The organism is Pseudomonas segetis, assembly GCF_900188155.1.
GTDB lineage: Bacteria > Pseudomonadota > Gammaproteobacteria > Pseudomonadales > Pseudomonadaceae > Aquipseudomonas > Aquipseudomonas segetis.
Genome location: NZ_FZOG01000003.1, coordinates 403,520 through 459,501, shown reverse-complemented (window position 1 = coordinate 459,501; position 55,982 = coordinate 403,520). Strand labels below are relative to the sequence as shown.

Sequence of the window (55,982 nt, the reverse complement as noted above, 5' to 3'; positions counted from 1 at the left end):
ACCCGGCATTGCAGGCATCGCTCGCATCAACCGCGAGGCTTACCCCGACCCAACCGCACTTGATGATAAAAGCCATTACTTTGATGCAAAAGCCACTGCCGAGAAGAATCCATGGAGCGCCGTCGACATCGAATTCGTAGAAGCCTTCAAGCAGGTTATCAGCCTCGCCGACCTCAAGGCACAGCACGGCCTACTGGAGTTGCCGCTTGTGCAAAAAGGTAGCCGCCTTTCCGTCATGCCGGTGTCGGATGCTCACTGGCAAACAATCATGCAAATGCGCCCAGCCACCAAAAACTAGGGACGCGCCCGACTTGTAGACTGTGGTGCGACTCGCTGCTCAAGCCCAATAACAAGACGACCCACTATCAATACAACGGACTCAGCCATATGGCGCAACGCCTGCCACAGACATGGATTGCTCGATTTGCACTGGCAGTGCTCTTAAGTGGCCTTTATTTTGCCAGCCTGACCGTTTGGCAGCAGATGGTTAAGGATCAGCAAAAATCCATCGCCGAGCGCGTCGACTTTCAGGCCAGGGATCTCGCAAGACGGTTGCAAAGCAGCCTGCATGACCAGGTTGATGACCTGCATCGCATCGCACAACTCTGGAACCACCGTGGGCGTATCCCGCAAGATGAATGGCTGCTTGAAAGCCAGTTTTGCCTGGACCACTTCAAGGCCTACCAATCGATTCAGTGGCTCGGCCCGGACCTGCACATGCGCTGGCTGGTGCCCACTACCGGCAACGAAGCGGCGCTCGACTTCGTCCTCAAGCCCGATCACCCCAATTACCCGCTTGCATTACGCGCCCGGGATACCGGCACAGCCCAGTTCTCAAACAGCTTCGCCCTGGTTCAGGGTGGGCGCGGCTTTGTCTTGTACACCCCGCTTTATATAAAAAACGGGCAAGGCCAGCGAGTGTTCGATGGCTTTATCCAGGGCGTATTCAAGGTCGAACAGCTCATGGACCAGTTGCTATCAGAAGTGGATCGCGATTATTTCAGCGCCTACCTGATGGAAAACGGCAAGCCCATCTACAGCCGCGAACAACCCAGCACAGAGGCTGGCTTTGAACAGGTCATTGCCCTGCACCTGCTCAATAACCGAAATTTCTCTATCATCCTGAAACCCAGCCAGAAACTGCTGGATGAACTGCGCTCGCCATTGCCGACCTTTGTCCTCAGCGCCAGCCTGATCATCAGCACCTTGCTGGTTGCCGCCTTGGCACTGGTACTGCAAAGCCATCAGCGCGCTACCGACTTGCAACGCATCAACCGCCGTCTCAACCGGGAAATATCGCAGCGCGAACACATCGAGAACGTGCTTATCGAGAGTCGCGAACGCTTGCAGCTGGTCATCGACCTGACCGACTCCAGCACCGACGGCTTGTTTATTGTTAATCCGCATAGCCGCGAAATCCTTTACATGAACCATGCGACCTATCGCTCGCTTGGCTATGACGCGCAGCTGTTCAGCCAGTTATTCAAAGATAACCCCGACAGCCTGCTGCCCGGCTATGAGAACTGGCTCGGAGAGGTGCGTAAATCCCTGGGCGGGAATGTGTCACAGCACCAATTGCTCAGGCGCGATGGCAGCACTCAACCGGCTGAAATCAGCGCACAACTGGTGGTGATCAATGACCACGAATACCTGATCTGCGTGTCGCGCGACAACAGTGAGCGCCTGAAATTTGAAGCACAGCTGCAAACCCTGTCGCAGCAGGATGGCTTAACCGGCCTGTTCAACCGGCGCTACTTTGACAGCCAACTGGCGAGTGAGTGGCGACGCCTGCAACGCACGGGCGCGCCGCTGACCTTGATGATGCTCGATATCGACTACTTCAAGGCCTATAACGATCAGCGCGGCCACCTGGCAGGAGATGACGCCTTGCGCAAGGTTGCCGAGATCATGCAAGACTGCCTGCAACGTGAAGGGGATTCAGCCTGTCGCTATGGCGGCGAAGAGTTCGCGATTATCCTGGCCAACACCAATGCCGAAGGCGCCAGCCACATTGCCGCCCAACTTCACCAGAAACTGGATGAGGCCCGCATCAAGCACTTGCGCAGCCCCTTCGGCCGGCTGACCCTGAGCATTGGCATTGCCAGTATCAGCGCTGATGACGAAGACCTGCCGGACAGTCTTATCGAGCGCAGTGACAAGGCGCTGTACCAGGCCAAGCGAGATGGACGCAACCGCACCTGTATCGCCAGCACAGCTGACTGAACAGGCACGGGCATTGGCGCGGCTACTGCTGCAAGATCAGGTTATTGAACAGCAAATCCTCAACCAAGGGCTCGCCTTCCTCCTGAGTCAGCACTTGCTGGACCTGCTTGAGCGCCTCTTCGCGCAATTTCTCTTTTGCATCTGGCGCACTCAAGTCCTGCTCGGTTTGCTGGGAAAACAGCATCACCAGTTGATTGCGAATCAAGGGTTCATGATGTGCCACCTTGGCTTCGGCCTCGGGCCCGGCCACCCGCAGCGACACATCCGCCTTGTAGAACTTCAGCTTGGGCCCGGAACCGAAGTTGCCCACCAACGCCGGCGTAAGGCTGATGTAGGCAACGGCAGGCGCCACGGCCTCGCCTTCGGCTTCAGCTTCTTCGGCCACGGCATGCAACGGCAGGATCAGGGCAATCAGTAATGCGAGTATGACTTTCACAGGACTCAGTCTCCGTAAGGGTTGTGCCAAGCATAGCGACTACGACGCCAGCCCCCAAGCACAATGCTTATGCTGCACCATTACAAGCAACCATGCTTGTTGACCAGCCTTATCGGCGCTCTACACTGCGGCTCATAACTTGAATAAGGATGCGCCCGATGAAAGCAGTGCTATGCAAAGCCTTTGGCCCGGCCGAGACGCTGGTTGTGGAAGAAACCACCAACCCCGAAGCGAAAAAGAACGAGGTGATCATTGACGTTCACTGCGCGGGCGTCAACTTCCCGGATACGCTCATCATCGAAGGCAAGTATCAGTTCAAGCCGCCCTTCCCGTTTTCTCCGGGCGGCGAAGCAGCCGGCGTGGTCAGTTCTGTTGGCGAAAAGGTCAGCCACCTGAAAGTCGGAGACCGGGTCATGGCGCTTACCGGCTGGGGCAGCTTTGCCGAACAAGTGGCAGTGCCCAGCTACAATGTGATGCCCGTCCCCAAGTCCATGGACTTTCCAAGTGCAGCCGCCTTCGGCATGACCTACGGAACCTCGATGCACGCCCTCAAGCAGCGCGCCAACCTGCAACCAGGGGAAACCCTGCTGGTTCTCGGTGCATCGGGCGGTGTGGGCCTGGCGGCCGTTGAAATCGGCAAGGCCATGGGCGCCAAGGTGATTGCGGCAGCCAGCAGCGCGGAAAAACTCGAAGTGGCTAAAGCCGCGGGCGCCGATGAACTGATCAATTACAGCGAAAGTAATCTCAAGGAAGAAGTCAAACGCCTGACCGGCGGCCAGGGAGCCGACGTCATCTACGATCCAGTCGGCGGTGACCTGTTTGACTTGGCGGTGCGCAGCATTGCCTGGAATGGTCGCTTGCTGGTGGTTGGCTTTGCCAGCGGACGCATTCCTGAAGTAGCGGTAAACCTGATGCTGCTCAAAGGCGCGGCGGTAGTCGGCGTGTTCTGGGGTTCATTCGCCCAGCGCCAGCCACAAGACAACCTGGCCAACTTCCAGCAACTCTTCGCCTGGCACACCGAAGGCAAACTCAAGCCGCTGGTTTCTGAAACCTTCCCCCTGGAAAAAGCCGCCGATGCGATCAACCTGCTCGGTCAGCGCAAGGCTGTTGGGAAGGTCGTGGTTCAGGTTCGCTAGGCAACGCTGCAGCCTTCATCCTCGGGTGAAGGCTGCACGGCTTATCGGGCCAAGAATGCGGCTCAGCTAATCACGCGGCGCATAGGCGAAGACGTCGGCACGCATCTGGTGTGCATCCATGCCTGCATCAACCAAGGCATCGAGCGTGCCATAGACCATTGGCGGCGAGCCGCTGGCATAGACGTGCAGCGGTTTAAGATCACTGAAATCCTCACTGACCGCCTCATGCAGCAAACCACAGCGGCCCTGCCAACCACACTGATCACTGACAACCTTATGCAGGGTCAGGTTTTCCAGCTTTTGCCAGTCGGCCCAGTGCGGTAAATCATAGAAATCATCCGGGTTGCGTGCGCCCCAGTACAAATGCACGGGGTATTTAAAGCCCGCCTGGCGACAATGCTCGATCAAACTGTGCATCTGCGCCATGCCTGTGCCTGCGGCGATCAATACCAAGGGCCCATCAGGCAACTCGGCCAGGTGGGTGTCGCCAAACGGCAATTGCACGCGGACGAATCCCTGCTGTTGCAAGCGCTTGATCAGCGCCTGGGTGTCATCGTCACGGGCCAGGATGTGCAGTTCAAGGCCGCGCCCGGCATGTGGCGCGGAAGCCAGGGAGAATGCCGTGTAGTCGTCCTCTGCGCGCTGCAACAGCAAGTACTGGCCGGCGTGATAACGGGGCAACTTGCCCGCCGGCGCACGCAGGCACAAGCGATAAACATCGCCACCCACCGCTGTACAGCTCACAATCTGGCAAGAAAACTCGCGCACCGGCAGCTCGCCTGGCGCCAGCACCCCATCCCAATGCAGGACGCAGTCCTCCAAGGGTTCGGCAAGGCAGGTGAATAATTCACCGTGATCGATCTCGCTGCCATTCTGGCTAACCCTGCCCTCAACCAGCAACGCCGCACAAATGTGGCAGTTGCCGTTGCGACAGCTCTGCGGACAGTCAAAGCCCTGGCGACGCGCCGCATCGAGAATAGGCTCGCCAGGCTGCACTTCGACCTCGGCGCCCGAGGGCTGCAAGATGACTTTCATAACCTGGCCCACATCAATCAATCCCTAACTCGGCCCACATGTCATCAACCTTACGCTTGACGGCATCATCCTGGACGATCGCCCTGCCCCACTCGCGCGTGGTCTCGCCCGGCCATTTGTTGGTTGCATCCAGGCCCATCTTCGACCCCAAGCCCGAAACGGGCGAGGCGAAGTCCAGGTAATCGATCGGTGTGTTCTCGATCATTACGGTATCCCGTGCCGGATCCATACGCGTGGTTATTGCCCAGATTACATCGTTCCAGTCACGGGCATTGACGTCATCATCGGTGACGATAACGAACTTGGTGTACATGAACTGGCGCAAAAACGACCAGACACCCAGCATTACGCGCTTGGCATGGCCCGGATACTGCTTTTTCATGGTCACCACCGCCATGCGGTAGGAACAGCCTTCGGGCGGCAGGTAGAAATCGGTGATTTCCGGAAACTGCTTTTGCAGGATAGGCACAAATACTTCATTGAGCGCCACGCCCAGGATCGCCGGCTCATCAGGTGGTCGACCGGTATAGGTGCTGTGATAGATCGGCTTTTGCCGCCGGGTGATGCGCTCCACCGTAAACACCGGGAAACGATCGACCTCGTTGTAATAACCGGTGTGATCGCCATAGGGGCCTTCATCGGCCATCTCGCCGGGATGGATCACCCCTTCAAGCACGATTTCAGCACTGGCCGGCACCTGCAGATCGCTGCCACGGGCCTTGACCAGCTCGGTCTTGTTACCGCGCAACAAGCCGGCAAAGGCGTATTCGGACAAACTGTCCGGAACCGGTGTCACGGCGCCAAGAATGGTCGCGGGGTCAGCCCCCAAGGCAACTGCTACCGGATAGGGACGATCCGGGTATTTCTGGCACCACTCGCGAAAATCCAGGGCACCACCGCGATGGCTGAGCCAACGCATAATGACCTTGTTGCGGCCAATGACTTGCTGGCGGTAGATGCCCAGGTTCTGGCGCTCTTTATTCGGCCCCTTGGTAATGGTCAGGCCCCAGGTGATCAGCGGGCCAACATCGCCTGGCCAGCAGGTCTGCACCGGCAGCTTGCTCAAGTCGACGTCATCGCCTTCCTCGATCACTTCCTGGCACGGCGCATCCTTGAGCACCTTGGGCGCCATCGACAGTACCTTGCGGTAGATCGGCAGCTTGTCCCAGGCATCTTTCAGGCCCTTGGGTGGCTCCGGCTCCTTGAGGAACGCGAGCAGCTTGCCAATTTCACGCAGCTCGCTGACGGCCTCGGCCCCCATGCCCAGGGCGACGCGCTGTGGCGTACCAAACAGGTTGCCGAGCACCGGCATATCGAACCCGGTCGGGTTCTCGAACAACAACGCAGGCCCGGCCTTGCGCAGGGTACGGTCACAAATTTCAGTCATTTCCAGCACCGGGGAAACCGGAGCCTGGATACGCTTGAGTTCGCCGCGCTTTTCCAAGCCGCTGATAAAGTCGCGCAAGTCGCGATACTGCATGCAGGAGCCTCGTGTCAGGCAGAGCCGTCGAAGCGCAAAGTTTAACGCCCCGCTGGGTTATTCAGAAGGCCAAAAGCCAATTCACACAAACACAAAAGCCGGGATCAGTACTGATTACCCGGCTTTTGTGAAATCTTGGAACGCAATAAGTCACTTGATCTAAGTACGACTCACCGCAAACCGCGACTGCGTACGCAAAGGTCAGGCAAGGCAGAAATTACCGAGGCCGCGCAGTGTACGAGCGGCCGAGGTAATTGCTAACGCAGCATCACCGCAGCACACACGGCCGCAAACCAATCACTTACGCTTCATGGACATGAAGAACTCGTCATTGGTCTTGGTCGCTTTAAGCTTGTCGATCAAGAATTCAATGGCGGCAATCTCATCCATCGGGTGCAGCAACTTACGCAGAATCCAGATGCGCTGCAGCTCGTCTTCGGCGGTCAGCAACTCTTCACGGCGGGTGCCGGAGCGGTTGATATTGATCGCAGGGAAAACGCGCTTTTCAGCGATACGGCGATCCAAAGGCAGCTCCATGTTGCCGGTACCTTTGAATTCTTCGTAAATCACTTCATCCATCTTCGAACCGGTTTCAACCAGCGCGGTGGCGAGGATGGTCAGCGAGCCGCCTTCTTCGATGTTACGCGCAGCGCCGAAGAAGCGCTTGGGCTTCTCCAGGGCATGGGCATCGACACCACCGGTCAATACCTTGCCAGAGCTTGGAATTACGGTGTTGTAGGCACGCGCCAGGCGAGTGATGGAGTCGAGCAGGATGACCACGTCTTTCTTGTGCTCAACCAGACGCTTGGCCTTCTCGATCACCATTTCAGCAACCTGCACGTGGCGGGTTGGCGGCTCATCGAAGGTCGAAGCAACCACTTCGCCGCGCACCGTGCGCTGCATTTCAGTCACTTCTTCCGGGCGCTCGTCGATCAGCAGGACGATCAGGTGGCACTCGGGGTTGTTACGCGTGATGTTGCTGGCAATGTTCTGCAGCATGATGGTCTTGCCCGCTTTTGGCGGTGCGACGATCAGGCCACGCTGGCCCTTGCCAATAGGGGCGCACAAGTCGATAACGCGACCGGTGATGTCCTCGGTGGAACCGTTACCGGCTTCCATGACCAGGCGCTTGTTGGGAAACAGCGGCGTCAGGTTTTCGAACAGAATTTTGTTCTTCGCGTTCTCTGGGCGATCGTAGTTGATCGTATCGACCTTGAGCAGTGCGAAGTAGCGCTCGCCTTCTTTGGGCGGGCGGATTTTACCGACGATGGTATCGCCAGTGCGCAAGTTGAAGCGGCGAATCTGGCTTGGCGAGACATAGATATCGTCTGGGCCAGCGAGATACGAGGCATCAGCAGAGCGGAGAAAGCCGAAACCGTCCTGGAGAATCTCCAGCACGCCATCACCGGAAATTTCTTCGCCGCCTTTGGAATGTCGTTTCAGTAGCGAGAAAATCACGTCCTGCTTGCGCGAGCGGGCCATGTTGTCTATGCCCATCTGTTCGGCCATTTCGAGCAGTTCAGTGATCGGCTTTTGCTTGAGTTCGGTCAGATTCATAGGAATGACGTAATCATTGTGAGGAGGGAAAATAAGCTATTAGCTTGGGAGGCCGCGCCGCACTGAAGGCGACTGGATCGCGAAGTGATTCAAAAAGGAATGCGTCGGCGACGGCTATGCAGGGGGCTGTATAGGAAATACAGCGAGGCCGAATGTAACATCGTGCAAACGCGCACGTCTAGCCTTAAAACACAAAAAAGCCCCGATATTTCGGGGCTTGCTCGCAAAACAGCTTAGATATTGCTGTCTAGGAATGCGGTCAGTTGCGACTTCGACAGTGCGCCGACCTTGGTCGCCTCAACATTGCCGTTCTTGAACAGCATCAGCGTTGGGATACCACGAACACCATACTTTGGCGGGGTTTCCTGGTTTTCGTCGATGTTCAGTTTGCAGACTTTCAGCTTGCCCTGGTAAGTCTGGGCAATCTCGTCAAGAACCGGCGCAATCATTTTGCACGGGCCACACCATTCAGCCCAGTAATCGACCAGAATAGCGCCTTCGGCCTGGATAACTTCCTGGTCAAAGCTTGCGTCGCTGACGTTGGTGATGAATTCGCTCATGGAAATCTCCGTGTTCGGAAGCAACAAAATTGGCAGACATCATAGCGCGGCTTTGCGGTCACAGCCAGAAAAGCACAATTGCGTTTTTCAATAACTCAATACAATTTCCGTATCGTACCGGCTGCAAAGCCTGGCTGCGGCACTGCCAGCGTAAAAAAACACTGCCTGGTGCCAAGGCGCTTGCGCGACTTGTAAAGATTTATTCAGATGCAACCGAAGGCCTTCGGCCGGCCTCTGCCTGCTTGGGCTCAAGCCCCTTATTGAACTGCAAAAATACTTGTTGCTGGCTGCTAGTCGTTGGCGTGACCGATTGATCGTGGCACGATGACCAAGTTAAGCATCGAGACCTCACATGCCATGCCAGAAAACGCTAACGAGTCATTCCCATTGATTGCCGCTATCGACCTTGGCTCAAACAGCTTCCATATGGTGTTAGCCAAAGCCGATCATGGCGAGATTCGTATCCTTGAGCGCCTTGGCGACAAGGTGCAACTTGCCGCGGGAATCAACGAAGAACGCATCCTCAATGACGAGGCCATGCAGCGTGGTATCGATTGCCTGCGACGCTTTGCCCAACTCACCGCAAGCCTGCCCCAGGGAGCGGTGCGCATCGTTGGCACCAATGCCCTGCGCGAAGCACGCAATAGCGCAGAATTTATCCAACGCGCCGAAGAGGTACTGGGCCATCCGGTTGAGGTTATTTCCGGGCGCGAAGAAGCCCGGTTGATCTACCTTGGCGTGTCGCACAGCATCGCCGACACACCTGGCAAGCGCCTGGTTGCCGACATTGGTGGCGGCAGCACTGAATTCATCATCGGCAAACGCTTTGAACCGCTGCTGCGAGAAAGCCTGCAGATGGGCTGCGTGAGTTATACCCAGCGCTTCTTCAAGGACGGCAAGATTAGCCAGGCGCGTTATGCCCAGGCTTATACAGCTGCTCGCCTTGAGTTGATGGGGATCGAGCACTCCCTGCGCCGCATCGGCTGGGAGGAGGCCGTAGGCGCCTCTGGCACTATCAAGGCAATTGGCTTGACTATCCAGGCAGCGGGCCTGGGCAAGGGCGAAGTCAACAGCGAAGGGCTGGCCTGGCTCAAGCGCAAGGTGCTCAAGCTTGGCGACGTTGACAAGCTTGATCTCGATGGGATCAAGGTGGATCGTCGCGGCATCTTCCCGGCTGGCCTGGCAATAATGGAAGCCATCTTCGATGCTTGCGAATTGAGCCGCATGACGCATTCAGAGGGTGCATTGCGTGAAGGCGTGCTCTATGACCTGCTCGGCCGCCATCAGCATGAAGATGTCCGCGAGCGCACCCTGAGCGCACTGATGGAACGCTATCACGTCGACCTTGAGCAAGCCGCCCGTGTCGAGTCCAAGGCCCTTGAGGCGTTGAGCCAGGTTGAAAAGGCCTGGTCGCTAAAAGAGGATTGGCACAAGGAGTTACTCTGCTGGGCCGCACGCGTCCACGAGCTGGGCCTGGACATTGCCCACTATCAGTACCACAAGCATGGCGCCTACCTGGTCGAGCATTCGGACCTGGCCGGTTTCTCCCGCATCGACCAGCAAATGCTGGCTTTGCTGGTACGCGGCCACAGACGCAACATTCCCAAGGACAAACTCGCTGAGTTCGGCAAAGAAGGCGTCAAGCTGATTCGCCTGTGCATACTGCTGCGCTTCGCGATCTTGTTCCACCACATCCGCAGCACCCAGGAAATGCCCAAGGTGGAGCTAAACGCCTCCGGGCAGAGCCTTGAATACCGCTTCCCCGATGGCTGGCTTGAAGCCAACCCCTTGACTCAGGCTGACTTCACCCAGGAAGCCGAATGGCTCAAGCGCGTCGGCATTGAGCTCAGCGTGCGCTAACCAGCGGTACTGTCAGCTTCTCAAGCAACCCGGCCTGCGCACTGCGTGGGTTCTGGTTGCCAGTGGGGCTGCTTTGCAGGTAGCGGCCGTCAGGCTGCAGTACCCAGCTGTGGGTATTGTCGCTGAGGTACATCTCCAGCTCTTTCTTGACCCGCATGATCAGCTTCTTGCCCTCGACCGGGAACGCTGTTTCCACGCGCTTATCGAGGTTGCGCTCCATCCAGTCGGCACTCGACAGGTAGATTTTCTCTTCGCCCTCATTGAGGAAGTAGAACACCCGCGTGTGCTCAAGGAAGCGCCCGATAATCGAGCGTACCTGGATGTTGTGCGACACACCCGGAATACCCGGACGCAGGCAGCACATGCCGCGCACCACCAGATCAATCTTGACCCCGCTCTGACTGGCTTTGTACAGGGCACGAATAATCTTCGGATCAGTCAGTGAGTTGAACTTGGCCATGATGTGCGCAGGCTTGCCTTCAGTGGCCAGCAAGGTCTCTTTGGCGATCATGTCGAGCAAGGTTTTTTTCAGGGTAAAGGGCGCATGCAGCAACTTCTTCATGCGCAGGGTTTTACCCATGCCGATCAACTGGCTGAACATTTTCGAGACGTCTTCACACAGGGCTACGTCGGCCGTCAGCAGGCTGTAATCGGTATAGAGACGGGCATTGCCGGCGTGGTAGTTACCTGTCCCCATATGCGCATAGCGCACGATATCGCCACTTTCACGGCGCAGGATCAGCATCATCTTGGCGTGCGTCTTGAATCCGACAACGCCGTAGATAACCACAGCGCCCGCAGCCTGCAAGCGACTCGCCAGTTGCAGGTTGGACTCCTCATCAAAGCGTGCGCGCAGCTCGATGACCGCAGTCACCTCCTTACCGTTACGCGCCGCTTCAACCAGGGCATCGACGATTTCCGAGTTGGCCCCCGAGCGATACAGGGTTTGCTTGATCGCCAGAACGTGCGGGTCCTTGGCGGCCTGGCGCAGCAGATCGACCACAGGTGTAAACGACTCGAACGGATGCAAGAGCAAAATATCTTGCTTGCTGATAACGCTGAAGATGTTGTCGCTGTTTTGCAGCAACTTGGGAATAACCGGGGTAAAGGGCGTGTATTGCAGCTCCGGATGGCTTTCCAGGCCAGTGACGCTGAACAGTCGCGTCAGGTTTACCGGGCCGCCGACACGGTACAACTCGCTCTCGGCCAGGCCGAACTGCTTGAGCAAATAGTCGCTGAGGTTTTTCGGGCAGGTATCGACCACCTCAAGGCGCACCGCATCACCATAACGACGCGAGAACAACTCGCCGCGCAAGGCGCGCGCCAGGTCTTCGACATCCTCGGTATCCACCGACAGGTCAGCGTTACGGGTGAGACGGAACTGATAGCAACCCTTGACCTTCATGCCCACGAACAAGTCATCGGCATGGGCGTGGATCATCGAGGACAGAAACACGTAGTTATCGCCCGCGCCGCCCACTTCTTCCGGCACGCGGATAATGCGTGGCAGCAAGCGTGGGGCAGGAATAATCGCCAGACCCGAGTCGCGACCGAAGGCATCAACGCCTTCAAGCTCGACGATAAAGTTCAGGCTCTTGTTGACCAACAACGGAAAGGGGTGCGTGGGATCGAGCCCGATCGGGGTAATAATCGGCGCAATTTCATCGCGGAAATAGCGCCGTACCCAGGCCTTGATCTTGGTGTTCCAGTGCCGACGACGGATAAAGCGTACATTGTGCTTTTCCAGTGCCGGCAACAGCGTTTCATTCAAAATGCTGTACTGGCGCGTGACTTGCTCATGCACCAGCTCAGAAATACGTGCCAAGGCTTGATGCGGCTGCAAGCCATCGGCAGCCGCCTGCTCACGGGCAAAAGTGATCTGTTTTTTCAGGCCCGCAACACGAATCTCGAAGAATTCATCCAGATTGCTGGAGAAAATCAGCAGGAACTTCAGGCGCTCCAGCAATGGGTATGACTCATCCAGCGCCTGCTCAAGCACACGGATATTGAATTGCAGCTGCGACAGCTCGCGATGGATGTACAGGCTGCTGTCATCCAGGCTCGGCACCACCATTGGCGGAGCTGGATGGGCCTCTGCAACAACAGCCGCAGGTGGCGTCTCAACAACTTCTACCGGCGTTTGAGCCGCTGGCGCTTCGGTTTGCAATTCAGTCAATCCTTCGGTGTTCATTACGGGGTTCCTGGGGACTATTGCCCTTGTTTTAGCAGTTCGGCCGCACGCACGGCAAAGTAAGTCAGGATACCGTCGGCACCTGCACGTTTGAAGCCGGTCAGCGACTCCAGGATGACCGCTTCGCTGAGCCAGCCATTCTGGATGGCTGCCATGTGCATGGCGTACTCGCCACTGACCTGGTAGGCGAAGGTCGGCACTTTGAACTCCTGTTTGACGCGCCAGACGATGTCGAGGTATGGCATGCCGGGCTTGACCATGACCATGTCCGCGCCTTCAGCCAGGTCAGCCGCCACTTCGTGCAGGGCTTCATCGCCGTTGGCGGGGTCCATCTGGTAGGTGTTCTTGCTGCCTTTGCCCAAGTTTGCCGCTGAGCCGACGGCATCGCGGAACGGGCCGTAATAAGCGCTGGCGTACTTGGCCGAGTAAGCCATGATCCGCACATTGGTGTGATCGGCCAGCTCCAGCGCTTCACGGATCGCCTGGATACGACCGTCCATCATGTCCGAAGGCGCCACAACCTGGGCGCCGGCCTCAGCGTGCGACAACGCCTGCTTGACCAGGGCATCGACGGTAATGTCGTTTTGCACATAGCCGTCTGCATCGAGGATACCGTCCTGGCCATGGGTGGTGAACGGGTCCAGGGCCACATCGCTGATCACCCCCAGCTCCGGGAAGCGCTCACGCAATGCGCGAATGGCGCGCTGGGCAATACCATCCGGATTCCAGGCCTCGCAGCCATCGAGGGTTTTCTTCTCAACCGCAGTGACCGGAAACAAGGCCAGCGCCGGGATGCCCAGTTCAACCCACTTCTGCGCCTCTTGCAGCAGCAGATCGATACTCAGGCGCTCGACACCCGGCATGGATGGAATGGCTTCGCGGCGATTGTCACCATCGAGCACAAATACCGGCAGAATCAGGTCATCAACACTCAGGCGATTCTCGCGAACCAGACGTCTGGAAAATTCATCACGACGGTTACGGCGCAGGCGTGTGGCGGGAAACAGACGATTGGCAGGGGTAAAGCTCACGACAGACTCCATAGCCCGTAGCAACGGGCGAGTGTGACAGTTATAAACGAACATTATGACCAATTAATGACAGTCTTCAGCGAGCTGCGACTGCGCGTCGCACTTGGCGACACGGCAGCGGTATCGAGCCTGTCAAACCGGGCTTGGCAGGTCCCGGCCATCAATCAAGCGGATTATTGTGACCCTCCAGCAACGCGCCGTCGAGCACAGGGTCAATGGAAGGAGTAATCTATACGGCTTCATGCCTGAGGCACCTGGATGTTTGAAAACCTGCTCCATCAATTCGGTTATCTCGCGCTGGTTCTGGGCACCTTTGTCGAAGGCGAGGCCACGGTACTGCTCGGCGCGTATTTTGCCCTGCAAGGCTACCTGAAGATTGAGTGGGTGGCGTTTTTTGCGTTCTGCGGCACCTTGGCGACTGACCAATGGTGGTACTTCCTCGGCCGTCGGCACGGTCGCCGGATTCTGGCAAAGAAACCCAGCTGGCAGGCAGCGGGCGACAAAGCCCTGCATCATTTACGACGCAACACAGATCTGTGGGTTTTGTGTTTTCGCTTCATCTATGGCATGCGCATGGTCATGCCGATCGCCATTGGCATGACCGGTTACTCATGGCGACGCTATCTATTGCTGGACAGCATTGCCGTCGCGGTCTGGTCCATAGGCATCAGCTACGCGGCATATCACCTGGGCAGTGCGTTGCAGTCGGTGCTCGGCGATCTGCGCCGCTATGAGTTCTATGTGTTGGGAACTCTCGCCGTGCTCGGCTTGGGCCTGTGGTTGTACCGACTGCGCAAGGCACGCAATAAGCCAGCACAGGCCCAAGTCACTGGCGAAGATCATTCAAACAACTGATCCACAGCACTCAATTCAAGCCGCGACCGGTTGATTGCCCCGCCGCTCAGCCACCAGTGCCACACAACTCATGGCGCTGTAGACCGCCAGGAGCAGCCAGGCCAGGCCATTCATATGGACCATACCTTGCAAGTCCGCCAACCATAGCAGTGGCAGATTGAGCACCAGCCTCAGCAGTTCAATGCGCGTCGCCCAGTCACGGTTCTCCAGCCACATGCCAATGCAATAAAGGCCAAAGCCAACCCAGAGGCACCCAGCCAGTAGCGCCGCCACACTCAGTTGCCCGGCATTGGCCATGAGGTAACTACCACCGAGCACGTAAAGGCTAAATTGCAGTACGGCATAGACCTTGCGATAAAGGCTCAGCGGCACATCGAACTTCACAAACTGGCTCAGGTCAGGCTTGGCTTGCGGGTATGCGGCGGCCACATCGGCCGGGCGCCAGCCAGTGCGCATAAACCATATGCGTAGCTTGTCCCAAGGGGATGAAGTGCGCTTGGCGTCTTGCCACAGCGCCGCATACACCTGCAAATTGGCCCACAATGGATTCCAACTGGCCAGCGGCGTGGTCACCCCAAATATCACTGGATGCTCGTCGAGCTCCTCCTGGAATGAACCAAACAAACGGTCCCAGAGGATAAATACCCCGCCGTAGTTACGGTCCATGTAGATCTGGTTTTGCGCGTGGTGGACCCGGTGGTTGGATGGCGTGATAAAAACCCACTCGAACCAGCCCAGCTTGGGGATGTGCCGCGTGTGCACCCAGAACTGATAAAGCAGATTCAGCGAAGCCACCGCCAGGAACACCATTGGCGGCACCCCGACCAGCGCCATTGGCAGGTAGAAGATCCAGCCGAAGATAAATCCCGTGCTGGTCTGGCGCAAAGCGGTGGTGAGGTTGTACTCCTCGCTCTGGTGATGCACCGAATGTGCAGCCCAGAGCACGCTGCGCTCATGACCCAGGCGATGGTTCCAGTAGTAGCAAAAGTCATACATCACAAAGGCAAACAGCCACACCCAAAGGCTGTCCGCCGCCAGTTCAAGCTGGCCAAAATGCTCCCAGGCAAGGGTGTAGGTGAGCAGCCCAACCACCTTGGTCACCAAGCCAACCGTGGTCGACAGCACTCCAGCGCTCATGCTGTTGATCGAATCAGACAGGTTATAGGTCCTGACGCCTCGCCATTTATCCGCCAATAGCTCAAGGGCGATCAGCACAAAGAAGAATGGCACTGCATAGAGGATGTAATTCATATCTCAGCCGTATCGTTATGGTTATTCTGGCGCTACGCTCAAAGCAAGTTAAAGCATAGTCCAGGCACGTCCCTGGTTCGCGGCCGAACAAGCCAAATTCAGTGGCGGATGACGCCAGGCAAACCGCGCCAGGACACTTGCAGATAGGCAATTGAGCTGATTGAGACGGGCATGGCCAAATGCAACAATTGGGCTGAACCAGAGTCAAAGCTAGCAAGTGCGCTTGCCTGGCACCGCAACACCCGCCATACAATCAATATCAATCCTTGGGGCGCCGGCCCACATTGAGACACAACGTCCATGGTGCCTGCCGGCATAGCGCAATTAGGAGTACTCAATGAATAAAAAAGTAGCAGTGATTCTTTCCGGGTGCGGCGTGTATGACGGCGCGGAAATCCATGAAAGCGTAATCACCTTGTTGCGGCTCGACCAACGCGGCGCGCAGGTTCAGTGCTTCGCCCCGGACATCCCGCAACTGCATGTGGTTGATCACCTGACGGGGGACGAAACCAGTGAAACCCGTAACGTGCTGGTTGAGTCGGCGCGCATTGCCCGTGGCGAAGTCAAGAATGTCCATGAACTCAGCGCTGACAACTTCGACGCCCTGATCATTCCTGGTGGTTTTGGCGCGGCGAAAAACCTGTCTGACTTTGCCATTGCCGGTGCCAACTGCAAGGTACAACCCGATGTATTGAAGGCCGTGCAAAGCTTTGTCGCGGCGAAAAAACCCATCGGCCTGATGTGTATTGCCCCGGCCATGGCTGCGCGTTTTTTCGGCGAAGGTGTCAACTGCACCATAGGCAACGACCCGGACACCGCCAGCGCGCTGACAGCCATGGGCGCCATACATCACGAATGCGAGGTCAGTGAGGTGTTTGAGGACTCCACGCGCAAGCTGGTGACAACGCCAGCCTACATGCTTGCCCAATCGATCAGCGAAGCCGCCTCCGGCATCTACAAGCTGGTAGATCGGGTGTTGGAGATGGCCCAGGCCTGAAGCTCCAAACAGCGCAGGCCTTTTGTGCCAATAGTCACCGCACACCCGCCGAGCCTCTAGCCAGCGCATCGATAGTGCGGCAGCGTAAGCGATATATTCGCCTACGTGAGCCGCCAATGCCCGAACCCACCTTTGAAATGACCGATGAACTGCAGCAAGCGGTCAGAAGCTTTTTCCAGCGCATTCCCTTCAACAATGTAATTGGCATTGAGGTTGATCAACTTGCGCCAGAGCAGGTGCTCATGAGTTTTGCCATGAAGGATGAACTGATAGGCAATTTCATCCACGGCATCCTGCATGGCGGCGTTATTTCTTCAGTCCTGGATGTCGCTGGTGGCGCAATGGCCCTGATTGGCGCCTTTGAACGGCATCAGCACCTTTCAAGCAGCGAGCGAATGAATCGCCTTTCCAAACTGGGAACCATCGACTTGCGGGTTGACTATCTTCGCCCGGGACGTGGCCAGCGCTTTGTCGCCAGCGCGGTGCTACTGCGCTCCGGTAACAAGGTCGCCGTAGTGCGCAGTGAACTGCACAGCGATGACGGCACCTTGATTGCGGTCGGCACCGGCACCTATCTCTGTGGATGAACCTGATTCGACCACGGCAGCCCAGATTATTCAGGTACGAGCTAAACGCGTCAGGATACGATCGAGGCTATTGGCGAACTGCTGGCGGTCCTTATCCGAATAAGCCCCCTGCCCGCCGCCCACCTGGCCTTGCTCACGCAGGTCGGTGAACAGATTACGCACCGCCAGGCGCTCGCCCATGTTGCGCTCGTCAAACTCCTTGCCGCGCGGGTCGAGTGCAGCGACGCCTTTCTTGACCAGTCGATCGGCCAGGGGCACATCGCTGCAGATCACCAGCTCGCCGGGCACGGCATGCTCCACCAGGTAATCATCCGCCGCATCCGGACCACTTGGCACCACGATCAGGCGCACACAGGCAAAGTTCGGTCGCGGCTGCGCTTGCCCGGCAACCAACACCAGCTCGAAACCGCGCTTCAAGGCAAACTTGACGACTTGGTCGCGCGCGGCGCGCGGGCAGGCATCTGCATCTATCCATACACGGGTCATGCCGGGCGTCCTGTTGGGTTAGCGGCGAGCACAATCGCAAGCCAGGTTTCGCTACTTAGTACCAAGCGCTGCACGCTGACGCTCAGCCAACCAGCTGCGACCGTAGAGCACAACGATCGCAATCAGCGCAAATGCTTGCGCACCGAGGCTATAGGCGTCTGGATGGATACCCAGCCAATCAAACTCGAAGAAACTGACTGGACGCGTACCCAACACACCGGCTTCCTGCAAGGCGGCAACACCATGACCAGCAAATACCACAGAAAGCACGCACAGCAGTATCGCATTGAGGGTGAAGAAGGTCGCCAACGGCAGTTTGCGTGAGCCGCGCAGGATGATCCAGGCCACTCCCAACAGCAGCACCAGGGCAACACCGGCCCCGGCAAAGACCATGTTGTGGCCTTCCGGGCCGGCCTGCAGCCACAGGGTTTCGTAGAACAGAATCACTTCAAACAACTCGCGGTAAACCGAGAAAAACGCCAGCAAGGCAAAACCGAAACGGCCACCGCCGCTAACCAGGCTACTGCTGATGTAGTTCTGCCACGCAGCGGCATGCCGACGATCATGCATCCACACTCCCAACCACAGCACCATGACACTGGCGAACAGCGCCGTCGCACCTTCGAGCAACTCACGCTGCGCGCCACTGACATCAATCAAGTAGGCCGCCAAGGCCCAGGTACCGATACCCGCCAGGATCGCCAACCCCCAGCCGAGGTGAACGCTACGCACGGTTTTTTCCTGGCCGGTATTGCGCAAGAATGCCAGGATCGCGGCCAGCACCAAGATGGCCTCGAGGCCTTCACGCAGCAAGATGAGCAAGCTGGAGATAAAGGTCAGCGAGGCCGACATGCCATGGTCGCTATCGAGCAATGCCGCGGACTTGTCCAGCTCAACCTTGGCTTGTTCGAGACGCTGCGCCGCCTGACCTACGGACAGGTTGTCCTGCAGCGCCTGACGATAGGCCATCAGCGAACGCTCGGTCGTCTTGCGCTGCCCAGAATCAATATTGTCCAGGGCACTCTCGACCAGCTCGAAGCCTTCGAGGTAGGCGCCTACGGAAAGGTCATAGGCCTGTTCCTGATCACCATCGCGATAGGCTTTGAGGCTTTTTTCCAGGGTTTGCGCGGTATGGGCGATCAACTGCGCCGCCCCGCGCTGCTCAATCGCAGGCGCAGCACGCTGTGCACGGAACAAGGCAGCAGCGTCCTTGCCCTTGGCTGATTCGATTTCAGCAGGGGTTTGCGCAGCCAGGCTGGCGATCCCAAACGAATCCCCCTTGAGCGATGTGTCTGCGGTAAAGCTGGCGATATAGCTGGCCAGGTCCCAGCGCTGGCGATCATCGAGCTGATCTGCAAATCCCACCATGTCGGTACCCTCTACCCCCAAGCCAATGGTGTTGTAGATGTCATACAGACTCAGGTGATCAAGACGTGCCGCGTTACGCAGGTTTGCCGGTGGCGGCTCAAGACCAACCCCGGCCGGGCCATCGCCAGCACCTGTAGCACCGTGACACACTGAACAGTTCTGTGCGTACAGAGGCTCGCCGCGTGCCGGATCGGGCGTAATCGATGGCGCCTGGCTCACCTCATAGGCGCTTGCCAACAAGGCTGCCAGTTGCCGCGCTTGCAGCGACACAACAGCGCCTTCGTCACGCTGTTCAACCTTTTTGCGCAAGCTGGCGACACCCGCCTCAAGTTGCTCGCGGCTGTCATTGGCGGGCAACGCCTGGATCAAGCCCTGAAGCACGCCAAGAAATTCCAGTTGCTCACGGTATTCCCCCGCGTCAACAACTTCGCCATTGGCAACTGTGGCTGGGTAGTCCGCCCCTAGATACCCCAGCATGTGCAGGGCTTGGGCAGCCCCGTCGACAGGCTCGGCCACGACCGACAGGCTGCAAAGCGCCATCAATGGCAACAATAGCCAACTCAAAATACGACGTTGAACGTGCATATGGGACTCAATATCGAATACGAATGTATGTCGTTATATTGTCGACCTAGCCAGCACCTTCCTCAACCGGTGAATGCCTGTTGGTGGGTGACTATTTGTCGCAAACCATCGGCTGTGCTGCGTGCTGCGCGACCAGGACAACGGCTGCAGCGCGCCTGAGCTAGGCGCGGCAAGCCTACATGGGCGTTATCGAGGGCAGGCCGAGACGTGCAACGCCACGTCTTGGACGAGTGCTGAGTCAGCGGCTATAGAATGGGGTGCAGGATTTTCGCAAGGTCTCGGAAAACTCATCGTCCGCCAGTTCAATCAGATCCAGCTCGACATCATCCGGCAACATCTCGGCCACTGCTGCGGCCAAGCGCCGCTGCCTGGCAACTTCTGCACCGCTGATGGCCAACAACAAGCGTGGCGCCTGGGCATCGCCCGGCTGGCGCAATGCAGCGAAATAAGCCTCGGTGATCGCCAGTTCTGCACAGACCGGAACCAATGCTTTTTCCAACGGGGGCAAGCTTAATGCAACAACAATTGGACGCGGTTTTTCTGCAGAGCAATCGGGCTGAACCAATGTCGACGACATGCTGTTACTCAGTAAAAGAAGTAAAGACCAAAGCCTTCAGGAGCGATTAGGCCCCATCATTTACGCACGATCGTACCATATCAAACTGCTGCGCGACGAACCGTTGCCAACAAGCCAGCGGCCCCCACGAAAAGCACCGCGAAACTACGATTCATAAGCCGTTGTTGGCGAGGCGAACGCAGCATGCGCAGGACCCTGGAGGCCAACCCGGTGTAGCCCGCCATGACGATCAGGTCGACACAGATCATGGTCACGCCCATCACCAGGTATTGACCAAGTAGAGGCTGGTGCGGGTTCAGGAACTGTGGCAACACGGCAAGCATGAAGACTATGGCCTTGGGGTTGCTGAAATTAACCAGGAAACCACGCAAGACCAAGCTCAGTGGACGGCCAATCGGACGCTCGGAAGACTCGGCACTCAGATCGCTCGGCAATGCTCGCCACTGCCGATATGCAAGGTATACCAGGTACAGCACGCCAAACCACTTGATCAGGCTGAACGCCAGGGCGGAAGTCGCAAGAATGGCTCCAACCCCAGCTGCAACTATAGCGATCTGCAGGGCCAAGCCGATCTGCAAGCCCAGTGCATTCCAGTAACCACGCCAAAAACCGTATTGCAGGCCTGCCGACATCGAGGCGATGGCACCGGCACCCGGAGAAAGACTGATAATCCAGCACGCCACAAAAAAAGCCAGCCAGGTTTCCAGTGCCATTGCCATGTCTCCACACACAGATAAAAAGGGATGACCGATAGCCTATCCCTTTCCTTGGAAACCGCCCAGCCAGACGATGATCGTAAAGCCCTGTCAGTCACTCGATCAAGTCGGCGCAGCGGTAAATTATCAAGATGAACCCTTGTAAACCTCAGGCTCAGCTGGCGTCTTCAAGTTGCTTCTGCAACGACTCCAATGTTTCCAGGGCTTCCATCCAGCGCTCTTCAAGATCCGCCTCCTGGACCTTCAACCTTGCTTGCTCGGCCAGCAAATCGCGCAACTCGTCTTTTCGGGCTGCGTCATATATCGCCGCATCGCCGAGCTTGCCTTCAACCTGCGCAAGCTTGTCGTGCAACTGGCCTAGTTGCTTTTCCAATGAGTCCGCTTCGCGCTTGTGCGGTGCCAACTGCTGGCGCAGTGCAGCTGCGGCCTGGCGCTGGGCACGCTTGTCGGTTCGATCAGCCCCCGCGTCAGTGCGCGTGGTCGTCGCTGGCGCTTGGCGAGCACGGTAATCGACCAGCCAACGGCTGTAGTCTTCCAGGTCGCCGTCGAATACGCGCATGCCACCGTCGGCCACCAACAGGAACTCATCGGTGGTGCTTTTCAGCAAATGCCGGTCGTGCGAGACCACGACCACGGCGCCGGAAAACTCTTGCAAGGCCATGGTCAGCGCCAGGCGCATTTCCAGGTCGAGGTGGTTGGTGGGCTCATCGAGCAGGAGCAAGTTGGGCCTGCCCCACGCGATCAGCGCCAAGGCCAGGCGCGCCTTTTCACCGCCGGAAAAGTTCTTCACCGGCTCATCGCAACGCGGCCCCCTGAAATCGAAACCGCCGAGGAAGTCGCGCAGGCTTTGTTCGCGCTCGGTAGGCGCCAGGCGCTGGAAATGCAAAAGCGGGCTGGCTTTATCGTCCAGCGCATCCAGTTGGTGCTGGGCGAAGTAGCCGACCACCAGGTTCTCGCCACGCTGCATATGCCCCGAGATAGGCTGCAATTGATTGGCGAGATTTTTGATCAGGGTCGACTTACCTGCACCGTTGGGTCCTAGCAGGCCAATGCGCGCACCGGGTGCAAGGTTGAGCTTGATCTTCTCCAGGATCACGGTTTGCCCGTAGCCGAGCACTGCATTATCGAGATCCAGCAGCGGGCTGGAAATCTTTTCGGCTTCACGGAAACTGAAGTCAAAAGGTGAGTCGACATGCGCCGGAGCCAACTCCTCAAGCCGTTCAAGCGCCTTGATTCGGCTCTGCGCCTGGCGCGCCTTGGTGGCCTGCGCCTTGAAGCGCGCAATGTACTTTTCCATGTGCGCACGTTGCGCCTGCTGCTTCTCGAACGCTTGTTGCTGCTGGGCCAGGCGCTCGGCACGGGTGCGCTCGAACGCCGAATATCCACCGCGATACAGCGTCAGCTTTTGCTGATCGAGATGCACAACGTGATCCACCACCGCATCGAGAAAGTCACGGTCGTGAGAAATCAGCAGCATGGTGCCCGGATAGCTTTTCAACCAGCCCTCGAGCCAGAGGATCGCATCGAGGTCAAGGTGGTTGGTTGGCTCATCGAGCAGCAACAAGTCGGAGGGGCACATCAGCGCCTGCGCCAGATTCAAGCGCATACGCCAGCCACCGGAAAAGTCGCCGACCTGACGGTCCATCTGCGCGTTGTCAAAGCCCAGCCCGGCAAGCAGTTTGCGCGCGCGGGCCTCGGCGGTATAACCATCGAGGCTATCGAGCGCAGTATGCAGGCGGGCAACTGCCGCGCCATCATGCTCGGCCTCAGCCTTGGCCAATTCGGCTTGCACCTGGCGCAGATGTACGTCACCGTCGAGGACATAATCGACCGCGATGCGCTCAAGGACATCAACCTCCTGGCGCATGTGGGCGATACGCCAGTCGGCCGGCAACAGGCAGTCACCGGCATCGGCGCTAAGCTCGCCACGCAACAGGGCAAACAGGCTGGATTTGCCGGCACCATTGGCACCGATCAGACCGGCTTTGTGACCGGCGTGCAGGGTCATCTCAGCGTCTTCTAGCAAACGTTCAGGGCCGCGTTGTAATGTAAGGTTCAAGAGTCGAATCATAATGGCGGCGGAGTCTATCAGAGTCCTTCGCGACAATCCCGGAAAGCACTATGTCCTCTGATCTGTGGCGATTCGCCGAAGGCTTTTATCAGCGCCCCGAAGTCGAACAGGCTTGCCTGACCTTGCAAGGACTGGGCAGCGATGTGTGCCTGTTGCTTTGCGCTGCCTGGCTGGGCAGGCGTGGAGTGGCCTACAACCCCGACCATGCGGAAAAAATGCGTTTGCTCGCGCGGCCCTGGCAACATGGCGTGGTCACCGCCTTGCGACAAGTGCGCATGGATTGGCGTGCTGCGGCGAACAACGACAGTGAGCTGGCGCTGTTACGGGAACAGGTCAAGCGCCTGGAAGTCGAGGCGGAAAGAATACAATTGCAACGTTTAGCTGCATTGATGGCAGGTTGGCCCGATGGCGCCGAAGAAACCTTGACGGCCTGGCTGCAGGGCATGGCCCCCGTGCTCAATGAAACAGGCCGCGATGCGCTGGAACAACTGCGCATCGCGGCCCTGTATCGCTAAGCGCTTAAGACTCGGTTGCAGGTTTTGCAGCCGGAGTAGCCACGCTGGCAGCAGGTTTTGTGGCAGCGGAAGCTGTCGATGTGGCACCAGTCGGTGTTGGCGCTGATGCACCGGTTGCAGTTGGCGTGGCAGGCTTGGCAGCGGGCTTGGCTGCAGGCTTGCGCGCCACCGGCTTACGGGCAGCCGGTTTTGCTGCAGCGGGCTTCGCGGCTGGGGCTTTGGCGGCCGGCGTTTTAGTCGCCGCAGGCTTGGCCGTTGCCGGTTTGCGCGCAGCAGGTTTAGCCGTCGGCTTGGCGGCGGATGCTTTAGGCGCTGGCTTTGCGGATGCAGCCGGCTTAGCTGCTGGTGTTGAACGTGCTGCTGGCTTGGCAGCAGGTTTGGCCGCCGGGGCTTTTGCAGGCGCCTTGGCTGCTGCAGTTTTGCTCGCCACTGGTTTCGCAGCCGGCTTGCGCGCAGCAGGTTTTGCGGCGGTGGTTTTAGTTGCCGGTTTGGCTGCGGCTGCACGCGCAGGCGCTGGCTTGGCCGCAGGTTTTGCTGCGGTCGCTTTAGCCGGGGCCTTGGCAGCGGCGGCTTTGGTCACTGCAGGCTTGCGGGCTGCAGGCCTGGCTGCTGTGGTTTTAGCCGCTGGCTTGGCCGCAGCACGAGATGCAGCGGGCTTGGCTGCCGGCTTGCGCGCAGCGGGTTTAGCCGCTGGCTTGGCTGGCGCGGCCTTGACCATGACAGGTTTTGCATCACGGCTGGCAATAGCTTTGCTGGCCGCCTCTTTGACCTTGGCAACACCTTGGGCCAACTTCAGGCTCTCCTGGGCATCACGCTTGAGCTTGACGATATAGCCGCGGGTTTCCGTCTGGCGCTCTTTCAACGCATCAAGCAGCTCTTCAAGCTCAGTCACGCTGGCTTTGGCTTTCTTCTGTGCCTTGCTCTTACCCGCACTGGCGGCATCTTCTAACTTGCCACGGGCTTTATGCAGCTTTTCCTGGGCACTGCCACGTTGCTTTTCGAGTTTGGCGAGCAGTTTTTCTGCGTCAACCAAGGCTTTGCTGCAAGCATCCTCCAGGAGCTCCATTAAGCTTCCGGAAAGTTGCTGGAGTAAGTGCAACGGGGTCGAAACCGATTTTTTGTTTGCGCTCTTTTTCGCCGACATGGCTCGCCTCCTGGCGGTTGTTGATGAGCCCATACTAGACGCCTGACTGCACAGTCGCTAGTGATCCGCTCATTTGTTGGAGTATTGACGAGAATATTTGCACCCCTGCCCAACTATTCAAGAAGCCGGAGCCGCCAATAACAGGATCTGAATTATTCAGACCTACAATTGAACAGAACGTGCCGCAACGCGACTCAAGTCATCACAACGCCACAATCCAGAAAGCCAAATGCCCCTGCACAGTAAGCCCATGCAGGGCCTGTATTCAGTCAAGAAGAATGAGGAAAGCCAGGCTAGCCCGACAAGAGTCAGGCATCCATAAAGCGCGCGCTTCAAAGGCAAGCCGGGCAGACAAGGACAGCGCTTTGTCGATGCAGTTTGCACCGATAAAACGCTAAATGTTGATTGGCAACCGGCGCTTAAACAGCAGCAGTCGATTGCTCTTGATGGGCGTTATGCAGCACTTCGATCAAGCAGTCTTCGAGTTCGAAACGCTCATGAAGCAATCGACCCAGTTGATTCAGCTCTGCCACCAACGACGCATTATCCCGGCAATCGCCGTTGTCACAGCGGTCGTTAAACGACAGCGCAACCTCGGTGATAGAGTCAATACGCGGATAGATCTGCTTGGCCAGCTCAAGACCTCGTTCATCACCAAAGGCCTTGGCTTCATTGGTGAGCTGCTCATAGACTTCAAAATGGCCTGCCGATACGTAATCGACCAAAACCTCACAGAATTTTTGTACGGCAGGTTCATTGGTAGTCACGGCAGTAGTGGGTGCGCTGGCAGCAGAATATGCCAGAACCAACTCCTCGCGTTCCTTGAGCCAACGATCGATCAACTGGTGAACACCACCCCATCGTTCCTGAGCGTTCTGACAACTATCGAGCATGATGACCTCACTCCCCTTATCGGTTTCTCTGTTATACGCCCGATTAGAGACATTTTTCTAACAATCGGCTTATTCAATACACGACTGGGACCCTGGTAAACGGGTGCCAACTGTTGTTGTGGAGTCAGAGTATGCTTCCCGCCATTTGCCATCAAGGCACTGTGTCGAGAAAATTTCATACGGGCGTTTAATCTGTAGCTCAAGCAGCATAGGGCTTGAGGGCACACCAGGCCACAGCCGGCGCAACCAGGACAGAGAGAAGTGCGAGATCAGCCAGGCCGCCAGGGGCTGGCATCCTTGCCTGGCCCAGGTGTATCCGGTTTAGACGCGGCGGAATAATTGCAGCAAGGCAAAAATGATCATGGCAATGAAGGCCAGCAGGCTCCACTCGGGAATGCTCATGCCAAACAATGTCCAGTTGACCTCGGCGCAGTCGGCAGAGCCATGCAAGACCACGCGGATAATCTCTTGAAACGGCAGTGCATCCATCATGTATTCAAGGCTCGGCAAACACGCCGGCAATTGGTCAGCCGGAATGCTTTGCAACCATATCTGACGCGCAGCCGTACCCGCACCGACCAGAGCACTGAACAACGCGAGGGCAGCATATATCCGCCGACCGATACGTCCTGGGCCATGAATGGCGGCAATCAAGCAAAACAGTCCAAACAAAATCACCGCGATCCGCTGCAAGATGCATAGCGGGCAAGGCTCCAGGCCAACAACATGCTCAAGATAGAGCGCACCGCCCATCAAGGCGACACAGCCAAGGAAGGCGAGCAAAAATAGACTGCGTGGGCTAGCCAATTGCATGGTGGCTCCGAAAAGGATGATGACAAGGGCGCATACGGTAGTAGAAAGCGCCCAGGCGTTTCAAGGTAAAAGCGCGTGATAACGCAACTGGCCGTCAGCCAATAGCCACCACAGGTCGCTTAGGGCCTCTGCCTCAAAAGCCCATGGATGCATGGACCTTTGAGGCTTGCCAGCTTAATTGCTGGCGGCTGCAGTCGCAGGCAAGGCGCTGAATCGTTGGTCGAGCAGGCCCAACCCTTCCTGGAACAATTGGTTGCTGCGTTCCGTATCGCCCAGTTGTGCGAGCAAACGTGCCAGCTCGGCACAGGTTTCCGGGTGCCGCTGGAAACGCAGGCTGGCTTCAAAATATTCCTTCGCCTTGCCCCACAGCTGGTTGTGTCTGCAGATGCGTCCCAAGGTGAGAAGCAAGTCGGCATCGGTTGGGTGATCCTTCAGCCAGCTCTCGGCCGTTTGCAGCTGACGCGCACCATCGCTGCCACGCAACAAGCCGTACAAACGCACCAAGCGACTGTCATAGCTGCGCTTGAGCGCGGCACGCAACATAGCCTCTGCCTCGTCCTCATTACCCAGCTGACGCAACTGCTCGGCGTAGGTTGCAACCAGCATGGGCTCTTGTTGCTGGGCAGAAGACAGCTGCTTCCAGGCGTTGTTGAGATTTGCCTGTGCAGCTTCATGACCGCCTTCTCCAGGGGTCGCCGCCGCTGCCAGGCGACCGCGCCACGCTTTCAACTCAAGCTCGGCCAGCGCGTCACTGCCCAACATTTTTTCCTTGCGCACAGAGGACAGGATGCCAAGCAATGCCGACCAATCCTGATTGCGCACATAGAGCTGCTGCAACTGCTTAAGCACTTGCTGGTTGTTCGGGTGACGCTCATGCATCACCTGCAAGGTTTCCAGCGCGGCCTCAAATTCGCCACGGCCCTGTTGAAACTCGGCATGGCTCAACGCCACGGCAAGCTCCGCCTGCGGCTGACGTTCCAGTGCCCGCTCCAACAGCGTGTCACATTCTTCCTTTTGCCCCAGCTCATGAGCCGCACGGGCAGCACCAAGGTAATACATCAAGGGCAATGGTTCGGCCTCGGCAGCTTTACGCAAATGGCGTAGCGCAGCAGACCAACGCCCTTCAACCAGGTCAACAAAGCCTTGCTCTGAAGCCAGGCGCACACGTCGATTGCGGTGCAGGCGCGACCAGGGGTTCACCAGCCGGCCAGAGGTCACCAATAGACGCAGCAGCAGGCGCAACAGGTAGACAATCAGCCAGAGCGCAACAATCAGCGCCAGGAATATCCATAAGCTGGATTCGTAACGAAAGCTCTTGTAGGCCAGCAATACGTAACCCTTGTGCTCGGCAATCGAGTAGCCCAGCAGAGCCAGTCCACCAGCAACCAGCAGGATAAATATCAACAGGGAAGCGCGCTTCATTGAGTCGCCTCCTCCGCCGCCGGCTTGTCTGCAACCGGTACATTTTTCAGGCGTTCACGAGCCGACTGCTTTTTCTCGATATAGGCCTGCATGGCATTGATCGAATTAGTCAGGTCTGGAGCCTTGACCTCGATGCTCTGGTCAATCAACTCGCCCACCCGTGCGCGCAGGGCACGGCTGCTTGGGTTGTCTTTGTTGAAGTTGCCATCAAGCACATCGGCTGCCTGCGTCAGCGCCTGCTTGTACACGGCCGTCTGGCCGTGCAAGGCCGCCCACTGCGCTTGTTCCAGCGCCAGGCTCAAGGCCAGGCGAACCTGGGTAAGGCTCTGGCCAGCCAGCAATGGACGAATATTCTGGTCGGCATGGAAATCCAGGCGAACGTACTGCCCAGCGGTCTCCAAAAGACTGGCCCACCAGCCTTCCCCATAGTTTTCCTCGGCCAATTGGCCCAGGGCACCGCCGTCATCCTTGAATGATGGATTCAGTGCATTGAGCTGCATGCCCTGGTCGCGCAGCGCGCCCAGCTGCAAGAACAAACCGGTGCGGTCAGGATTCGGCGTGGTCAGCAGCGCCTCAAGACTTTGCGCCAGTTGCTCGCGCACCGCGTATGCAGCCGGGTCATCCTGGTCACGGACAATTTCATCCGCGGTGCGGACCAAGGCCGTGGCACTGTTGATATCCTGCAGCGCCGAGAGGCGCAGGCTGGCCAGGCGCAACAAGTGCTCGGCCTCGGCCAGGCGCCATTCCTGGCGGCTGGCACCAAGTACAGTCTCAAGCCGTTTGTTGAGCAGTTGCTGGTCGCCCTGGAGTTGCAAGACCAGGCGCCGGCGCTCATCCAGCTCATCGGGTGGCGGTAGCGACTGCAAACGATCGTCCAGGCTTTTCGCCTGTCGTGAAAGCACTGCGGCCTGAGCCTGGGTTTGCTCAAGTTGCGCCACCTGCTGCTGCTCACCTGCCTGCAACATGCGCAACTGCCAGACACCCCAGCCGCCAATGGCAACGCCTGCAGCGCCGAGTAAAAGGGCGATTATCGCCAGGCCGTTACCGTTCGAAGACTGCTCTGGCGCTGGTGTTTTAGTGACTGGCTTGGGTGCATCCTGCACAGGCTGCTCTTTCGGGGAAGTCGCTTCGCTCACGTATCCATCCTTTGTCTCAGAGGGCGGGGCAGACTCAGCCTGCAACGCCGCCAACAACGCCGCAGCATTTGCACCGCGACAGTTCACTACAGATTCAGCGCCCGCTGCACGTGCTTGTTCAGCTACTCGCAGACTCGGCACAAATAAGGTTAGCTTGCTTAATGCGGGCCATTGATCACCCGCCATTTGTAGCAAGTGTTTAAACCCCTGGCCACTACTGACCACCACAGCGTTGAGCTGATTGGAGCGCACAGTGGTGTGCAGGGTTCCCGCAGGATATTGCGGTAGCTCTCGGCGGTACAAGCCCAGATAATCCACCACTACGCCCTGACTGCGCAAACTATCGGCGAGGAACTCACGCCCCTCTTCGCCGCGAATAATCAGCACCCGAGGGGCTGCATCGGCATCCAGAGCCTGCTTGAGCCGGGGCAGGCCAAGCAATGCCTCGCTGTCATCGCCCGCGCCGGGCCAGTGCGCATCCGCAGCATACCCGGCCAGGATTTCCCCCGTCGCCGCGCCCACGCTGAACCAGGGCTGGGTTGGCGAAACCTCTATCTGGTAGCGTTCAAGCCGCTGCTGCACGATGCGGGCTGCAGGCTTGCTGACAACAATGACCGCGCAGTAGCGTTCAAGCTGGCTGAGGGTTTCGCGCTGCTCGGCGGTTTCATCCAGCTCGACGATATTGAGCAGCGGCAGACTGTCGCTATGAATACCCTGCTCGGCCAATGCCGCAGCCAGCGCCACGCATTCATCCTGCGGGCGAGTCAGCAGCAGCCGCCATTGGCTCACGCGTGGCCTGCCTCGCCGTATACAGCCTTGAGTATGGCTTCTGCCCCTTGGCCAAGCAGATCTTCAGCGACGGCGACACCAAGCGCCTCGGCATCGGCCAAGGGCGCCCGGCTCTCTGCACTCAGGAGCAGGCCGCCATCGGGCTGACCCACCAGGCCACGAAGCCAGAGCTGCTTACCCTCGATAATCGCGTAGCACGCGATTGGCACCTGGCACCCGCCATTGAGGCGTTTGTTCAAGGCCCGCTCAGCCGTCACGCGCAGCGACGTTTCACGGTGATTCAAGGGCTCCAGCAACGCCTGGATCTCGGCATCGGCTGTGCGGCACTCAATACCGACCGCGCCCTGCCCGCCTGCTGGCAGGCTGTCCTCGACACTGATCGAGTCGCGAATTCGCTCACCGAAACCGAGACGGATCAAGCCCGCCGCGGCCAGGATGATTGCGTCGTACTCGCCAGCATCGAGTTTGGCCAGGCGCGTATTGACGTTGCCACGCAGGAAGTTGATGGTCAGATCAGGGCGACGCGCCAGCAATTGCGCCTGACGACGCAGGCTGGAGGTGCCAACAATGCTGCCGGCAGGCAATGCCGCGAGGCTGTCGAAAGTATTGGAGACGAAGGCATCGCGTGGGTCTTCACGCTCACAAATGCAATACAGGCCGAGCCCTTCAGGGAAATCCATCGGCACATCTTTCATCGAGTGCACCGCAATATCGGCCTGGTTTTCCAGCAATGCGGTTTCAAGTTCCTTGACGAACAGGCCTTTGCCACCGATTTTAGCCAGCGGCGCATCCAGCAGCTTGTCGCCACGACTGACCATAGGCACCAGGCTGACAACCAGGCCTGGGTGGGCTTGTTCCAAGCGAGCTTTAACGTGCTCAGCCTGCCACAGGGCCAGGGCACTTTTACGGGTGGCGATGCGAATTTCACGGGACATGGGCAATTCCAGAATACGAACTGCCCCAGATGATAACAGGCTACGGCGTTGCGAGCCTCCCGGCACTGATGCAGCAATACTTATGACTTGGCCGCACTAAAGACTGTTCATCAGTTTGCGCACACCCGCGACATGCCGCCGGCTAACGACCAAGGCATCACCATCAAGCCCTTTGAGAAACAATTGAAAGTGGCCCAATGGTGTGCGCTGCAAACGCTCAATGCGATCACGCGCAACCAATGCATTGCGGTGAATGCGCACAAATCGATCACCGAACTCGTCTTCAAGTGCCTTGAGCGGCTCATCGAGCAGCACCTCGCCGTGCTCATGGCGCAGGGTCACGTATTTGTGATCGGCAATGAAATAAACCACCTGGTCCAGGGGAATAAGTTCAATGCCCTTGCGTGTGCGCGCGCTGATGTGGGAGCGAGGCCCGCCTCCGCTTTCAACTGCCGGGCGGGTAAGCGCGGCCAATTGCACGCGGTTGGGCCGCTCGGCCTTCTTCAGGGCTTCAACCAGATGCTCACTGCGCACGGGCTTGACCAAATAGCCCACGGCGCTTACCTGAAATGCCTCCACGGCAAACTCATCGTGGGCGGTGCAGAAAATGACCGCAGGCGGCGCTTCACGCTCGCACAACTTGGCCGCGACCTGTAATCCATCCAGACCAGGCATGCGGATATCCAGCAGCACGACATCAGGCTTAAGGCTGTCTATCAGGCTCAGTGCCTCTTCGCCATTGCTCGCAGCTGGCTCAAGGACACGATAACCATCGAGCTCGCCGACCATTCGGCTTAGGCGCTCTCGAGCTAGGGGTTCGTCATCGACGATAAGAACATTCATATTGCTCTGGCTTCCTGCGTGAGTCTCGCACAAGGATAGCGTAGACGGGTGTAATGGCGGCCGTCACGGCGCTCCACGCTGAGACTGGCGTTAGACCCAAAAAGTGCCGCAAGACGTGCATCGATATTCTCCAGGGCGAGATGAGTCCCGCGTGACGGAGGCATGTCTTGCTCAACATAGGGATTGCTCACAGTCAGTTGAAACACTCCTTCGAGGTAATGTGCCTCGACGCGAACCAAGCCGCCCTGCACCAAGGGCTGGATACCGTAAATCAGGGCGTTCTCCAAAAGTGGCTGCAGGGTCAATTGAGGAATCGGTAGATCCTCAGGTACATCTGCAACCTCCCACTGCAACTGTAGACGCTCGCCGAGGCGATAGTGTTCAATCGATAAATATCGTTGCGCCAGCGCCAGCTCATCACTCCAGGTCACCAGGCTGCCGGGCTTGGCCAGGCTGGCGCGAAACAAGTCAGATAAATCCAGCACCGCCTGCTCGGCCTTGTTCGGGTCAATAGCCACCAAACTGGCAATACTGTTCAAGCTGTTGAACAGGAAGTGTGGCCGGATACGCGCTTGCAATGACTCGATCCGCGCCCGCAGCTCCGCTTGCTCTTGCCTGCGCCATTGGCTCTGCAGATAAAAATAGCGTAGCAGCAGTGCCGACATAATCATGCTGATTAATGCATGTCGCAGGTAAAGATTGACCTCTCCGGCACGAGGCAACTGCCCGCCAAGGTCATAAAAATCGGCGACCAGGGTACAAATCATAGTTAAAGCAACCACGATGGCGCAGCAAAACAACCCGGCCACCTCGGCACGCCAGCGCGCCATCAGCGGGCGCAAGCGACATAGCAGCGCCGCCGAAAGCAACACTATCCACTGCACGAACAAGGATGTAAGCGCCAAACGCACCCAATTGAAACCTGGCAACATCGGCTCGGCCAGCACCAGCACCAGCACCAGCAGTTCTGCGAGCAAGACCATGCTCAGCAGGGCTTCCGGCTGACAAAGCTCGGGCACGAAGAAGTCATCAACCGGCGCCCGTTTTTCTTGTGTTTTAAATGGTTTATTTCGCATCGACGCAGTTTCCGTGTGCCGCATGGACTCGGCAAGTGGGCAAGCCCCATACGGTTGAAATAGTGCCGTGAACAGCCGGGCAGCCTCATGAAATGTGACCGGTGCGACATTGTCGGCCTGGACCGGTAAGCACATTGCGCAGCCCCTGGACGACGCGCACCCGGCGATTTTGCCGGTGAGCCCTGTTATTATCGCTCAAAGTATCCGTCACGCCGGTTGCGACCCGCTGCCCCAAGCTGACTTCAGGCGCCCTCACAGCCTGTTGATAACTTTAAGCATGCGTGGCTGCAAACTGGCCGAACTAGCGCACCAGCCGAGCGAACTCATGAGCACTGAACAGACCAACCAATCCTGGGGCGGCCGCTTCAGCGAGCCAGTCGACGCCTTCGTCGCCCGTTTCACCGCCTCTGTCGAATTCGACAAGCGTCTTTACCGTCACGACATCATGGGCTCGATTGCCCACGCGACCATGCTCGCCAAAGTCGGTGTGCTCAGTGAAGCAGAGCGCGACAGCATTATCGAGGGCCTGGGCAAGGTTAAGCACGAAATCGAAGCCGGTCAGTTCGACTGGAGCATCGAGCGCGAAGACGTGCACATGAACATCGAGGCCCGCCTGACAGACCTGATCGGCATCACCGGTAAAAAACTGCACACCGGGCGCAGCCGTAATGACCAGGTCGCAACCGACATTCGCCTGTGGCTGCGTGACGAGATCGACATCATCCTCGGTGAAATCACACGCCTGCAGCAGGGCTTGCTTGAGCAGGCACAACGCGAAGCCGAAACCATCATGCCGGGCTTCACCCACCTGCAAACGGCTCAGCCAGTCACCTTTGGCCACCACTTGCTGGCCTGGTTCGAAATGCTGTCTCGTGACTATGAGCGCCTGGTGGATTGCCGCAAGCGCACCAACCGCATGCCGCTGGGCTCGGCCGCGCTGGCCGGGACAACCTACCCGATTCAACGCGAAATAACCGCCGAACTGCTGGGTTTTGACAGCGTTGGCGGCAACTCGCTAGATGGCGTTTCCGACCGCGACTTCGCCATCGAATTCTGCGCGGCGGCAAGCATTGCGATGATGCACCTGTCGCGCTTCTCCGAAGAACTGGTGCTGTGGACAAGCGCCCAGTTCCAATTTATCGAGCTGCCTGATCGCTTCTGCACCGGCAGTTCGATCATGCCGCAAAAGAAAAACCCGGACGTACCGGAGCTGGTGCGCGGCAAGACCGGTCGTGTGTTTGGCGCACTGACCGGCCTGCTGACCCTGATGAAAGGCCAACCCCTGGCCTACAACAAGGACAACCAGGAAGACAAGGAGCCCCTGTTCGACGCTGCCGACACGCTGCGTGACAGCCTGCGCGCATTTGCCGACATGATCCCGGCGATCAAGCCCAAGCATGCAATCATGCGTGAAGCCGCCTTGCGCGGTTTCTCCACCGCGACCGACCTGGCGGATTACCTGGTGCGCAAAGGCTTGCCATTCCGTGACTGCCACGAGATTGTCGGCCATGCGGTTAAATTCGGTGTGGATACCGGCAAGGACCTCGCCGAAATGACACTGGATGAATTGCGCGTATTCAGCGACCAAATCGATGCCGACGTATTTGACGTGCTGACCCTCGAAGGCTCGGTCAATGCCCGTGACCACATTGGTGGCACCGCACCGGCACAAGTCCTGGCTGCGGTTAAACGCGGCGAGGCATTGCTGGCCAGCCGTTAAGCACCTTGGCTAACCAGGCGACAAGATCATACTTGCCGCCTGTATTTGCTTGTTACTCAGGCATTCGCCTGGGCCCGCGCCTTAATCATCGCCATGAACTCTGGCATGTTGGCTTCTTTATCCGCCGCAATTTTCTGCACAGACTCCAGCCTGTTCAGCTGAGCAAGCAATTTGCCCGCCTGCGGAAAATCGGCCAGTAAATCAATATCAAACAACTTCTGGGCAACGGCGCAAGCCAGGTCAAGGCTGTACAGGAAGTACACATCCGCGAGCGTCAGGCTGTCCCCGGCGACATAAGGCGTGAATTTGCCATGTCGCTTCAATGCGGCGACCCCGGCCAGCAGCTCCAGCTTGCACTTTTCCTGCAACGCCGGCGCGATCTGCATGCCGAAAAAAGCCTGTGGATAACCCAAACGGGCCGGCAACTCGATATACAACTCAATCTCGCGCATCAGGGCTCGGACCTGAGCCCGTGCGAAAGGCTCGCTCGGCAGCAAGGATTTGCCGCTGCCCGTCTCTTCGATGTATTCGAGGATAACGCTGGTTTCACTCATGTAGCCCTGGTCAGTCCCCAATGCGGGGACTTTGCCACGCGGGCTAATGTTGAGACTCTGCTCACTCTGGTCAGGATGGAAGGGCACTTCCTCGAACGCCATGCCTTTTTCCAGCAAGGCGAACTTGACCATGTTGTAGTAGTTGCTTACGGCGAATCCATACAGTTTCAACATTTCGGCAGACTCCAATAGGTTTCCCAAGCCAGGGTTATAGACCTGCACCGCGCCAGATGGCTAGTCTTATCAGAACAGTGAATGGCGAAAGCCCCAACAGACTGGCACACTGCAAACTCTAGCTGCCCACGAGACCGGTATGAGCGACATTGAAGATAACGAAGACCAGGCTTTCGCCGAAGAACGCTTGATCGAAGCCGTCGAGAACCAGATCGCGGCGGGCGAGCCCGCAACGGCCCTAGCGACCCTGAACAAGCTGACACTGGTGGGCTACGAGCGAGAAGAGATCCTGCAGTTGATGGCTCAAGTGCTGGCGTATGAGGTCAACAGCATGCTTGAAACTGACCAGCCGTTTAACCTGCAGCGCTACGAACTGGGTTTACGCTCATTGCCAGAACTCCCCGAGTAATACCGGTGCGCAGTGGTTGCAACCATCACAATCGGCAAAGGCTGTTACCCGCCTTGATCACAGTGGAGGTCGTAATCGAGTGAACCATAGGCTCAGCCGCGCAATATTATGTCTACTATTGAGCCTTGGCCCGAGCCTGGTGCAGGCGGAAACCTTTCGCATAGGTGCCGAGGACGACTGGTTTCCCTACACAGCATTTCGCAATGGCGAGATTCAGGGCATGTCGGTAGACATCGTTCGCGCAGCGTTTGCCGCCAGTAATGTCGATATCGAACTGGTGCCCTACCCTTACTCGCGCTGTATGGATACCGCACAACGCGGCGAGATAATGGCCTGTTTCAATACCTTGCCCAACAAGCAGATCGCCAGCCAATACCTGCTGCCGAAGTATCCATTGTTCAACGACGACATCCTGCTGTGGGCGAACAGCAAAACAGCCAAGCCCATGACCAGCCTGGCTGCGTTGGCCAAACAATCGGTGGCGGTCACCATAGGTTATGAGTACGGTCCCGAATTCGATTCAATGACCAGCTTCAAGCGCGTTCCGGTGAGGCGCGACCTTAATGGATTCCTGATGCTCCAGCGAGGGCGAGTTGACTACGCCGCTGCCTATCGCGGAACAGCCGAAGCATTGTTTGCCGAGAGGGCTGAACTCAAAGGCGCATTCACCCCCGTTGCCACGCTGACCCATGCACGGGTGTTCCTGAGCTTTACCCGCAAAGACCCGCGCGCAGCGGACTTGATCAGCCACTTTGATCAGGGCATGCAAATCATCCACACAAACGGCACCTATCAGCGGATACTCGACCACTGGCGTCATCAGAGCGCAGCAGACTGAGTAATGCTTGGCTACACTGGATTCAATACGCAAGCCGCCACAGATAGGGGTTTATCAGCATTACCCCGAGTCCAAACGATTTTCAGCAGTTCCCTAAAACAATAGCTGGAGTACTTATGGCCTTTACCCCCGAACTTATTGCCGAACTCGAAATTCTCTCGATGTACAACCTGGGTAACACCAAAGAAGGGCTCAAAGTACACCACACGGCATCGCCCGCCGCGATAGCAGCCGCTCGGCGTCTCCATGCGAAAGGCCTGATCTCGCTTGATGACGGTGGCTACCTGACCAGCCTCGGACTCGACGCGGTCGAGCACACCCAGGTGCTGCTGGGAATTCTCTCCGAACCACAGCCTGCCTGAATACAACTCAAGCAAGCGGACGCTCATTGGCGCCGCTTGCGCATGCACCCGCGAAAGTCCAGCACGACCGGTTTTCGGCTTGGCCTGTGAACCAACAGCCAGTGTGTCCACAGCCATAAACCTTTGATAAATGCAGCTGTTTCATGGCGTATTTGAGACCGACAACACAAGATTTTTCCTGCCTGGTTAAAAGATCCAAACGCCGCGCAATCACATTATGTGCCATCGAAAGTATGGGGTAGACTGCAGGCCAGCATCGGGACATGGCTAATAATGTCACACCACCGCACGCCGCTCGGCAGCACCTTTCTGATCTCGATTCGAGAGTCGTTTATCGCACTCTTGCCCTTTATTCTGGCTGCGTCATTTATTTCTTTAATCCTTGCACTGTTTGAAGTCGCATCCGTTAAAGACCCCCTGCTAATCCAAATCACCCATTGGCTTGGGCTGTTCAGCTTTCAACTTTCACAGCTGTTTCCATTGCTTGCACTGATTTCATTGTCATTCCACTTTGCCAAGCACTTACACCTCTCGGCGATGGTCGTCTGTGCACTTGCACTTAGCAGCTTGCTTGCCCTGCATATCCCCACGTTCAACAATGGTTCGAATACAAACTACATAACGACCCTACTCGGCGATCCCCGAGCGGTAATACTGCCTATTCTGGCGGCCTACCTATTGCGCCCACTGACGGCGATAAATGCCTGGAAACTGGTGACCGGCAAACTCCTGAGCAGCTACCTGAAACAGCACCTCAATAGCCTTATACCGACACTGGTCTGCTTTGTTCTGCTACTGGTCGCTGGCGCACTGATGACGCTAGTGGCGACTTGGACCCTGGCTCCGTTGATCGAAACCTTCAGCAATGAAGACCTCAGCGCACAACTCTTTGTACGCACCTTGTTGACCCACCTGTTCTGGGCCATTGGCGTCCATGGTGACAACGCCTATTTATTGTTGACCGGCATGGAGAATGGCGCCCAGCTTCTGGCTCCCCAACTGACAACCGGCCAGTTTATAAACCTGTTTGTGATATTCGGCGGCAGTGGCGCCACCTTGTCGCTGCTCATTGCAATTTTCATAGGCACCTCAGACCCGACATCACGGCGTCTTGCAAAAATCGCAGCGCCCTTTGCCCTGTTCAACATTAATGAAATACTGATTTATGGCCTGCCCATCGTATTCAACCCACGCCTGCTGGTGCCATTCATTGCCGCACCCCTGGTGAATTTTTTAATTGCCTATGCGGCGATAGCAACCGGTTACTTCAGCTTCAATGGCCACCCGTTTCCCTGGATTACCCCCCCTTTGCTCAATGCTTATATTGCCAGCGGCAATATAAGCACGGCCTTGCTCCAAGTGGGTTTGATCCTGGTCAGCACCTGCATCTACCTGCCCTTCGTTAAACGCCTTACGCTGATGCCAGAGCGCCATGACGTCGACAAGGAGCTGGTCAAGCGCATTCAACTCAATGACGATATCGGCCGCGTTATCGAGCGCCAGTATTTGCAAAAGCAATCTGAGTCCCTGCGTGCCGAGATCGACCTGGAAAAAACCATCAAGGATGTACTGTCCGGCGACCTGCAACTGCATTACCAACCCAAGCTGTCGCTTGAAACCAATCAAGTCGTCGGTTTTGAAGCCCTGCTGCGTATTATCGATGACGCCGGAACAATCAAGGGTCCTTACTTTGTGGAGGCCTTTCAGCGCGCGGGCTATTCGCACATTATCGACCGATTTGTCATCGATACCGTGGCCGAAGACATCGCCAGCTGGGAGCAGGAAGGCTTCAACCCGAAAATCAGTATCAACCTTGACCCCAACAACATCACTGATCCGCAATTGCTCGGCACGCTGATTGATCGCCTCGGCAGTTACGGCCCCCGTATCGAGATTGAAATTCTCGAGTCCGCATTCATGCTCGAACTGGATCGAATTGAAAACAGCATGGCCAGGCTCAAGGCCCTGGGCTTCAGCTTTTTACTGGATGACTTTGGCACAGGGTTTTCCAGCCTGAGCCTATTGAGCCGGATCAAGGTTGACGGTATTAAGCTGGACCGGAGCATTCTGGAAAATGCCAATGAGCTCAAGGGCCGGATTCTCTACCGGCAAACCTGTTACCTGTGCCGCAGCCTGGGCTTTAATTTGATTGCTGAAGGGGTTGAAACAGCTGAGCAGGCCGACTTTGTCAAAGCCAGTGGCGTGCAGTATGTCCAGGGCTGGCTGTACGCCAAGGCACTGCCCGCTGCCCAGGCAAAAGCCTTTTCCCTGAGCCGTAAACCAAGTTCCTGACGTCTTTGCTTCAGAAAAAACCAGCACTGCCGATACAGGCTTAAATACTGTTTGCGCGCTTTTGCCAGTGACCCCATAGCAGATTGACAGCATGCCCGGTAATCAAGAAATTCGTCCCGACCTTGACGACGGCATCGACCGCAAGGCGCTCACACAGCTGCGCAAACGTTTTTTGCGGGTCAACCAGGGACGCCTGTTGCGCGCCAACCAAGCGCTGTCAACGCGCCAGCAATTTGTGCTGAAACTGCTGCCGCTGCTGCTCCATGTCAATCACCCCATGCTCCCCGGTTACGTGTCCGGCAGCACTCCGTCCGGCCTTTGCGGATACGAACCTGATGACGAGGTACTCGCACAGGCGCAACGCCTGACCCGTGCCTTTACCTACAAAGCACCGCGCGGCAAGCAGCAGTCACCGCTGCTCGGGCTGTTCCTGATGGGCAGCCTGGGCACTTTGGCTCAGGCAGATCAGAGTGATATGGACTTGTGGCTGTGTCATGCCCCCGGGCTTAACGAGCAAGCGCTGGAGGAATTGCGCAAGAAGTGCTCACTGCTTGAAGTCTGGGCCGCAACCCAAGGCAGTGAAGTGCATTTCTTCTTGATCGATCCCGAGCGGTTTCGCCTCGGTGAGCGCGGCTCACAACTCACCTCAGATGACTGCGGCACGACCCAGCATTACTTGTTGCTCGACGAGTTTTATCGCACCGCCATCTGGCTCGGCGGGCGCACGCCCATGTGGTGGCTGGTGCCTGCATTCGAGGAATCGCGTTACCAAAGCTATGCCCAGACCCTGCTTGAGAAGCGCTTCGTTCGCCACGATGAAACACTTGATCTAGGCAGCCTTGCACATATTCCTCCTGGCGAATTCATTGGTGCGGGGTTGTGGCAGCTGTACAAAGGCATCAGGTCGCCCTACAAGTCTGTGCTCAAGCTGCTGCTTACCGAGATTTATGCCAGCGAACATCCAAGGGTTGAGTGCCTGTCGCTGCGCTTCAAGCATGCGGTATTCGCCAATAAGCTGGAGCTTGATGAACTCGACCCATACATAGTCGTCTATCGGCGGATTGAAGAATATTTGCTGGAGCGCAACGAACACCAACGTCTTGAGTTGATTCGCCGTTGCCTGTACCTGAAAGCCAACAAAAAACTCAGCCGACCGCCACGCAATGGCGTCAAAAGCTGGCAACGCGTGCTGCTCGAGCGCCTGAGCAGCGAATGGCAATGGGATAGGCGCAAGCTGGCACTGCTCGACAGCCGCAGCCAGTGGAAAGTACGCCAGGTCAAGACCGAGCGGCACATGCTGGTCAATGAGCTGACCTACAGCTACCGCTTCCTGGTGCAATTAAGCCGCAACCTGCGCGGCTCCAGCACAGTCAGCCACCAGGACCTGGCCATTCTCGGCAGACGCCTGTATGCCGCATTCGAGCGCAAGGCTGCCAAGGTCGAGCTTATCAATCCAGGCATAGCCCCTGACCTCGGTGAAGACACCATTACCCTGGTCAATTCGCCCAGCCCCGAAGCGCCCAGTGAGCAACAGTGGGCTCTATTCAGTGGCAGCCTGGGCGCACAAGACTGGCCGAACTTCGCCCCCATCAAGCGCACCCGTGACTTGATTGAATTACTGGCCTGGAGTCATTTCAACGGGATCATAGACAGCGGTACCCGGATATCCTTGCATCCAGGCAGCAGCGACCTGACGGAGTTCGAACTATCCAACCTCCTGCTCAGCCTACGCCAGTCGCTGACCCTGCCGCTGCCACCTGTTGGCGAGGCGGCATTGCGCATAAAAAGCCAGCCAAGCATGGTGTTGCTGCTGATTAATGTTGGTCTCGACCCACTCAAGCAGCACAGCCAGATGAATGTACACATGACCACCGAGCGGATCGACGCCCTCGGATATTCAGGCGTACGGGAAAACCTGGTGCAGAGTATTGATCAAGTCAGCCTCAATAGCTGGAACGAGTTGAGCGTCCATCGCTACAGCGGCCAGAGTGCCTTGATCGATTGCCTGCAGGCCTATCTCAATCGCTTGCCCAAGGACGCGCCACCACCCAAGTTGCAGATACGCTGCTACTGCCGCAACAGGGCGATGACCATCGCCGAACGCGTCGAGGAGTTATTCAACCAGGTCCAGAGCATCCACAGGACCGCGCTGCGCCAGCGCTACATCATACAAACCCGGCAGCGCTTCCATGTGCTTGAACTGGGCGCCACTCCGGTCAGCTACAGCAGCCTGGACGACATCAACCAATTGATCGAACACCTGGGTAGCCCACACAACCAGGCCGGCGCACTGCATGTTGACCGCAGCGCGTTGCAAGATGACGATCTTGGCCTGATCTTGCCGACGGCCAAGCCAGATTGCATTCAGGTGTTCTACCGTATTGTCGGCAACGGTGGGGAAGCTGAGCTCAGCGTCCTCGATGAACGCAATGCACTATGGCGCCAGCGCCTGCCGTTTACCGATGAACACTGCCTGTTAACGCCCATCCAGCGTTTTTTGCAATCATTGCTGTATCGCCGCAACGCACTGCAAAGCATGGCCGAGCAATTGCAGACACCGCCCGAAGTGCTCTATTACCAAGTGCTGCCCGATGCGCCGGGCAATGCCAAGTCCTTGATCCCGTGCGAGGCGCCGCAGTCACCGATCAACCATCCGTTCTATGATGTTCAGGCGATTATCAACCCGGCGGGCGCCAAGGGTGTGCGCGTGACACTGTACTGCAACCATCAGGAGTTTTCGCAGCTGCAATATGCCGGGGACCTGTACGCGGCAGTGGCGCAACACATTCTGGCTCATCGCCGCGGCGGCGAACGCTACCCCTGCTACATCACCGATGTGGACTTGTCCGCCATTGTTACCGAAGAAAAAATCCAGACCTTGCACTATCTGCGCTACAAAACCACGCTGGAAGCGGCCTTGAACATGGCCCTGCACAACGCCTGAAGGCAAGTGCATATGCAACCAAAGAGGCCCCACGCGGGAGCCTCTTTCAGTACCAGGGCGAGCGCAGCGAGTCAAAAACTGCGAAAAAGTGACCGGGGTCGCGCTCGACTTTACGTGCTGTAAATGAGCATTTGATTCGCTTTGCTCACCGTTTCGGGGCCGCACTGAAGTGCGTTCAGCCTAAAGGCTGTGAGCAGTTTTCTAACGCAGTAATATCGAGCGCAGTAGTTTTCAGAGGGTTCCTAGCGCGTATATTCGCCAGCGGCTTCGGGCTGATATTCAACCGCCAACAAGGTCAGTTTGAGAACCTTGCCATTGGGGCTGGTCCAGTCGATATGCTGGCCAACGCTCAGGCCCAGCAAAGCGCTACCGACTGGCGCAAGAATCGAAACCTTGCCTTCACCACCAGCATCTTGCGGATAGACCAGGGTGAGGTGGTAATCCTTGCCACTGCTCTCTTCGCGACAATGCACGCGCGAGTTCATGGTAACGAGGCCCGCAGGCACTTCGTCATGACCGATAACATCTGCACGATCGAGTTCAGCCTGCAACGCGACAGCACCTGGGCCAAAGTCGTCGAGGCCATCGAGCAAACGTTCGAGACGCTGCATGTCGAGGCGGGTAATGGTGATTGCCGGTGCGCTGCTCATGGTGAACGCTGTTCTCCTTGAAGGACGAATCTTGAGCCGAAGCCTAAAAAAGCAAAAACCCCGCCAGAAAGACGGGGTTTTTAACAAGTGATGAAGCTGAACGTACCACAGCCAATTAAATAAACAAGACCACCAAGGGACTATGTGAAAACCTGGTAGCCTCGCGGTACAGCGTCAAACCAGACGATATTCTGATTTAGACCCACTATATTGGCCTACCTGCTTGCCCCTCTTCACCGATGGCCGCCCAGCCATCAGCCATTGGCCTGCAACAGCCGTTGGCTGGCGCGCTGGCAGATGGCCAAGCGCTGCTGGGCATCGGATTCATTCCACGCACGAATTTCATCCAGGGTTCGGCCACAACCCAAACAGGTATCGTCATCATCCAGGCAGCAACGGCGCTGGCAGGGCGACTCGATGCGCACAGGCGCGGCAGCCAGCGGTTCAGAGCTCATCGAACTCAAGGTCAGCGCCCGATTGTTCCTGGGTAATACGCACCAGCATCTCGCCGAGCAGCTCATCGCTGGTATCGCAAATCCAACGCTCGCTGGGCTGGTCATAATCGAAGTGGAAACCGCCCGACTTGGCCGCAACCCACAACTGGCGGATAGGTTCCTGGCGGCTCAGGATCAGTTGACTGCCATTCTCGAAGCGCACGGTCAGCACTCCTGCCGAGTTTTCCAGATCAACATCCAGGTCGCTGTCATCAAAAATATCTTCTATCGCTTGCTGCGTAGCATCTACCAGGTCGTGAAAGCGGGCTTCGGTCAAACTCATTGCAAAATACCTCAGGAAATTCGGAGCGTGCAGAACATTTAGGTGAAGACCGAGGTGAAAAATTCGACGTCTATTAAAGATGCGTCCTGCATGTCGAGGCGGCTTCGCTGATTCTGGCGCTGCCATCATTAAGACGGTCAAGTGTAAGGTGCCAAAGGCCCAATGTTGAGCCAGTTTTGATTGCTTGTCAGCTTTGCTGGCATTTTAACAACGTCCGTCGCGCGAAGCACGGTACTCATGGGGGCTTTGCCCGGTCCAGCGGCGAAAGGCTCGCGCCAGGGAGCCGGTTTCGCTGAAGCCAACCAGATAGGCGATCTCACTCAACTCCAGCGCAGGGTCGGCCAGGTACTCAAGCACCATATGCTTGCGCGTTTGTTCAAGTAGTTGGTTGAACGACAATCCCGCGTCACTGAGTCGCCGTTGCAAAGTGCGCGGGCTCATGGCCAATTGTTCGGCAATCTGCGCCAACTCGGGTGCGCCTTGCGACAATTGCCTGACCAACTGCAGGCGCACCTTGTCCAGCACGCTATTACCCAGCTTTATATCCGCCAGCAGACGGTCGGCGTAGGCATCAAACATACCGCGCACTTGCACATCGGCCTGGCTCAACGGGGTGCTGAGTAACCGCTTGGGAAAGACCAGCGCGTTATCGGCCTGGTCAAACAGCACCGGGCATCGGAAAATCCGTTGATGCTCACGGGTATCGAGTGGTGCGCTGTGCTCAAAACGCACCTCGGTCGGAGGTGTCTGTAGACCGCTGATCCAGTGACCGAAAGTCATCCAGCCAGCCAAGGTTTCCTCGCTCAACTGCCGGGACTGCTGTTTCAAATGCGGCCGCCAGCTGTGTGCAACCTGTGCTTCGAGACCAGCCCGCGCGGGTTCGTCGGCCAGGTCAACCTGGCCCAGGTTCCCCACCAGCGTGGCGTAGCGTGCCTGGCGATGCAGTGCATCAGCCAAGGTCGCACAGCTCATGATCAAATAACCCAGCACGCCATAATAGCCGGGGCGCACCGACTCGCCGACATGCAGGCCAAGGCAGTCATCGCCGGTTGCGTCGACACCGAACTCAAGGAGCTGGAGATACAGCTGCGCATCAATACGCTGGTCGCGCTGAGCCAGTAGCTGGGGGCTCAACTTGAGCTGTTTGAGCAACTTGTCCACAGGCTGGCCCTGGCGCTCAAGGTAATCGAGTAGCCCTTGTAGATATGCAACCGAGACTGAGCTGGTGAGCGCTGCAAGGGTATCCATTTCGACTCCTGTGGCTGAACGTTTGGCTGCCTGGCCCGGTTTTCCTGGCCCCGAGCGAGACTGACGGCGGCTCTGCTGGCAATACGACGCCCTGTGCGCATGGCTTTTTTAGCGCATAGGCAAGCCGCCGGGGGGCCGGTATACTCCTGCTCAATAGTGTTTTTTTACAAGGATTTCCACATGAAGCGGCTGCTTACTGCCCTTATCGCGATCGTCGCTGTCAGTTCTGTGCTCTCAGGTTGCGGCCAAAAAGGCCCTCTTTACCTGCCAGACGAGACACAAGAACCTGCAGCGCAAACGGAATAAGGACGCTATATGAACGCCTTCAACTACCGCGACGGCGAGCTGTTCGCGGAAGGCGTGGCGCTGTCCGCCATTGCCGAACGGTTCGGTACGCCGACCTACGTTTACTCGCGTGCGCACATTGAAGCGCAATATAAAGCCTATGCCAATGCCCTGCAGGGCATGGAGCACCTGGTCTGCTTCGCGGTAAAAGCCAACTCCAACCTGGGTGTGCTCAATATACTGGCACGCCTCGGCTCGGGCTTCGATATTGTTTCCCGTGGCGAGCTTGAACGCGTCCTGGCAGCCGGCGGCAGCGCCGACAAAATCGTTTTCTCCGGTGTCGGCAAAACCCGTAGCGACATGCAGCGCGCGTTGAGCGTTGGCGTGCACTGCTTCAACGTTGAGTCCACCGACGAACTGGAGCGCCTGCAAGAAGTTGCCGCGCAAATGAATGTCACAGCCCCCATTTCGCTGCGCGTGAACCCGGACGTTGATGCTGGCACCCACCCGTACATCTCGACAGGCCTCAAGGAAAACAAGTTTGGTATCGCCATTGCTGACGCCGAGAACGTCTATGCCCGCGCCGCAGACTTGCCAAACCTGAAGATTATTGGGGTCGACTGCCACATCGGCTCGCAGCTGACCACCCTGCCACCGTTTCTCGACGCCCTTGATCGCCTGCTGGTTCTGGTCGATCGCCTGGCCGAACGCGGCATTACGCTCAAGCACCTGGACCTCGGTGGCGGCCTCGGCGTGCAATACCGTGACGAAGAGCCGCCATTGGCGGGTGACTACATCAAGGCCGTACGCGAGCGCATTGCCGGGCGCGACCTGGCCCTGCTGTTTGAGCCAGGTCGCTCGATCGTGGCCAACGCAGGGGTGTTGCTGACGCAGGTCGAGTACCTCAAGCACACCGAACACAAAGACTTCGCCATAGTCGATGCGGCAATGAATGACTTGATCCGCCCAGCGCTTTACCAGGCGTGGATGGATGTAGTCGCGGTTAAACCGCGCGAAGGCCAAGGCCGCAACTACGATATCGTCGGGCCGATCTGCGAGACCGGTGACTTTCTCGCCAAGGATCGCCAACTGGCACTGGCCGAGGGCGATTTGCTCGCCGTTTGCTCAGCCGGCGCTTATGGTTTCGTGATGAGCTCCAACTACAACACCCGCGGTCGTGCCGCCGAGGTGGTGGTGGATAATCAGCGCGCCATTGAAGTACGAGCCCGCGAGACATACAGCGAACTCTATGCAGGCGAAAGCCGTCTGCCGGAGTAACCCCATGTTATTGCGCTTTACCAAAATGCACGGCCTCGGCAATGACTTCATGGTCCTCGACCTGGTCAGCCAGCACGCGCACATTCAGCCCAAGAACGCCAAGCAGTGGGGCGACCGCTTCACTGGCGTGGGGTTCGATCAACTGTTGCTCGTCGAGCCGCCAAGCAATCCGGATGTTGATTTTCGCTACCGCATTTTCAACTCCGACGGCAGCGAAGTCGAACAGTGTGGCAACGGTGCGCGCTGCTTTGCACGCTTCGTTCTGGACAAGCGACTGACGGCTAAAAAGCAGATTCGGGTCGAAACCAAAGGCGGCATCATCGAACTGAACGTGCGCAACGACGGCCAGATTACCGTGGACATGGGCCCGCCGCGCCTGGTGCCGGAACAGATCCCGTTTCAGGCTGACGCCCAGGCGCTTAGCTACCCGGTTGAAGTCGATGGCCAAACCCTTGAACTGGCAGCCATTTCCATGGGTAACCCCCATGCGGTGCTACGCGTCAACAACACAGAAACCGCCGATGTCCACGGCTTGGGCCCAAAGCTTGAGCACCACCCGCGCTTCCCGCAAAAGGTTAACGTTGGCTTCCTCCAGGTGATTGATCGCCAGCGCGGCAAGTTGCGCGTCTGGGAGCGGGGCGCTGGTGAAACCCAGGCCTGCGGAACAGGCGCCTGCGCCGCTGCGGTAGCCGCCATCAGCCAAGGCTGGATGGATTCGCCCGTGCAACTGGAGTTGCCTGGCGGCAAGCTCCTGATTGAATGGGCAGGCCCCGGCCAGCCCGTTATGATGACCGGACCCGCCGTGCGCGTATACGAAGGACAAGTTCGCTTATGAGTGACCAGCAGGATTCACCGAAAACGCTCGACTCAGCCACAGTGGCCGCTTACCTGCGCCTGCACCCGGAGTTTTTCATCGACCACGATGACTTGATTCCCGAACTGCGCATCCCGCATCAACGTGGCGACACCGTCTCCTTGGTCGAACGTCAGGTTAACCTGCTGCGTGAGCGTAATATCGACATGCGCCACCGCTTGTCACAGCTGATGGATGTGGCTCGCGACAACGACCGCCTGTTCGAGAAGACCCGCCGCCTGGTTCTCGACATGCTTGACGCCTCCAGCCTTGAAGAGATCGTCAGCTGTGTCGAAGACAGCCTGCGCAGCGAGTTCCAGGTACCGTTTGTCAGCCTGATCCTGTTCAGCGACAACCCGCTCCCGGTCGGCCGCTCAATGAGCAGCAACGAGGCGCATCAAGCCATTGGCGGCTTGCTGGCGGGTGGCAAAACCATTTGCGGTGTGTTGCGCGAGCATGAACTGGCCTTTTTGTTCGGCAAGAGCGAAGCCGCCAACGTTGGCTCGGCGGCAGTGGTGTCCATCACTCATCAGGGCACCCATGGCGTCTTGGCCATTGGCAGCGCTGACCCGCAGCATTACAAAAGCTCCCTGGGCACCCTGTTCCTTGGCTACATAGCCGAAGTACTGGCGCGCGTACTGCCTCGCTTCGCCACCCCGCTTCGCTCGGTTCGCTAGGCGACTCAAACGCAGGGCGCGCGGCGCATCAGGAGTCAACATGCAAGCTCGCATCGACGCCTACCTCGAACACTTGCGCAGTGAACGCCAGGTCTCAGCGCACACGCTGGATGGCTACGGCCGCGACCTGGGCAAGTTGCTGAGCTTTTGCCAGCGTGAACAACTGGCTGACTGGAACCAGCTCGACACCTCGCGGCTACGCCGCCTGGTCGCCCACCTGCACATGCAAGGCCAATCCAGCCGCAGCCTGGCACGCCTGCTTTCGGCCACACGCGGGCTGTATCGCTACCTGATTCGCGAAGGCCACTGCCAACATGATCCCGCCAGCGGCCTGATGCCGCCCAAGGGCGAGCGACGCCTGCCGAAAACCCTGGATGCCGACCGCACCGGGCAACTGCTTGACGGCGCCGTGGAGGACGACTTTATTGCCCTGCGCGACCAGGCCATGCTCGAACTGTTCTACTCCTCGGGCCTGCGCCTGTCCGAACTGGTCAGCCTTAACCTGGACGGGCTCGACCTGGCTGCGGGGCTGGTTCGTGTGCAGGGCAAGGGCAACAAGACCCGCGAACTGCCAGTGGGACGCATGGCTCGCCAGGCCCTGGAAAACTGGCTGCCAATGCGCGCCTTGAGCTCACCCGCTGACGGCGCGGTGTTCGTCAGCAACAAAGGCCGGCGCATTGGCGCTCGCGCCGTGCAGTTGCGAGTGCGCCAAGCCGGGGTACGCGAGTTGGGGCAAAATCTTCACCCGCACATGCTCAGGCACTCATTTGCCAGCCACATGCTGGAGTCGTCGCAGGACTTGCGAGCGGTACAGGAATTACTCGGCCACGCCGATATCGCCACCACCCAAATCTATACCCACCTGGACTTTCAACATCTGGCCACGGTGTATGACAGCGCTCACCCAAGGGCCAAACGCAAAGGCAGTAGTGAATGACCATCAAGCTAATCACTTTTGATCTCGATGACACCCTCTGGGATGTCACTCCGGTCATGCAAGACGCCGAAGCCGCCCTGCGTAATTGGCTGACCATGTATGCACCAAAGCTGGGCGCGGTTCCGGTTGAGCACCTGTGGGAAATCCGTAATCAGTTGCTGGCACAAGAGCCCGCCCTGAAACACCGCCTGAGCGAGCTGCGCAGGCGTATCCTGCTCAATGCCTTGCTAGGTGCCGGCTATGTCGAGAAAGAGGCTTCAGCGCTGGCCGAGACCGGATTCCAGGTGTTTCTGGATGCCCGCCATCAAGTGGAACTGTTCGCCGAAGTGCATCCGACCCTCGAAGCTCTGGCCAGCCAGTTCCAGCTCGGCGTGATTACCAATGGCAATGCCGATGTCCGGCGCCTGGGCTTGGCCGACTACTTTCAGTTTGCCCTGTGTGCCGAAGACCTGGGGATTGGCAAACCCGATCCCAAACCCTTCCAGGAAGCACTCAGGCACGCAAATGTCAGTGCAGAGTTAGCGGTACATATTGGCGATCACCCAAGTGACGACATCGCCGGTGCGCAAGCTGCCGGCATGCGCGCCATCTGGTTCAACCCACTCAACCGGACATGGCCCGAGCAGCCTGCCCCAGATGGCGAAATCAGCAGCCTGGCGCAATTGCCCGCCCTGCTTAACAGCTGGTTAAAGCCCTCGGGGAATTGATATCCAGCGACAAAAAAACCTGCACAAGGCAGGTTTTTTTGTTTCGGCGACCACTCAGATAGGGCGGCTGCCGTATTTGCTGTCGGGCTTTTTCGGTGGGTCAGAAACCACATTGGGCTCGACCTCTTGCACCTTGCCGCCACGAGCCAGGAACTCTTCCATGGCCTGGGCCAGGGAATCACGGTCCTTTTGCTTGGCTTCGACGCTCGGCAGGTCTTCCGGATCTATCGCAGCCTTGGCTTTCTTGCTTTTGCTTTTGCCGGAAGGCGAAGAGATATCGTCATCGCTATCGTCATCAACACTTGGATCACCATCGTCAGACGCAGCAAGATCCTCACCGTCGTCCTCGTCAGCACCATCCAACTCTTCTTGTTCGAGATCTTCGTCGCTCATGTTCAGCCTCATGAAATGCGAAAGCAGATTAGTTATAGCCCAGCTGCGTAAATTTCGTACACAGCCAGCAAAAATTCAAATGCCCTTGCCTGACAAAATCGCCTAGCACGCCCTTTGCCAGTCAGCCGGGCTGAGTGCAGTCACTGCAAAAAGACTGTACCCAACGGCGCGCATTCTAGCGTGACTCCAGAAAAAGCAAAGTAAAAGTAGCAGATTTCACGGCGTTGTTTAACAGCTCTGAATTGAAGACAAAAAAGCCCGGCTGCGCTATCTACTCAAGGTAAATTCGCTAGCCGGGCTGATAGGTTACTGATCTTGCGCGCCCCGTTATCTAATGCATGTTATTGAACGGGCTGTGGCGCGCAGATGCGTTGTGGAATCAAGACTTGGTAAATTCCGGATAGGCTTCCATACCGCATTCGGCAATATCCACGCCTTCGTACTCTTCTTCTTCGCTGACACGCAGGCCAATAACGGCTTTGATGATGGACCAGACAATCAGGCTGGCAACAAATACCCAGGCGAAGATCGAAGCAATACCCAGCAGTTGAGCACCCAGGGTTGCATCAGGGTTGGTCAGGCAAACAGCCAGCAGCCCCCAAATACCGCAGACGCCGTGCACCGAGATTGCACCCACCGGATCATCGAGCTTGAGCTTGTCGAGGCCGATAATGGCAAATACCACCAGTACGCCGCCAACTGCACCGATCAAAGTGGCTTGCATGGCGCCAGGGGTCAGCGGCTCAGCCGTGATTGCAACCAGGCCAGCCAGTGCACCGTTCAGTGCCATGGTCAGGTCAGCCTTGCCGAACAGGATGCGCGCAACCAGCAAGGCTGCAATCAAGCCACCGGCAGCGGCCATGTTGGTATTAACAAACACCTGGGCAACAGCGTTGGCATCTTCAATGGTGCTCATTTTCAACTGCGAACCACCGTTGAAGCCGAACCAACCCATCCACAGGATGAATGTGCCCAGCGTTGCCATCGGCAAGTTTGCACCTGGAATCGGGTTGATCTGGCCGTTAGCGCCATATTTGCCTTTACGCGCACCCAGCAGCAGAACACCTGCCAGAGCCGCTGCAGCACCCGCCATGTGCACCACGCCCGAACCTGCGAAATCGAGGAAGCCCGCAGAGTTAAGGAAGCCCGCGCCCCACTTCCAGAAACCCTGTACCGGATAGATGAAACCAGTCATCACCACCGCAAAGGCCAAAAACGCCCAGAGCTTCATGCGCTCGGCAACCGCACCGGAAACAATCGACATGCAGGTAGCCGCAAATACCACCTGGAAGAAGAAGTCCGAACGCAGCGAGTAATACGGCGCGTCATCGCCACCTGCGAGAACAGCCTCAGGGGTATGCTCGCTACCGATCAGGAAACCCAGGCTTGGCAGGATGCCGCCTTCCGGGCTGGAATACATGATGTGGTAACCGATGACCAGGTACATGACGCTGGCAACCGCATACAACGCGATGTTCTTGGTCAGGATTTCAGTGGTGTTCTTGGCACGCACCAGACCGGATTCGAGCATGGCGAAACCCGCTGCCATCCACATCACCAATGCGCCGCATATCAAGAAGTAAAAGGTGTCAAAACCGTACGTCAATGCTGTCAATGCTGTGTTGTCCATATGTCACCTCGTGCCGTGCGCCTTATCAATAGCGCTATTCGGTTAGGGCGCCCGTGAAGGGCGCACTCTGTGTGCTTACAGGTTGTAGCCACGCTCGTTGTGCAGGGCGAGATCGAGACCAACAGTCTCTTCCTCATCGCTGACCCGCAGCCCCATTACCAGGTCGATTACCTTGAGGATCACGAAGGTCACAACCGCGGTGTAGACCAGGGTGAAAATCACGCCTTCAAACTGGATCCAGAGTTGTGCAGCGATATTTTCAACTTCACCAAAACCGCCCAGTGCAGGTGCTGCAAACACCCCAGTGAGCAATGCACCGACAATCCCGCCGATACCATGCACGCCAAAGGCGTCCAGCGAGTCGTCGTAGCCGAGCTTGCGTTTCAGGCTCGTAGCGCAGAAGAAACAGATCACGCCCGCCGCCAGGCCAATAACCAGCCCGCCCATTGGGCCTGCGGTGCCAGCCGCCGGGGTGATTGCAACCAGGCCAGCCACCACACCCGAGGCAATCCCCAGTGCGCTTGGTTTGCCGTGTGTGATCCACTCGGCAAACATCCAGCCCAGTGCAGCGGCAGCCGTGGCGATTTGCGTAACCAGCATGGCCATGCCCGCAGTGCCGTTTGCTGCAAGCGCCGAGCCTGCGTTAAAACCGAACCAGCCGACCCAGAGCATGGCCGCGCCAATCAGGGTGTAACCCAGATTGTGCGGAGCCATTGGCGTGGTCGGATAACCCTTGCGCTTGCCCAGTACCAGGCACGCCACCAAGCCAGCTACACCAGCGTTGATGTGCACGACAGTACCGCCCGCGAAATCGAGCACGCCCCAATCCCACAGCAAGCCGCCCACGCCGCCCCAGACCATGTGCGCCATGGGCGCATAGACCAAGGTGAACCAGGCAGTGATGAAGACCAGCATCGAGGAAAACTTCATGCGCTCGGCAAAAGCACCGACGATGAGTGCGGGGGTGATAATGGCAAAGGTCATCTGAAAGGTGATGAACACGCTTTCAGGAACCGCTGCGACCAGGCTGTCAGCCTGCAAACCGCTGAGAAATGCCCTGGACAAGCCGCCCACAAAGGAATTGAAGTTAACAACACCTTCTTCCATGCCTGTGGTGTCAAACGCCATGCTGTAGCCATAGATGACCCACAGCAGACTGACTAAACAGGTGACGGCAAAGCACTGCATCATCACGGACAGCACGTTCTTGGAACGCACCATGCCGCCATAAAACAGTGCCAGGCCAGGAATGGTCATAAACAGTACGAGCGCGGTGGCAACAATCATCCACGCGGTATCGCCACTGTTCAGTACAACCTCGTCGGCCATCGCAACGCTAGGCAAAACGAGGGACAAAAGGGCTCCTAGCCCTGCGATTTTTCGCAGAGTCATGGTTTAACTCCTGGGGCGGGGTTCGGTTTTTTTGGGGCTTAAATCGCGTCGGTATCGGTTTCGCCGGTACGAATGCGAATGGCCTGTTCCAGATTAACTACGAAAATTTTGCCGTCACCGATCTTGCCGGTGTTGGCAGCTTTAGTGATGGCTTCGATGACGCGATCCAGTTGATCGTCAGCAATCGCCACGTCGATTTTCACTTTTGGCAAGAAATCGACCACGTACTCAGCACCGCGGTACAGCTCAGTGTGGCCCTTCTGGCGACCGAAGCCTTTGACTTCAGTGACAGTGATGCCCTGCACGCCGATCTCCGACAGTGACTCACGGACGTCGTCCAACTTGAACGGCTTGATGATGGCAGTAACTAGCTTCATGTAACTCTCTCCCGTGTAAGGTGGACTTGCCCCAGGAATTGCAAACCCGAGCCAAGTCTAAGCGCAGTGTCTGGCTTTTGTAATGCATTGGCTGCTCTAAAGCGGCAAAACCAATACCCACCAACCGCTCCTGACGAAACACTCCTGTGCCCCGACTCACGCACCGGAACCGCATCAGTGCATCTCTCATCTGGAGCTAAGCAGAAAGCTTGCCAAGCATCATAAATCTGCTTAATTTCATGCACTTAGGTGCTTCTAGAGGCAAATCGCCAGGATTTTCGGCGATTTAACGCACAATAACGGTGCAGCACCATCGGGCGCAGCGCGCAATAATCGTGCAAGTGGTAAAAGCTGTTGCCTCGACGCTGCGTGTTACACTTTCAACCTACCGCTACCGGATGCTAATCATGTTGCCACCCAAAATCCTCCTCGACGCCCTCACCGCCGGCGCCTCGCGCCTGTTCAATGGCGATACGCCGTTGCCACGCGCTGAGTTCGAGGCGCAATTCAAAGCACTGATGCAAAGCGGATTCAGCAAACTGGATTTGGTCAGCCGCGAAGAGTTCGACAGCCAGATGGTAGTCCTGGCCCGCACCCGTGCACGTTTAGAGGCACTCGAAGCCAAGGTCCTTGAGCTAGAAGCCAAAGAGTCCCAGCCCGCCACCAAGCAGTAACCCCTCTAGACGCTTCCCTTGGCCGCAAGGCCTCTGTGCGTGCTCCTGTCCAAAATTCGGCGCCCCTCGCCACTTTTAACTGAAGGTGCCGACTGCGAGTGCACGGCGCTGAAAATCTTAACAATTCTTGCGAACAGCCCCTGCTCGCTACGCCCCTGAATAAAATCAACTTTCAACATCAGGCCTTGATAGCAGATGGATCTGTGCGGCCCCGATGCGCCTCGAAGATAACGACAGAGGAAGTCGATTATGAAGCGGACTACAAAAGACAACGCCCCCCTGACCTTTAACCTAAGGGCAGGACGCCAAGGCAATGCTCTCCAGAGCGTCTCATTCAGCGCCCTGCTGGTCTTGGTCCTTGGCGGCTCCAGCAGCGCCTATGCAGCCTGTGTCAACCGGCCAGGAATAGGCGCCACCGAAGGCTCGACCTGCACCAGCGCCGGAACAAGCTTTAGCTCCGATACCATCAATGTACCAATCCGCAGCAGCGCCAAAAGCTCGCTGACGCTGACCGCTCCAGAGGTCAGCGCCGAGGTTTTGCCAAGTACGCCTGATGGTAATCGCGCCGTGGTATTTGCCCGCGATGCTGCCTTGAATATCGAAGGCAGCCTTACCGGCATCCTGAACGGCGCAGAAGGCACCGAAACCGGTCAACTTCTACGCTCGACCCTGGGCGGCTCGATTGTCGTCGGCGGCGATACCCGCCTGATCACCACCCAGGCGAATGCCATCGCGATTGACGCCAACCGAGGCAACATTTTGCTTAAAGGCAACCTCGATGCCGTCTCGCGCGGGCGCGCAGGAACCAGCAATAAGGCTGCGGTAAGACTCGGGCAGGGTTTACGCGCAAGCAACGGCGCAAGCATCAGGGTTCAAGGCGACACCCAGCTTGATGTGGTCAGCCGCGCGATTGAAGCCAACGGCACACCAGGCTCACAAATCGAGCTGACCAACCTCAAAAGCCGCTCCGAATCCTTTGGCATTATTGCCACCGGCGAGGATAACGCCGTGGTGGTCACCGGTGAGCAGGTCGATATCCAGGTCAGCGGCGACAACAGCGAAGGTATATACGTCGCCGAAGGTGCCAATGTGATCATCGACAGCGCAGGTGGCAATACCCGCAACGCCAAGGACTCGACAATTGTGTTCAATACGCCCGGCGCCAGCCTGGCCACGCTGGGCGATGCCTCAGACGCCTTGCGCGTACAGAACAGCAACGGTGATTCACGCATCCTGATTGGCGCAGGCACTATTACCACCGGCACCGCCAACAGCGGCTATGACTCCGAGGGCGCTTTCGCGCTGGTCCGCGGCGGCCCGGGCGTCGCTCAAGTCGACATGAGTGGCGGCAGTATCCTCACCTTTGCCGAAGAAGCCGAAGGCATCGCTGTTCAGGCGGATAACAACGCTGCCAGCAGGATCGACAATGACAGCATCATCAACTTCAGCGGCGGCAGCGTCACCACCAGAGGTAATAGCGCCGTCGGCTTGCTGGCGCAGAGCGATCCGTTGAGCAAAGGCAATGTCACCATCAACCAGTCTGGCGGCAGTGTCACCACCAGCGGCACCGGTGAACGGCAGCAGCTTAGTCACGGGATCCTGGCTGAAGCCACCGGCTCAGGTAACAGCACCATCAACCAAAGTGGTGGCACGGTCAGCACCACGGGAAATGGCAGCCATGGCCTCTATGGATACTCGATTAGCGGCGATGTGAACATTAACCAGAGCGCAACGGCGAGCGCTCAGGCCAGCGGCGAAAATGCTTCGGCGCTGGTGGCCGAGGCCGTATCGCCAGAGCAACGCTATGCAATCAAGGCGGCCGGCACATTGATTGGCGGCAGCGGCCAGGGCGCAGGCATCAGAACCAGCACCCAAGCCAACGGTAGCCTTGAGCTTGGTGCAACGGCCAAGGTTAGCGCCGCCTCGGGAATCGCCATTCTCGACGGCAGTGGCAACAGCACTATCACCAGCGCGGGCACTATCACTGGAGACATACTCACCAATGCCGGCGACGACCAACTGAACCTGTTGGCCGGCAGCGTGACCAACGGCAGCGTCATCATGGGCAAGGGCGACGACCGCACAACCATCGAAGATGGCGCAGACATCACAGAAGTCAGTCTTTTCGATGGTGGCGAAGGGGTGAACGACAGCCTGAGCTTTGCCGGTGGCGAGCGAAATATCGCTGCGGATAGCCTGCAGAACTGGGAAGCAGTGGTTCTCGATGCAGGTGCCCGCATCAA

The 55,982-nt window shown here is 57.6% G+C and carries 52 protein-coding genes and 1 pseudogene (2 of these 53 running past the window's edge); 22 read left to right on the top strand and 31 right to left on the bottom strand.

Annotated elements, in window-relative coordinates; all coding sequences use genetic code 11:
• Both CHB79_RS13330 and CHB79_RS13325 read left to right on the top strand, forming a co-directional pair.
• Positions 1-298, top strand: the 3' portion of a protein-coding gene (locus CHB79_RS13330; protein ID WP_089360260.1) for an EVE domain-containing protein. It extends 167 nt beyond the left edge of the window; only the last 298 of its 465 coding nucleotides appear in the window; its start codon lies off the left edge, out of view; its stop codon occupies positions 296-298.
• An 89-nt stretch (positions 299-387) separates the two neighbouring features.
• Entirely contained in the window at positions 388-2,223 is a 1,836-nt protein-coding gene (locus CHB79_RS13325; RefSeq protein WP_089360259.1) for a sensor domain-containing diguanylate cyclase, read from the top strand.
• A 22-nt stretch (positions 2,224-2,245) separates the two neighbouring features.
• Here CHB79_RS13325 and CHB79_RS13320 read toward each other — a convergent pair whose 3' ends face one another.
• Positions 2,246-2,659: a flagellar basal body-associated FliL family protein gene (locus CHB79_RS13320; RefSeq protein WP_089360258.1), complete on the bottom strand. Its 414-nt coding sequence runs from the start codon at positions 2,657-2,659 to the stop codon at positions 2,246-2,248.
• 158 nt (positions 2,660-2,817) lie between these two features.
• Here CHB79_RS13320 and CHB79_RS13315 point away from each other — a divergent pair, with 158 nt between their 5' ends.
• A complete protein-coding gene (locus tag CHB79_RS13315) occupies positions 2,818-3,795 on the top strand; it encodes an NADPH:quinone oxidoreductase family protein (protein WP_089360257.1) in 978 nt (325 codons plus the stop codon).
• 66 nt (positions 3,796-3,861) lie between these two features.
• Here CHB79_RS13315 and CHB79_RS13310 read toward each other — a convergent pair whose 3' ends face one another.
• The 4 genes from CHB79_RS13310 to trxA form a co-directional block, all read right to left on the bottom strand.
• Positions 3,862-4,830, bottom strand: coding sequence for a CDP-6-deoxy-delta-3,4-glucoseen reductase (locus CHB79_RS13310; RefSeq protein ID WP_089360373.1), 969 nt, complete (start codon positions 4,828-4,830; stop codon positions 3,862-3,864).
• Between the two features lie 13 nt (positions 4,831-4,843).
• Positions 4,844-6,310, bottom strand: a complete 1,467-nt coding sequence (gene ubiD / locus CHB79_RS13305; RefSeq protein WP_089360256.1) for a 4-hydroxy-3-polyprenylbenzoate decarboxylase — start codon at positions 6,308-6,310, stop codon at positions 4,844-4,846.
• Positions 6,311-6,607: 297 nt separating this feature from the next.
• Complete coding sequence (gene rho, locus CHB79_RS13300) at positions 6,608-7,867, bottom strand: transcription termination factor Rho (RefSeq protein WP_089360255.1); 1,260 nt, start codon at positions 7,865-7,867, stop codon at positions 6,608-6,610.
• A gap of 233 nt (positions 7,868-8,100) precedes the next feature.
• Positions 8,101-8,427: a thioredoxin TrxA gene (trxA, locus tag CHB79_RS13295; RefSeq protein WP_010489350.1), complete on the bottom strand. Its 327-nt coding sequence runs from the start codon at positions 8,425-8,427 to the stop codon at positions 8,101-8,103.
• Between the two features lie 357 nt (positions 8,428-8,784).
• Between trxA and ppx the strand changes: the two genes are divergently transcribed.
• On the top strand, positions 8,785-10,287 hold the full coding sequence (gene ppx / locus CHB79_RS13285) for an exopolyphosphatase (RefSeq protein ID WP_089360372.1): 1,503 nt from the start codon (positions 8,785-8,787) through the stop codon (positions 10,285-10,287).
• Here the strand turns inward: ppx and ppk1 are convergent.
• Together ppk1 and hemB are read right to left on the bottom strand one after the other, a co-directional pair.
• Positions 10,274-12,478: a polyphosphate kinase 1 gene (gene ppk1 / locus CHB79_RS13280; RefSeq protein ID WP_089360253.1), complete on the bottom strand. Its 2,205-nt coding sequence runs from the start codon at positions 12,476-12,478 to the stop codon at positions 10,274-10,276. The two genes, ppx and ppk1, sit on opposite strands and share 14 nt — an antisense overlap.
• A 17-nt stretch (positions 12,479-12,495) precedes the next feature.
• A complete protein-coding gene (gene hemB / locus CHB79_RS13275; RefSeq protein ID WP_089360252.1) occupies positions 12,496-13,509 on the bottom strand; it encodes a porphobilinogen synthase in 1,014 nt (337 codons plus the stop codon).
• Between the two features lie 258 nt (positions 13,510-13,767).
• Between hemB and CHB79_RS13270 the strand changes: the two genes are divergently transcribed.
• Positions 13,768-14,364 (top strand): DedA family protein, encoded by a 597-nt coding sequence (locus tag CHB79_RS13270; RefSeq protein WP_010489343.1) that lies wholly within the window; start codon positions 13,768-13,770, stop codon positions 14,362-14,364.
• A gap of 15 nt (positions 14,365-14,379) precedes the next feature.
• On the opposite strand, the gene CHB79_RS13265 is transcribed toward CHB79_RS13270, so the two are convergent.
• On the bottom strand, positions 14,380-15,615 hold the full coding sequence (locus CHB79_RS13265; RefSeq protein WP_089360251.1) for a sterol desaturase family protein: 1,236 nt from the start codon (positions 15,613-15,615) through the stop codon (positions 14,380-14,382).
• A 337-nt stretch (positions 15,616-15,952) separates the two neighbouring features.
• Between CHB79_RS13265 and elbB the strand changes: the two genes are divergently transcribed.
• Positions 15,953-16,612, top strand: a complete 660-nt coding sequence (gene elbB / locus CHB79_RS13260) for an isoprenoid biosynthesis glyoxalase ElbB (RefSeq protein ID WP_010489339.1) — start codon at positions 15,953-15,955, stop codon at positions 16,610-16,612.
• Between the two features lie 116 nt (positions 16,613-16,728).
• Positions 16,729-17,199: a thioesterase family protein gene (locus CHB79_RS13255; protein ID WP_010489336.1), complete on the top strand. Its 471-nt coding sequence runs from the start codon at positions 16,729-16,731 to the stop codon at positions 17,197-17,199.
• 30 nt (positions 17,200-17,229) lie between these two features.
• Here the strand turns inward: CHB79_RS13255 and CHB79_RS13250 are convergent, their stop codons facing one another.
• From CHB79_RS13250 to CHB79_RS13230, 5 genes are all read right to left on the bottom strand, one after another.
• The gene (locus CHB79_RS13250) at positions 17,230-17,685 is read right to left on the bottom strand and encodes a YaiI/YqxD family protein (RefSeq protein WP_010489333.1); all 456 of its coding nucleotides are present in this window, start codon (positions 17,683-17,685) and stop codon (positions 17,230-17,232) included.
• 51 nt (positions 17,686-17,736) lie between these two features.
• Positions 17,737-19,638: a cytochrome c/FTR1 family iron permease gene (locus CHB79_RS13245; RefSeq protein ID WP_089360250.1), complete on the bottom strand. Its 1,902-nt coding sequence runs from the start codon at positions 19,636-19,638 to the stop codon at positions 17,737-17,739.
• Between the two features lie 238 nt (positions 19,639-19,876).
• Positions 19,877-20,215, bottom strand: a complete 339-nt coding sequence (locus tag CHB79_RS13240; protein ID WP_010489329.1) for an enhanced serine sensitivity protein SseB C-terminal domain-containing protein — start codon at positions 20,213-20,215, stop codon at positions 19,877-19,879.
• An 80-nt stretch (positions 20,216-20,295) separates the two neighbouring features.
• A complete protein-coding gene (gene rhtB, locus CHB79_RS13235) occupies positions 20,296-20,928 on the bottom strand; it encodes a homoserine/homoserine lactone efflux protein (protein ID WP_010489327.1) in 633 nt (210 codons plus the stop codon).
• A gap of 157 nt (positions 20,929-21,085) precedes the next feature.
• The gene (locus CHB79_RS13230) at positions 21,086-23,002 is read right to left on the bottom strand and encodes an ATP-binding cassette domain-containing protein (protein WP_089360249.1); all 1,917 of its coding nucleotides are present in this window, start codon (positions 23,000-23,002) and stop codon (positions 21,086-21,088) included.
• A gap of 50 nt (positions 23,003-23,052) precedes the next feature.
• On the opposite strand from CHB79_RS13230, the gene CHB79_RS13225 reads away from it, so the two are divergent.
• Entirely contained in the window at positions 23,053-23,517 is a 465-nt protein-coding gene (locus CHB79_RS13225; protein WP_010489322.1) for a TIGR02444 family protein, read from the top strand.
• Positions 23,518-23,521: 4 nt separating this feature from the next.
• On the opposite strand, the gene CHB79_RS13220 is transcribed toward CHB79_RS13225, so the two are convergent.
• The 9 genes and pseudogenes from CHB79_RS13220 to CHB79_RS13185 form a co-directional block, all read right to left on the bottom strand.
• Positions 23,522-24,661 carry an AlgP family protein gene (locus tag CHB79_RS13220; RefSeq protein ID WP_089360248.1) on the bottom strand — a complete coding sequence of 380 codons (1,140 nt, stop codon included), beginning with the start codon at positions 24,659-24,661 and terminating at the stop codon, positions 23,522-23,524.
• A gap of 419 nt (positions 24,662-25,080) precedes the next feature.
• Positions 25,081-25,554 (bottom strand): Rsd/AlgQ family anti-sigma factor, encoded by a 474-nt coding sequence (locus CHB79_RS13215; RefSeq protein WP_010489318.1) that lies wholly within the window; start codon positions 25,552-25,554, stop codon positions 25,081-25,083.
• A gap of 321 nt (positions 25,555-25,875) precedes the next feature.
• Positions 25,876-26,367 (bottom strand): disulfide bond formation protein B, encoded by a 492-nt coding sequence (locus CHB79_RS13210; RefSeq protein WP_089360247.1) that lies wholly within the window; start codon positions 26,365-26,367, stop codon positions 25,876-25,878.
• 174 nt (positions 26,368-26,541) lie between these two features.
• Positions 26,542-27,789 (bottom strand): heme biosynthesis HemY N-terminal domain-containing protein, encoded by a 1,248-nt coding sequence (locus tag CHB79_RS13205; RefSeq protein ID WP_089360246.1) that lies wholly within the window; start codon positions 27,787-27,789, stop codon positions 26,542-26,544.
• Entirely contained in the window at positions 27,786-28,925 is a 1,140-nt protein-coding gene (locus CHB79_RS22210; RefSeq protein ID WP_245851483.1) for a uroporphyrinogen-III C-methyltransferase, read from the bottom strand. The genes CHB79_RS13205 and CHB79_RS22210 overlap by 4 nt, the downstream gene beginning before the upstream one ends.
• A gap of 63 nt (positions 28,926-28,988) precedes the next feature.
• Positions 28,989-29,669 (bottom strand): annotated as a pseudogene (locus tag CHB79_RS22205) (uroporphyrinogen-III synthase); the annotation flags it as partial.
• Between the two features lie 41 nt (positions 29,670-29,710).
• The gene (gene hemC / locus CHB79_RS13195; protein ID WP_089360244.1) at positions 29,711-30,649 is read right to left on the bottom strand and encodes a hydroxymethylbilane synthase; all 939 of its coding nucleotides are present in this window, start codon (positions 30,647-30,649) and stop codon (positions 29,711-29,713) included.
• Between the two features lie 96 nt (positions 30,650-30,745).
• The gene (locus CHB79_RS13190) at positions 30,746-31,492 is read right to left on the bottom strand and encodes a LytR/AlgR family response regulator transcription factor (RefSeq protein ID WP_010489309.1); all 747 of its coding nucleotides are present in this window, start codon (positions 31,490-31,492) and stop codon (positions 30,746-30,748) included.
• The gene (locus CHB79_RS13185) at positions 31,489-32,592 is read right to left on the bottom strand and encodes a sensor histidine kinase (RefSeq protein ID WP_425439599.1); all 1,104 of its coding nucleotides are present in this window, start codon (positions 32,590-32,592) and stop codon (positions 31,489-31,491) included. Before CHB79_RS13185 ends, CHB79_RS13190 begins: the two co-directional genes overlap by 4 nt.
• Positions 32,593-32,893: 301 nt before the next feature.
• On the opposite strand from CHB79_RS13185, the gene argH reads away from it, so the two are divergent.
• Positions 32,894-34,288 carry an argininosuccinate lyase gene (argH, locus tag CHB79_RS13180; RefSeq protein ID WP_089360371.1) on the top strand — a complete coding sequence of 465 codons (1,395 nt, stop codon included), beginning with the start codon at positions 32,894-32,896 and terminating at the stop codon, positions 34,286-34,288.
• A 56-nt stretch (positions 34,289-34,344) separates the two neighbouring features.
• Here argH and CHB79_RS13175 read toward each other — a convergent pair whose 3' ends face one another.
• On the bottom strand, positions 34,345-35,016 hold the full coding sequence (locus tag CHB79_RS13175) for a glutathione S-transferase family protein (RefSeq protein ID WP_010489302.1): 672 nt from the start codon (positions 35,014-35,016) through the stop codon (positions 34,345-34,347).
• A 139-nt stretch (positions 35,017-35,155) separates the two neighbouring features.
• Between CHB79_RS13175 and CHB79_RS13170 the strand changes: the two genes are divergently transcribed.
• From CHB79_RS13170 to CHB79_RS13150, 5 genes are all read left to right on the top strand, one after another.
• Positions 35,156-35,425 carry a hypothetical protein gene (locus tag CHB79_RS13170; RefSeq protein WP_089360242.1) on the top strand — a complete coding sequence of 90 codons (270 nt, stop codon included), beginning with the start codon at positions 35,156-35,158 and terminating at the stop codon, positions 35,423-35,425.
• 118 nt (positions 35,426-35,543) lie between these two features.
• Positions 35,544-36,263, top strand: a complete 720-nt coding sequence (locus CHB79_RS13165; RefSeq protein ID WP_089360241.1) for a substrate-binding periplasmic protein — start codon at positions 35,544-35,546, stop codon at positions 36,261-36,263.
• A 116-nt stretch (positions 36,264-36,379) separates the two neighbouring features.
• Entirely contained in the window at positions 36,380-36,625 is a 246-nt protein-coding gene (locus CHB79_RS13160; RefSeq protein ID WP_089360240.1) for a TIGR02647 family protein, read from the top strand.
• Positions 36,626-36,898: 273 nt separating this feature from the next.
• Positions 36,899-38,917: an EAL domain-containing protein gene (locus CHB79_RS13155; protein ID WP_089360239.1), complete on the top strand. Its 2,019-nt coding sequence runs from the start codon at positions 36,899-36,901 to the stop codon at positions 38,915-38,917.
• Positions 38,918-39,008: 91 nt separating this feature from the next.
• Positions 39,009-41,861 (top strand): class I adenylate cyclase, encoded by a 2,853-nt coding sequence (locus CHB79_RS13150; RefSeq protein WP_089360238.1) that lies wholly within the window; start codon positions 39,009-39,011, stop codon positions 41,859-41,861.
• 242 nt (positions 41,862-42,103) lie between these two features.
• Here CHB79_RS13150 and rnk read toward each other — a convergent pair whose 3' ends face one another.
• The 4 genes from rnk to CHB79_RS13130 form a co-directional block, all read right to left on the bottom strand.
• Positions 42,104-42,511, bottom strand: coding sequence for a nucleoside diphosphate kinase regulator (rnk, locus tag CHB79_RS13145; protein WP_010489291.1), 408 nt, complete (start codon positions 42,509-42,511; stop codon positions 42,104-42,106).
• A 254-nt stretch (positions 42,512-42,765) separates the two neighbouring features.
• Entirely contained in the window at positions 42,766-42,966 is a 201-nt protein-coding gene (locus CHB79_RS13140; RefSeq protein ID WP_089360237.1) for a DUF1289 domain-containing protein, read from the bottom strand.
• Complete coding sequence (gene cyaY / locus CHB79_RS13135; RefSeq protein ID WP_010489287.1) at positions 42,956-43,288, bottom strand: iron donor protein CyaY; 333 nt, start codon at positions 43,286-43,288, stop codon at positions 42,956-42,958. Before cyaY ends, CHB79_RS13140 begins: the two co-directional genes overlap by 11 nt.
• A 204-nt stretch (positions 43,289-43,492) precedes the next feature.
• Positions 43,493-44,536, bottom strand: a complete 1,044-nt coding sequence (locus tag CHB79_RS13130; RefSeq protein ID WP_089360236.1) for an AraC family transcriptional regulator — start codon at positions 44,534-44,536, stop codon at positions 43,493-43,495.
• A gap of 180 nt (positions 44,537-44,716) precedes the next feature.
• Here CHB79_RS13130 and lptM point away from each other — a divergent pair, with 180 nt between their 5' ends.
• Genes lptM through CHB79_RS13100 form a run of 6 tightly spaced genes read left to right on the top strand, consistent with a single transcriptional unit; the run spans position 44,717 to position 49,273 of the window.
• The gene (gene lptM, locus CHB79_RS13125) at positions 44,717-44,842 is read left to right on the top strand and encodes an LPS translocon maturation chaperone LptM (RefSeq protein WP_010489282.1); all 126 of its coding nucleotides are present in this window, start codon (positions 44,717-44,719) and stop codon (positions 44,840-44,842) included.
• A 9-nt stretch (positions 44,843-44,851) separates the two neighbouring features.
• Positions 44,852-46,099: a diaminopimelate decarboxylase gene (gene lysA / locus CHB79_RS13120; protein WP_089360235.1), complete on the top strand. Its 1,248-nt coding sequence runs from the start codon at positions 44,852-44,854 to the stop codon at positions 46,097-46,099.
• 4 nt (positions 46,100-46,103) lie between these two features.
• A complete protein-coding gene (dapF, locus tag CHB79_RS13115; protein ID WP_089360234.1) occupies positions 46,104-46,934 on the top strand; it encodes a diaminopimelate epimerase in 831 nt (276 codons plus the stop codon).
• Positions 46,931-47,629: a DUF484 family protein gene (locus tag CHB79_RS13110; protein ID WP_089360233.1), complete on the top strand. Its 699-nt coding sequence runs from the start codon at positions 46,931-46,933 to the stop codon at positions 47,627-47,629. Before dapF ends, CHB79_RS13110 begins: the two co-directional genes overlap by 4 nt.
• 40 nt (positions 47,630-47,669) lie before the next feature.
• On the top strand, positions 47,670-48,566 hold the full coding sequence (gene xerC, locus CHB79_RS13105) for a tyrosine recombinase XerC (RefSeq protein WP_089360232.1): 897 nt from the start codon (positions 47,670-47,672) through the stop codon (positions 48,564-48,566).
• Positions 48,563-49,273, top strand: coding sequence for an HAD family hydrolase (locus CHB79_RS13100; protein ID WP_089360231.1), 711 nt, complete (start codon positions 48,563-48,565; stop codon positions 49,271-49,273). The genes xerC and CHB79_RS13100 overlap by 4 nt, the downstream gene beginning before the upstream one ends.
• A 54-nt stretch (positions 49,274-49,327) precedes the next feature.
• On the opposite strand, the gene sutA is transcribed toward CHB79_RS13100, so the two are convergent.
• From sutA to glnK, 4 genes are all read right to left on the bottom strand, one after another.
• Positions 49,328-49,666, bottom strand: a complete 339-nt coding sequence (gene sutA, locus CHB79_RS13095) for a transcriptional regulator SutA (RefSeq protein WP_089360230.1) — start codon at positions 49,664-49,666, stop codon at positions 49,328-49,330.
• A 379-nt stretch (positions 49,667-50,045) separates the two neighbouring features.
• Positions 50,046-51,296 carry an ammonium transporter gene (locus CHB79_RS13090; RefSeq protein ID WP_089360229.1) on the bottom strand — a complete coding sequence of 417 codons (1,251 nt, stop codon included), beginning with the start codon at positions 51,294-51,296 and terminating at the stop codon, positions 50,046-50,048.
• Positions 51,297-51,371: 75 nt separating this feature from the next.
• Complete coding sequence (locus tag CHB79_RS13085; protein ID WP_089360228.1) at positions 51,372-52,688, bottom strand: ammonium transporter; 1,317 nt, start codon at positions 52,686-52,688, stop codon at positions 51,372-51,374.
• A 38-nt stretch (positions 52,689-52,726) separates the two neighbouring features.
• Positions 52,727-53,065, bottom strand: a complete 339-nt coding sequence (gene glnK, locus CHB79_RS13080) for a P-II family nitrogen regulator (RefSeq protein ID WP_003096476.1) — start codon at positions 53,063-53,065, stop codon at positions 52,727-52,729.
• A 407-nt stretch (positions 53,066-53,472) separates the two neighbouring features.
• Here glnK and CHB79_RS13075 point away from each other — a divergent pair, with 407 nt between their 5' ends.
• Together CHB79_RS13075 and CHB79_RS13070 are read left to right on the top strand one after the other, a co-directional pair.
• The gene (locus CHB79_RS13075) at positions 53,473-53,739 is read left to right on the top strand and encodes an accessory factor UbiK family protein (RefSeq protein WP_010489219.1); all 267 of its coding nucleotides are present in this window, start codon (positions 53,473-53,475) and stop codon (positions 53,737-53,739) included.
• Positions 53,740-53,988: 249 nt separating this feature from the next.
• A protein-coding gene (locus tag CHB79_RS13070; RefSeq protein ID WP_089360227.1) for an autotransporter outer membrane beta-barrel domain-containing protein crosses the window boundary here: on the top strand, positions 53,989-55,982 show its 5' portion. 1,588 nt of this gene lie beyond the right edge of the window; only the first 1,994 of its 3,582 coding nucleotides appear in the window; the start codon lies at positions 53,989-53,991; its stop codon lies beyond the right edge, outside the window.

What these genes read in the sequence shown, in the direction of transcription:
- CHB79_RS13140 (WP_089360237.1), bottom strand. Translation starts at nt 42,966, where the DNA reads ATGAGCTCTGAACCGCTGGCTGCCGCGCCTGTGCGCATCGAGTCGCCC.
- CHB79_RS13205 (WP_089360246.1), bottom strand. Translation starts at nt 27,789, where the DNA reads ATGAAGCGCGCTTCCCTGTTGATATTTATCCTGCTGGTTGCTGGTGGA.
- rnk (WP_010489291.1), bottom strand. Translation starts at nt 42,511, where the DNA reads ATGAGCAGCGCACCGGCAATCACCATTACCCGCCTCGACATGCAGCGT.
- CHB79_RS13190 (WP_010489309.1), bottom strand. Translation starts at nt 31,492, where the DNA reads ATGAATGTTCTTATCGTCGATGACGAACCCCTAGCTCGAGAGCGCCTA.
- CHB79_RS13175 (WP_010489302.1), bottom strand. Translation starts at nt 35,016, where the DNA reads ATGTTGAAACTGTATGGATTCGCCGTAAGCAACTACTACAACATGGTC.
- elbB (WP_010489339.1), top strand. Translation starts at nt 15,953, where the DNA reads ATGAATAAAAAAGTAGCAGTGATTCTTTCCGGGTGCGGCGTGTATGAC.
- sutA (WP_089360230.1), bottom strand. Translation starts at nt 49,666, where the DNA reads ATGAGCGACGAAGATCTCGAACAAGAAGAGTTGGATGGTGCTGACGAG.
- ppx (WP_089360372.1), top strand. Translation starts at nt 8,785, where the DNA reads ATGCCAGAAAACGCTAACGAGTCATTCCCATTGATTGCCGCTATCGAC.
- CHB79_RS13255 (WP_010489336.1), top strand. Translation starts at nt 16,729, where the DNA reads ATGCCCGAACCCACCTTTGAAATGACCGATGAACTGCAGCAAGCGGTC.
- CHB79_RS13270 (WP_010489343.1), top strand. Translation starts at nt 13,768, where the DNA reads ATGTTTGAAAACCTGCTCCATCAATTCGGTTATCTCGCGCTGGTTCTG.
- rhtB (WP_010489327.1), bottom strand. Translation starts at nt 20,928, where the DNA reads ATGGCACTGGAAACCTGGCTGGCTTTTTTTGTGGCGTGCTGGATTATC.
- CHB79_RS13250 (WP_010489333.1), bottom strand. Translation starts at nt 17,685, where the DNA reads ATGACCCGTGTATGGATAGATGCAGATGCCTGCCCGCGCGCCGCGCGC.
- CHB79_RS13170 (WP_089360242.1), top strand. Translation starts at nt 35,156, where the DNA reads ATGAGCGACATTGAAGATAACGAAGACCAGGCTTTCGCCGAAGAACGC.
- lysA (WP_089360235.1), top strand. Translation starts at nt 44,852, where the DNA reads ATGAACGCCTTCAACTACCGCGACGGCGAGCTGTTCGCGGAAGGCGTG.
- CHB79_RS13160 (WP_089360240.1), top strand. Translation starts at nt 36,380, where the DNA reads ATGGCCTTTACCCCCGAACTTATTGCCGAACTCGAAATTCTCTCGATG.
- CHB79_RS13225 (WP_010489322.1), top strand. Translation starts at nt 23,053, where the DNA reads ATGTCCTCTGATCTGTGGCGATTCGCCGAAGGCTTTTATCAGCGCCCC.
- lptM (WP_010489282.1), top strand. Translation starts at nt 44,717, where the DNA reads ATGAAGCGGCTGCTTACTGCCCTTATCGCGATCGTCGCTGTCAGTTCT.
- hemC (WP_089360244.1), bottom strand. Translation starts at nt 30,649, where the DNA reads ATGTCCCGTGAAATTCGCATCGCCACCCGTAAAAGTGCCCTGGCCCTG.
- CHB79_RS13310 (WP_089360373.1), bottom strand. Translation starts at nt 4,830, where the DNA reads ATGAAAGTCATCTTGCAGCCCTCGGGCGCCGAGGTCGAAGTGCAGCCT.
- CHB79_RS13210 (WP_089360247.1), bottom strand. Translation starts at nt 26,367, where the DNA reads ATGCAATTGGCTAGCCCACGCAGTCTATTTTTGCTCGCCTTCCTTGGC.
- CHB79_RS13090 (WP_089360229.1), bottom strand. Translation starts at nt 51,296, where the DNA reads ATGGACAACACAGCATTGACAGCATTGACGTACGGTTTTGACACCTTT.
- ppk1 (WP_089360253.1), bottom strand. Translation starts at nt 12,478, where the DNA reads ATGAACACCGAAGGATTGACTGAATTGCAAACCGAAGCGCCAGCGGCT.
- CHB79_RS13325 (WP_089360259.1), top strand. Translation starts at nt 388, where the DNA reads ATGGCGCAACGCCTGCCACAGACATGGATTGCTCGATTTGCACTGGCA.
- CHB79_RS13230 (WP_089360249.1), bottom strand. Translation starts at nt 23,002, where the DNA reads ATGATTCGACTCTTGAACCTTACATTACAACGCGGCCCTGAACGTTTG.
- CHB79_RS13155 (WP_089360239.1), top strand. Translation starts at nt 36,899, where the DNA reads ATGTCACACCACCGCACGCCGCTCGGCAGCACCTTTCTGATCTCGATT.
- xerC (WP_089360232.1), top strand. Translation starts at nt 47,670, where the DNA reads ATGCAAGCTCGCATCGACGCCTACCTCGAACACTTGCGCAGTGAACGC.
- CHB79_RS13110 (WP_089360233.1), top strand. Translation starts at nt 46,931, where the DNA reads ATGAGTGACCAGCAGGATTCACCGAAAACGCTCGACTCAGCCACAGTG.
- CHB79_RS13130 (WP_089360236.1), bottom strand. Translation starts at nt 44,536, where the DNA reads ATGGATACCCTTGCAGCGCTCACCAGCTCAGTCTCGGTTGCATATCTA.
- CHB79_RS13245 (WP_089360250.1), bottom strand. Translation starts at nt 19,638, where the DNA reads ATGCACGTTCAACGTCGTATTTTGAGTTGGCTATTGTTGCCATTGATG.
- trxA (WP_010489350.1), bottom strand. Translation starts at nt 8,427, where the DNA reads ATGAGCGAATTCATCACCAACGTCAGCGACGCAAGCTTTGACCAGGAA.
- CHB79_RS13085 (WP_089360228.1), bottom strand. Translation starts at nt 52,688, where the DNA reads ATGACTCTGCGAAAAATCGCAGGGCTAGGAGCCCTTTTGTCCCTCGTT.
- rho (WP_089360255.1), bottom strand. Translation starts at nt 7,867, where the DNA reads ATGAATCTGACCGAACTCAAGCAAAAGCCGATCACTGAACTGCTCGAA.
- CHB79_RS13220 (WP_089360248.1), bottom strand. Translation starts at nt 24,661, where the DNA reads ATGTCGGCGAAAAAGAGCGCAAACAAAAAATCGGTTTCGACCCCGTTG.
- CHB79_RS13150 (WP_089360238.1), top strand. Translation starts at nt 39,009, where the DNA reads ATGCCCGGTAATCAAGAAATTCGTCCCGACCTTGACGACGGCATCGAC.
- CHB79_RS13075 (WP_010489219.1), top strand. Translation starts at nt 53,473, where the DNA reads ATGTTGCCACCCAAAATCCTCCTCGACGCCCTCACCGCCGGCGCCTCG.
- argH (WP_089360371.1), top strand. Translation starts at nt 32,894, where the DNA reads ATGAGCACTGAACAGACCAACCAATCCTGGGGCGGCCGCTTCAGCGAG.
- CHB79_RS13265 (WP_089360251.1), bottom strand. Translation starts at nt 15,615, where the DNA reads ATGAATTACATCCTCTATGCAGTGCCATTCTTCTTTGTGCTGATCGCC.
- CHB79_RS13100 (WP_089360231.1), top strand. Translation starts at nt 48,563, where the DNA reads ATGACCATCAAGCTAATCACTTTTGATCTCGATGACACCCTCTGGGAT.
- CHB79_RS13240 (WP_010489329.1), bottom strand. Translation starts at nt 20,215, where the DNA reads ATGTCGTCGACATTGGTTCAGCCCGATTGCTCTGCAGAAAAACCGCGT.
- dapF (WP_089360234.1), top strand. Translation starts at nt 46,104, where the DNA reads ATGTTATTGCGCTTTACCAAAATGCACGGCCTCGGCAATGACTTCATG.
- ubiD (WP_089360256.1), bottom strand. Translation starts at nt 6,310, where the DNA reads ATGCAGTATCGCGACTTGCGCGACTTTATCAGCGGCTTGGAAAAGCGC.
- CHB79_RS13185 (WP_425439599.1), bottom strand. Translation starts at nt 32,592, where the DNA reads ATGCGGCACACGGAAACTGCGTCGATGCGAAATAAACCATTTAAAACA.
- CHB79_RS13215 (WP_010489318.1), bottom strand. Translation starts at nt 25,554, where the DNA reads ATGCTCGATAGTTGTCAGAACGCTCAGGAACGATGGGGTGGTGTTCAC.
- glnK (WP_003096476.1), bottom strand. Translation starts at nt 53,065, where the DNA reads ATGAAGCTAGTTACTGCCATCATCAAGCCGTTCAAGTTGGACGACGTC.
- cyaY (WP_010489287.1), bottom strand. Translation starts at nt 43,288, where the DNA reads ATGAGTTTGACCGAAGCCCGCTTTCACGACCTGGTAGATGCTACGCAG.
- CHB79_RS13315 (WP_089360257.1), top strand. Translation starts at nt 2,818, where the DNA reads ATGAAAGCAGTGCTATGCAAAGCCTTTGGCCCGGCCGAGACGCTGGTT.